General features: G+C 69.8%; 50 protein-coding genes (2 of these 50 only partly in view). 21 read left to right on the top strand and 29 right to left on the bottom strand.

Annotation, left to right across the window (positions count from 1 at the left end):
* Positions 1 to 509, bottom strand: the 5' portion of a protein-coding gene (locus J4H85_RS04340; RefSeq protein WP_208237138.1) for an SRPBCC family protein. It extends 328 nt beyond the left edge of the window; the window shows 509 of its 837 coding nt (coding positions 1-509); it begins with the start codon at positions 507 to 509; the stop codon falls past the left edge of the window.
* 87 nt (positions 510 to 596) lie between these two features.
* On the opposite strand from J4H85_RS04340, the gene J4H85_RS04335 reads away from it, so the two are divergent.
* From J4H85_RS04335 to purQ, 3 genes are all read left to right on the top strand, one after another.
* Complete coding sequence (locus J4H85_RS04335) at positions 597 to 1,499, top strand: phosphoribosylaminoimidazolesuccinocarboxamide synthase (RefSeq protein ID WP_208237136.1); 903 nt, start codon at positions 597 to 599, stop codon at positions 1,497 to 1,499.
* Positions 1,500 to 1,622: 123 nt separating this feature from the next.
* A complete protein-coding gene (gene purS, locus J4H85_RS04330; RefSeq protein WP_208237134.1) occupies positions 1,623 to 1,898 on the top strand; it encodes a phosphoribosylformylglycinamidine synthase subunit PurS in 276 nt (91 codons plus the stop codon).
* Positions 1,898 to 2,599 carry a phosphoribosylformylglycinamidine synthase subunit PurQ gene (purQ, locus tag J4H85_RS04325; RefSeq protein WP_208237132.1) on the top strand — a complete coding sequence of 234 codons (702 nt, stop codon included), beginning with the start codon at positions 1,898 to 1,900 and terminating at the stop codon, positions 2,597 to 2,599. The genes purS and purQ overlap by 1 nt, the downstream gene beginning before the upstream one ends.
* A gap of 48 nt (positions 2,600 to 2,647) precedes the next feature.
* On the opposite strand, the gene hemB is transcribed toward purQ, so the two are convergent.
* From hemB to J4H85_RS04275, 10 genes are all read right to left on the bottom strand, one after another.
* On the bottom strand, positions 2,648 to 3,637 hold the full coding sequence (hemB, locus tag J4H85_RS04320) for a porphobilinogen synthase (protein ID WP_208237130.1): 990 nt from the start codon (positions 3,635 to 3,637) through the stop codon (positions 2,648 to 2,650).
* A complete protein-coding gene (locus tag J4H85_RS04315; RefSeq protein WP_208237128.1) occupies positions 3,634 to 4,422 on the bottom strand; it encodes a uroporphyrinogen-III synthase in 789 nt (262 codons plus the stop codon). The genes hemB and J4H85_RS04315 overlap by 4 nt, the downstream gene beginning before the upstream one ends.
* On the bottom strand, positions 4,419 to 5,420 hold the full coding sequence (hemC, locus tag J4H85_RS04310; RefSeq protein ID WP_208237126.1) for a hydroxymethylbilane synthase: 1,002 nt from the start codon (positions 5,418 to 5,420) through the stop codon (positions 4,419 to 4,421). Before hemC ends, J4H85_RS04315 begins: the two co-directional genes overlap by 4 nt.
* The gene (locus J4H85_RS04305; RefSeq protein WP_208237124.1) at positions 5,417 to 6,892 is read right to left on the bottom strand and encodes a protoporphyrinogen/coproporphyrinogen oxidase; all 1,476 of its coding nucleotides are present in this window, start codon (positions 6,890 to 6,892) and stop codon (positions 5,417 to 5,419) included. The genes hemC and J4H85_RS04305 overlap by 4 nt, the downstream gene beginning before the upstream one ends.
* Positions 6,882 to 7,976 (bottom strand): uroporphyrinogen decarboxylase, encoded by a 1,095-nt coding sequence (gene hemE, locus J4H85_RS04300; RefSeq protein WP_208237122.1) that lies wholly within the window; start codon positions 7,974 to 7,976, stop codon positions 6,882 to 6,884. The genes J4H85_RS04305 and hemE overlap by 11 nt, the downstream gene beginning before the upstream one ends.
* Positions 7,977 to 8,060: 84 nt before the next feature.
* Positions 8,061 to 8,822, bottom strand: coding sequence for an iron ABC transporter ATP-binding protein (locus J4H85_RS04295; RefSeq protein ID WP_208237120.1), 762 nt, complete (start codon positions 8,820 to 8,822; stop codon positions 8,061 to 8,063).
* Positions 8,819 to 9,883, bottom strand: a complete 1,065-nt coding sequence (locus J4H85_RS04290; protein WP_307863398.1) for an iron chelate uptake ABC transporter family permease subunit — start codon at positions 9,881 to 9,883, stop codon at positions 8,819 to 8,821. The genes J4H85_RS04295 and J4H85_RS04290 overlap by 4 nt, the downstream gene beginning before the upstream one ends.
* A complete protein-coding gene (locus J4H85_RS04285) occupies positions 9,876 to 10,967 on the bottom strand; it encodes an ABC transporter permease (protein WP_208237118.1) in 1,092 nt (363 codons plus the stop codon). Before J4H85_RS04285 ends, J4H85_RS04290 begins: the two co-directional genes overlap by 8 nt.
* Positions 10,964 to 11,953 carry a siderophore ABC transporter substrate-binding protein gene (locus J4H85_RS04280; protein ID WP_208237116.1) on the bottom strand — a complete coding sequence of 330 codons (990 nt, stop codon included), beginning with the start codon at positions 11,951 to 11,953 and terminating at the stop codon, positions 10,964 to 10,966. Before J4H85_RS04280 ends, J4H85_RS04285 begins: the two co-directional genes overlap by 4 nt.
* Positions 11,954 to 12,127: 174 nt before the next feature.
* A complete protein-coding gene (locus tag J4H85_RS04275; protein ID WP_208237114.1) occupies positions 12,128 to 13,075 on the bottom strand; it encodes a hypothetical protein in 948 nt (315 codons plus the stop codon).
* A 64-nt stretch (positions 13,076 to 13,139) separates the two neighbouring features.
* Here J4H85_RS04275 and purL point away from each other — a divergent pair, with 64 nt between their 5' ends.
* A complete protein-coding gene (gene purL / locus J4H85_RS04270; protein WP_208237112.1) occupies positions 13,140 to 15,467 on the top strand; it encodes a phosphoribosylformylglycinamidine synthase subunit PurL in 2,328 nt (775 codons plus the stop codon).
* Positions 15,468 to 15,580: 113 nt separating this feature from the next.
* Here purL and tmk read toward each other — a convergent pair whose 3' ends face one another.
* The 7 genes from tmk to J4H85_RS04235 form a co-directional block, all read right to left on the bottom strand.
* Positions 15,581 to 16,201, bottom strand: a complete 621-nt coding sequence (gene tmk, locus J4H85_RS04265) for a dTMP kinase (protein WP_208237110.1) — start codon at positions 16,199 to 16,201, stop codon at positions 15,581 to 15,583.
* Positions 16,202 to 16,211: 10 nt separating this feature from the next.
* Complete coding sequence (gene topA / locus J4H85_RS04260; protein WP_208237107.1) at positions 16,212 to 19,031, bottom strand: type I DNA topoisomerase; 2,820 nt, start codon at positions 19,029 to 19,031, stop codon at positions 16,212 to 16,214.
* Between the two features lie 187 nt (positions 19,032 to 19,218).
* Positions 19,219 to 20,019: a M23 family metallopeptidase gene (locus J4H85_RS04255; protein WP_208237105.1), complete on the bottom strand. Its 801-nt coding sequence runs from the start codon at positions 20,017 to 20,019 to the stop codon at positions 19,219 to 19,221.
* Positions 20,016 to 20,396, bottom strand: a complete 381-nt coding sequence (locus J4H85_RS04250) for a TadE family protein (RefSeq protein ID WP_208237104.1) — start codon at positions 20,394 to 20,396, stop codon at positions 20,016 to 20,018. The genes J4H85_RS04255 and J4H85_RS04250 overlap by 4 nt, the downstream gene beginning before the upstream one ends.
* A gap of 3 nt (positions 20,397 to 20,399) precedes the next feature.
* Complete coding sequence (locus tag J4H85_RS04245) at positions 20,400 to 20,642, bottom strand: DUF4244 domain-containing protein (protein ID WP_208237102.1); 243 nt, start codon at positions 20,640 to 20,642, stop codon at positions 20,400 to 20,402.
* A gap of 147 nt (positions 20,643 to 20,789) precedes the next feature.
* Positions 20,790 to 21,731 (bottom strand): type II secretion system F family protein, encoded by a 942-nt coding sequence (locus J4H85_RS04240; RefSeq protein ID WP_208237100.1) that lies wholly within the window; start codon positions 21,729 to 21,731, stop codon positions 20,790 to 20,792.
* Positions 21,728 to 22,705: a TadA family conjugal transfer-associated ATPase gene (locus J4H85_RS04235; protein ID WP_208237098.1), complete on the bottom strand. Its 978-nt coding sequence runs from the start codon at positions 22,703 to 22,705 to the stop codon at positions 21,728 to 21,730. The genes J4H85_RS04240 and J4H85_RS04235 overlap by 4 nt, the downstream gene beginning before the upstream one ends.
* 194 nt (positions 22,706 to 22,899) lie before the next feature.
* Here J4H85_RS04235 and acs point away from each other — a divergent pair, with 194 nt between their 5' ends.
* Positions 22,900 to 24,876 carry an acetate--CoA ligase gene (gene acs / locus J4H85_RS04230; protein ID WP_208237096.1) on the top strand — a complete coding sequence of 659 codons (1,977 nt, stop codon included), beginning with the start codon at positions 22,900 to 22,902 and terminating at the stop codon, positions 24,874 to 24,876.
* An 89-nt stretch (positions 24,877 to 24,965) separates the two neighbouring features.
* A complete protein-coding gene (locus tag J4H85_RS04225; protein ID WP_208237094.1) occupies positions 24,966 to 25,688 on the top strand; it encodes a hypothetical protein in 723 nt (240 codons plus the stop codon).
* 137 nt (positions 25,689 to 25,825) lie between these two features.
* Here the strand turns inward: J4H85_RS04225 and J4H85_RS04220 are convergent, their stop codons facing one another.
* Both J4H85_RS04220 and sp36 read right to left on the bottom strand, forming a co-directional pair.
* On the bottom strand, positions 25,826 to 26,299 hold the full coding sequence (locus J4H85_RS04220; protein WP_208237092.1) for a RidA family protein: 474 nt from the start codon (positions 26,297 to 26,299) through the stop codon (positions 25,826 to 25,828).
* A gap of 4 nt (positions 26,300 to 26,303) precedes the next feature.
* Complete coding sequence (gene sp36 / locus J4H85_RS04215) at positions 26,304 to 26,480, bottom strand: Sp36 family protein (RefSeq protein WP_372440183.1); 177 nt, start codon at positions 26,478 to 26,480, stop codon at positions 26,304 to 26,306.
* A gap of 130 nt (positions 26,481 to 26,610) precedes the next feature.
* Here sp36 and J4H85_RS04210 point away from each other — a divergent pair, with 130 nt between their 5' ends.
* Together J4H85_RS04210 and J4H85_RS04205 are read left to right on the top strand one after the other, a co-directional pair.
* Positions 26,611 to 29,157 carry a transglycosylase domain-containing protein gene (locus tag J4H85_RS04210; RefSeq protein ID WP_208237088.1) on the top strand — a complete coding sequence of 849 codons (2,547 nt, stop codon included), beginning with the start codon at positions 26,611 to 26,613 and terminating at the stop codon, positions 29,155 to 29,157.
* On the top strand, positions 29,154 to 30,086 hold the full coding sequence (locus J4H85_RS04205; RefSeq protein ID WP_208237086.1) for a metallophosphoesterase: 933 nt from the start codon (positions 29,154 to 29,156) through the stop codon (positions 30,084 to 30,086). The genes J4H85_RS04210 and J4H85_RS04205 overlap by 4 nt, the downstream gene beginning before the upstream one ends.
* A gap of 40 nt (positions 30,087 to 30,126) precedes the next feature.
* Here J4H85_RS04205 and J4H85_RS04200 read toward each other — a convergent pair whose 3' ends face one another.
* The 6 genes from J4H85_RS04200 to pta form a co-directional block, all read right to left on the bottom strand.
* A complete protein-coding gene (locus J4H85_RS04200; RefSeq protein WP_208237084.1) occupies positions 30,127 to 31,176 on the bottom strand; it encodes an aspartate-semialdehyde dehydrogenase in 1,050 nt (349 codons plus the stop codon).
* A gap of 43 nt (positions 31,177 to 31,219) precedes the next feature.
* Positions 31,220 to 32,497, bottom strand: a complete 1,278-nt coding sequence (locus J4H85_RS04195; RefSeq protein ID WP_208237082.1) for an aspartate kinase — start codon at positions 32,495 to 32,497, stop codon at positions 31,220 to 31,222.
* A gap of 96 nt (positions 32,498 to 32,593) precedes the next feature.
* Positions 32,594 to 33,190, bottom strand: a complete 597-nt coding sequence (gene recR, locus J4H85_RS04190; protein WP_208237080.1) for a recombination mediator RecR — start codon at positions 33,188 to 33,190, stop codon at positions 32,594 to 32,596.
* A gap of 3 nt (positions 33,191 to 33,193) precedes the next feature.
* Complete coding sequence (locus J4H85_RS04185) at positions 33,194 to 35,959, bottom strand: DNA polymerase III subunit gamma and tau (RefSeq protein ID WP_208237078.1); 2,766 nt, start codon at positions 35,957 to 35,959, stop codon at positions 33,194 to 33,196.
* 32 nt (positions 35,960 to 35,991) lie between these two features.
* Positions 35,992 to 37,179, bottom strand: coding sequence for an acetate/propionate family kinase (locus J4H85_RS04180; RefSeq protein ID WP_208237386.1), 1,188 nt, complete (start codon positions 37,177 to 37,179; stop codon positions 35,992 to 35,994).
* Between the two features lie 8 nt (positions 37,180 to 37,187).
* Positions 37,188 to 39,314 carry a phosphate acetyltransferase gene (gene pta, locus J4H85_RS04175; protein ID WP_208237076.1) on the bottom strand — a complete coding sequence of 709 codons (2,127 nt, stop codon included), beginning with the start codon at positions 39,312 to 39,314 and terminating at the stop codon, positions 37,188 to 37,190.
* A gap of 102 nt (positions 39,315 to 39,416) precedes the next feature.
* Between pta and J4H85_RS04170 the strand changes: the two genes are divergently transcribed.
* From J4H85_RS04170 to J4H85_RS04120, 11 genes are all read left to right on the top strand, one after another.
* A complete protein-coding gene (locus J4H85_RS04170; RefSeq protein WP_208237074.1) occupies positions 39,417 to 40,940 on the top strand; it encodes an aldehyde dehydrogenase (NADP(+)) in 1,524 nt (507 codons plus the stop codon).
* A gap of 118 nt (positions 40,941 to 41,058) precedes the next feature.
* The gene (locus J4H85_RS04165) at positions 41,059 to 41,964 is read left to right on the top strand and encodes a dihydrodipicolinate synthase family protein (protein WP_208237072.1); all 906 of its coding nucleotides are present in this window, start codon (positions 41,059 to 41,061) and stop codon (positions 41,962 to 41,964) included.
* 70 nt (positions 41,965 to 42,034) lie between these two features.
* Complete coding sequence (locus tag J4H85_RS04160; RefSeq protein WP_208237070.1) at positions 42,035 to 43,042, top strand: proline racemase family protein; 1,008 nt, start codon at positions 42,035 to 42,037, stop codon at positions 43,040 to 43,042.
* Positions 43,039 to 44,001, top strand: a complete 963-nt coding sequence (locus J4H85_RS04155) for an ornithine cyclodeaminase family protein (protein ID WP_208237068.1) — start codon at positions 43,039 to 43,041, stop codon at positions 43,999 to 44,001. Before J4H85_RS04160 ends, J4H85_RS04155 begins: the two co-directional genes overlap by 4 nt.
* Positions 44,002 to 44,026: 25 nt before the next feature.
* Positions 44,027 to 44,737 (top strand): GntR family transcriptional regulator, encoded by a 711-nt coding sequence (locus J4H85_RS04150; protein ID WP_307863393.1) that lies wholly within the window; start codon positions 44,027 to 44,029, stop codon positions 44,735 to 44,737.
* On the top strand, positions 44,734 to 45,918 hold the full coding sequence (locus J4H85_RS04145) for an NAD(P)/FAD-dependent oxidoreductase (RefSeq protein WP_208237066.1): 1,185 nt from the start codon (positions 44,734 to 44,736) through the stop codon (positions 45,916 to 45,918). The genes J4H85_RS04150 and J4H85_RS04145 overlap by 4 nt, the downstream gene beginning before the upstream one ends.
* Positions 45,915 to 46,247, top strand: coding sequence for a (2Fe-2S)-binding protein (locus tag J4H85_RS04140; protein ID WP_307863392.1), 333 nt, complete (start codon positions 45,915 to 45,917; stop codon positions 46,245 to 46,247). Before J4H85_RS04145 ends, J4H85_RS04140 begins: the two co-directional genes overlap by 4 nt.
* Complete coding sequence (locus J4H85_RS04135) at positions 46,244 to 47,746, top strand: FAD/NAD(P)-dependent oxidoreductase (RefSeq protein ID WP_208237064.1); 1,503 nt, start codon at positions 46,244 to 46,246, stop codon at positions 47,744 to 47,746. Before J4H85_RS04140 ends, J4H85_RS04135 begins: the two co-directional genes overlap by 4 nt.
* A gap of 47 nt (positions 47,747 to 47,793) precedes the next feature.
* On the top strand, positions 47,794 to 48,192 hold the full coding sequence (locus J4H85_RS04130) for a YrdB family protein (protein WP_208237063.1): 399 nt from the start codon (positions 47,794 to 47,796) through the stop codon (positions 48,190 to 48,192).
* A 73-nt stretch (positions 48,193 to 48,265) separates the two neighbouring features.
* A complete protein-coding gene (locus tag J4H85_RS04125) occupies positions 48,266 to 50,023 on the top strand; it encodes an ATP-binding cassette domain-containing protein (protein WP_208237062.1) in 1,758 nt (585 codons plus the stop codon).
* Positions 50,020 to 51,762: an amino acid ABC transporter ATP-binding/permease protein gene (locus J4H85_RS04120; protein ID WP_208237061.1), complete on the top strand. Its 1,743-nt coding sequence runs from the start codon at positions 50,020 to 50,022 to the stop codon at positions 51,760 to 51,762. Before J4H85_RS04125 ends, J4H85_RS04120 begins: the two co-directional genes overlap by 4 nt.
* Before the next feature lie 30 nt (positions 51,763 to 51,792).
* On the opposite strand, the gene J4H85_RS04115 is transcribed toward J4H85_RS04120, so the two are convergent.
* Positions 51,793 to 53,091: a glycosyltransferase gene (locus J4H85_RS04115; RefSeq protein WP_208237060.1), complete on the bottom strand. Its 1,299-nt coding sequence runs from the start codon at positions 53,089 to 53,091 to the stop codon at positions 51,793 to 51,795.
* A gap of 100 nt (positions 53,092 to 53,191) precedes the next feature.
* On the opposite strand from J4H85_RS04115, the gene J4H85_RS04110 reads away from it, so the two are divergent.
* Positions 53,192 to 53,872: a TetR/AcrR family transcriptional regulator gene (locus J4H85_RS04110; protein WP_208237059.1), complete on the top strand. Its 681-nt coding sequence runs from the start codon at positions 53,192 to 53,194 to the stop codon at positions 53,870 to 53,872.
* Here the strand turns inward: J4H85_RS04110 and J4H85_RS04105 are convergent.
* Both J4H85_RS04105 and J4H85_RS04100 read right to left on the bottom strand, forming a co-directional pair.
* Positions 53,862 to 55,508 carry an amidohydrolase gene (locus tag J4H85_RS04105; RefSeq protein WP_307863391.1) on the bottom strand — a complete coding sequence of 549 codons (1,647 nt, stop codon included), beginning with the start codon at positions 55,506 to 55,508 and terminating at the stop codon, positions 53,862 to 53,864. The two genes, J4H85_RS04110 and J4H85_RS04105, sit on opposite strands and share 11 nt — an antisense overlap.
* 27 nt (positions 55,509 to 55,535) lie before the next feature.
* Positions 55,536 to 56,753, bottom strand: a complete 1,218-nt coding sequence (locus J4H85_RS04100) for an MFS transporter (protein WP_208237058.1) — start codon at positions 56,751 to 56,753, stop codon at positions 55,536 to 55,538.
* A gap of 113 nt (positions 56,754 to 56,866) precedes the next feature.
* Between J4H85_RS04100 and J4H85_RS04095 the strand changes: the two genes are divergently transcribed.
* On the top strand, positions 56,867 to 57,671 hold the 5' portion of the coding sequence (locus tag J4H85_RS04095) for a LacI family DNA-binding transcriptional regulator (protein WP_208237056.1). Its footprint extends 197 nt past the window's final position; the window shows 805 of its 1,002 coding nt (coding positions 1-805); the start codon lies at positions 56,867 to 56,869; the stop codon falls past the right edge of the window.

Genomic DNA, 57,671 nt, shown 5'->3' with positions numbered 1-57,671 from the left:
GCGCTCGACGACTCGGTCGAATCCGTGTCGATGGGTGCCGCATCGACCGCAGCAGCAGCCGCCGCCACGGCTTCGACGGCGTCGGTCTCATCGAGATCGTCGACGGCGGCGGACAGGTCGCGGAGCAGCACGTCCCAACCCTCTTGCGAGGCGGCCGCACGCGCGGACGGGTCGGGAAGCATGTCGAACCCGGTCTCGGTGACCGTGAGACTCGCGCCCGCGCCGATGGATCGCAACGTGACGAGCACCGCCGTGGCCCGGGGATCGCCCGCCTCCGTCCATCGGAAGCCGAGCGCGTGGCCGTCGACGATGACGTCGACTTCTCCGCTCGCATCGCGGCTGGCATCGCCCTCGGACCACTGCTCGCGCACGATTCCGCCGAGTCGCGCCTCGAGGTGCAACTCGGGCCACCAGTCCGCACGGAGTTCTGGGTCGCTCAGATACGCCCAGAGCACCCTTCTCGGCTGCGCTGTCTGGCAGCGCGCCACCACGGGTCCAACCGGAACCATACCCCTCCTCACGACCCCTCCAGCATAACGCGGACCGCCGACATCGACCCGCGAGAACGCTGGCCGGTGGTCTGCGAGAATACCCGTGTGACGAATCTCTCCGCCCCGCTCGCCATTCCCGGTTGGGAACACCGCTACTCCGGCAAGGTCCGAGACCTGTACGCGCCGGCTGACGGCTCCGACTCCCACCTGCTCGTAGTGGCGAGTGATCGCATCAGTGCGTTCGATTTCGCGCTCGAGCCGCCGATCACCGGCAAGGGCGAAGTGCTGACCGCACTGTCGGAGTGGTGGTTCGACCGGATCCGGATCCGGAACCATCTCGACCCCGCCGGCCCGACGGTGCCCGAGGCGGTCCGCGGTCGGGCCATGGTGTCGCGACGGTTGAACATGCTCCCGGTCGAGTGCGTCGTCCGCGGAGCCATCACCGGATCCGGGTTCGCCGAGTACGAACGGACGGGAGCGGTGTGCGGCATCGAGCTGCCCGAGCACCTTGCCGACGGCGATCTGCTCGAGACGCCGATCTACACCCCGGCGTCGAAGGCGCCGCTCGGCGAGCACGACGAGAACATTTCGTTCGAGCAGAGCGTCGAGGTGTTGGGCCGGGAAACGGCCGAGGCACTCAGAGATGCCTCGATCCGGATCTTCACCGAGGCTCGCGACCTCGCCGCGGAACGCGGTCTCGTGCTGGCGGATACGAAGTTCGAGTTCGGCGTGGACCCGATCTCCGGTGAGATCGTGCTCGCGGACGAGGTGCTGACGAGCGATTCGAGCCGCTACTGGGACGCCGCGGCGTATCTCGATCCGACGCTTCCGCGCGCCGAGCGCCTCGCATCGTTCGATAAGCAGATCGTGCGCGACTGGTTGTCGGCGCACTGGGACCGCACCGGAGAGCCGCCGGTCCTTCCCGCCGAGATCGTCGACCGTACCCTCGCCCGCTACCGGGAGCTCTACGTCCGCCTGACGGGGCTCGAGGCGCCGCAGGTCTCCTGAGCGCGGCTCCTGAGCGCGGCTGCGTCACCACCGGACCCGTCGCCGCGCCCGCGCGCTTCGACCGGACCGGCTAAACTGGCTCATGACGTCCGACCTGTCCACTCCCGATGTTGGAGGCCCTCCGTGCCCACGATTGTTGTTGAAGTCATGCCGAAGGCAGAGCTGCTCGACCCGCAGGGGAAGGCGACGTTCGGCGCTCTCCAGCGACTCGGTCACGCGCAGTTCCAGGATGTCCGCATCGGCAAGCGCTTCGAGCTGACCGTCGATGGCGAGGTCACCGATGCCACGCTGGCCGAGGTGCGCACGGTCGCCGACGACATGCTCTCGAACGCGGTGATCGAAGACGTCGTCGCGATCTCCGTGGACGGCACTCCCGTCGACGTTCCGGCGGCGCGGTAATGGTGCGCATCGGAGTCATCACCTTCCCGGGTTCGCTCGACGACCGGGATGCGCAGCGTGCGGTCCGGTTCGCCGGAGCCGAGCCGGTCGCCCTGTGGCACGGCGACCACGACCTGCAGCATGTGGACGCCATCGTGCTGCCCGGCGGATTCAGCTACGGCGACTATCTGCGCCCGGGCGCCATCGCCTCGCTCTCCCCCATCATGACCGACGTGGTCGACGCCGCGAACCGCGGCGTTCCCGTGCTCGGCATCTGCAACGGCTTCCAGATGCTGGTGGAATCGCACCTGCTGCCGGGCGGACTCATCCGCAACGCGCACCAGCAGTTCATCCGTCGCGACCAGCGACTCGTCGTCGAGAACGCCGACACGGCATGGACGCACCAGTTCAGCGCGGGTGAAGAGATCGTAATCCCGTTGAAGAACGGCGACGGCGGTTTCATCGCCGATGCCGAGACCCTCAATCGTCTCGAGGGCGAGGGACTCGTGGCGTTCCGCTACGCCGGGGTGAACCCCAACGGCTCGCTGAACGACATCGCCGGCCTGACGAACGAGCGCGGCAACGTAGTCGGGCTCATGCCCCACCCCGAGCACGCCGTCGAGGCCGGGTTCGGTCCCGACACACCGCAGGCCATGAGCTCGGGCATCGATGGTCTCCGCTGCTTCACCAGCGCCGTCGAGGCGCTCGCCGCTCGCGTCTGATCCGCCGCGGGCGATCGGGCGCCGCAGCGCCCCCGATCGCCCGCGGGGTCAGCGCTCCTCGCGCATCCAACCCGCCAGCTCCATGGCGAAGTAGGTGAGGATCGCGTCGGCTCCCGCGCGCTTGATGCTCGTCACGGCCTCTTCGATCACGCGACGCCGGTCGATCCAGCCGTTCGCGGCGGCGGCCTCGATCATCGCCGCCTCACCGGAGACCTGGTACGCCCAGACCGGGACGAGGCTCTCGGCGGCCACGTCGGAGAGCACGTCGAGGTACGACATGGCGGGCTTCACGATGACGGCGTCCGCCCCTTCGGCGAGGTCCATGCGCACTTCGCGCAGGCCCTCGCGCCGGTTCGCGGGATCCTGCTGGTACGTGCGCCGGTCGCCGCCGACGAGCTGCGAGTCGACCGCCTCCCTGAACGGGCCGTAGAACGCCGAGGCGTATTTGGCGGCGTAGGCGATGAGTCCGGTGTCCTGGTGCCCGGCCGCATCCAGCGCGTCGCGAACCGCGGCGACCTGTCCGTCCATCATGCCCGAGAGCCCGAGCAGGTGCGCGCCGGCCTCCGCCTGCGCGACCGCCGCTGAGCGGTATCGTTCGAGCGTCTGATCGTTGTCGACGACCCCAGCGGCGTCGAGTACTCCGCAGTGCCCGTGATCGGTGAACTCGTCGAGGCAGAGGTCGGTCTGCACGACGATGTCGGTGCCGACCTCGTCGATCGCGGCACGGAGGGCGACGTTCAGAATGCCATCGGGATCGTCGACGGCGCTTCCGCGCGCGTCGCGCACCTCGGGAACGCCGAACAGCATGACACCGCCGATGCCCGCCTCGGCGGCCTCGACGACGGCGCGGCGCAGGGTGTCCACGGTGTGCTGCACCACGCCGGGCATCGACGTGATCGGACGGGGGGCGTCGATCCCCTCGCGCACGAACACCGGCAGGATGAGTTCGGCCGGATGGAGGCGGGTCTCGGCGACGAGGCGTCGGAGCGCCGGAGTGCGGCGCATGCGGCGGGGACGGGCGGCGAGTTCGCTGGTCATGGGCTGGTCCTCGATTCAGGGGCTGGGGTGAGGTCTGCGGTGCCGGGGTCTGGCAGGAGCGCCAAGTGTTCGAGCGCGGCGAGCAATCCGTCGGTCGTGTGCGGGTCGGCGATGGCGTCGACGTGCAGCGCGGCATCGCGGAGCGCCCGGGCGGTCGGGTGGCCGATGGCGATGAGGCGCGTGTGCGTGGGAAGCGGCGCGAAGCGGCGCGCGACCTCGCGAGCGATCGACCCGCTGGTGACGAGGATCGCCGCGCACTCGCCCGCCGCGACCATCGCCGCGGCCTCCGGCGTTTCGGGCGCGGGCAGCGTGCGATACGCCGTGACCCGATCGACGCGATGCCCGGCTTCCCGGAGCGCTCGTTCGAACACGGTGCCGGCGATCTCCGAGACCGGCAAGAGGATGCGCACGGGCTCATCGCCCAGCGCGCTCAGCAGCGCGTCGGCGATGCCGTCGGCCGAGAAGTCGTGCGGAGGCGTGAGGGCGACCTCGAGTCCGCGCGCGGAGAGCGCGTCGGCGGTCGCGGGGCCCACCGCCGCGACGCGCGCACTCGCACCGGCGCCGGCGTCCGCCACCGCGCGCGCACCGTGCGCGCTCGTCACGACCATCCAGTCGTAGATCCCGGCGTTCCACAGCGTCATCGCGGTGGCCAGCTCCGCGGGATCCTCCGGTGGTGCCTGAACGATCAGAGGCGCGATCACGGGGTCGCCGCCCCGGGCTCGGACGGCCGCAGCCAGGCGGTCCCCGGCGTCTCCGCCGCGGGCGATGAGGATGCGCCCGGTCACCTGGCGCTTCCCAGCGGAGCGAGCGAGGCCGCGCCGCGTGCGAGGAGATCGAGTGCCGCTCGGCGTCCGAGGTCGGCGGCAGCACGGTCGGCGGCGTCCGACGCGGCGGCGGCACCGCTCGGCACCCGGCACTCGACCGATGCCGTCAGCGACTCGGCACCGTCGAGGCGGTACACCGTCGCGCTCAGCCGCAGACGGTCCTCCTCGATGCGCGCAGTGGCGCCGACGGGCGCTGCGCACCCCGCCTCGAGCGCGGCGAGCAGCTCGCGCTCGGCGAGCGCACTGGCACGCGCCTCGCCGTCGTTCAGCGCGGTGAACGCCGAGACGTACGGGTCGCGTGCGAGGTCGGACTCGCGCACCTCGAGTGCGAGCGCACCCTGGCCGGGAGCGCCGGGCGTCTGATCGAGGGCGAAGCGCTCGGTGATGGCGGCGGAGCGGCCGATCCGGTCGAGGCCCGCCGCGGCCAGCACGACGGCGTCGAGATCGTTCTCGACTCTCCGGAGTCGGGTGTCGACGTTGCCGCGCAAGTCGCGCACGTCGAGATCGGGACGAGCGCAGAGCAGCTGTGCGGCACGGCGGGGCGACCCCGTACCGATGCGCGCGCCGTGCGGGAGCTGCGCGAGCGTCATGCCGTCACGGGCGCACAGCGCATCGCGGGCGTCCGCGCGCACGGGAATCGCGCCGAGCGCGATTCCCGTGCAGGGCGCGGTCGGCAGATCCTTCAGCGAGTGCACGGCGATGTCGCACCGGTCGCCGATCAACGCGTCTCGCAAGGCGCTGACGAAGACCCCCGTGCCACCGAGCTGCGACAGGGACTGGCGCGACACGTCGCCCTCGGTCTTCACCGTGACGAGCACGACGTCGATGCCGGTCGCCGCGGCGATCGCCTCGGCGACCGTCGTGGTCTGCGAGATCGCCAGTGCGCTGCCGCGTGTGCCGATCCTGATGAGATCGGGGCGGGCGCCGATGGGTCCTTCGACCCGGGTGACGGTGCTCATGAGCTCCCTCCAGTGGTGACGGGACCGGTGCTCGCGGGATTCGAGCCGGAGACGGCCCGGAGCGCGAGTCTGGCGGCGTCGCGTGCCCCGGGGATCACGGAGGCGAGACCGGTGCCCGATACCCAGTCGCCCGCCAGCACGACGCCGGGAGGAGCCGATACGTGCGGACCCTCGCCGGCGACGATCGGACCGCTCACCCCCCAGACCTTCCGCGCCATGCCGCGCACCGATGCCGCATGCAGCGTGATGCCCATGATGCGCGAGGCATCGGCGAGCGCCTGGTGCATCGCGGCCGCATCGTCGAGCGCTTCGGTCTCCGGTGCACTGCCGGCACGGCCGTATGAGAGTCGGATGACCTGTCGGTCCTGACCGGCCCGTCTCGCGAGCACCGGCCACTTCGCGCTCGCGTGGGTCAGCGCTTTGGCGCGAATGGGGTCGTCCGCGGTCGTCGAGTGCGTCGACCCCCGATGCGCGTCGCGCTCCTGCGCGACCAGCGCGCCGGTGCCGCGCGGGGCGCGGGTCAGCCGTCCGTCGTCGAGAACGAGCGCGATCACCTCGACGCGATCGGATTCGCCGTCCGGCGCATCGGCGGGCGCGGTCGACGGCTCGACGAGACGCGACGCCGTGCGCTCGTCGACGGCGAGCACCACGGCTCCCCCGCGACTGATCTCCGACCCCGTTCGGTCGCGAACGCTCCAGGCGTCGCCGTCGCGCTCCAGAGCTCCGACCTCGACGCCCGTGCGGATCTGCGCGCCGAGCCGATCGAGCTCCGCGCGCAACCGCTGCACCAGCGACCCCATGCCGCCCTGCAGGCCGGCGACGGCGCCGCCGGCGGCGGTCCGGCTGTCTCGGAGGTCGCGCGCGGCTGACACGAGCGATCCGCGCCGTCGGAACGCGGCACCCAGGCCGGGAATGGCGTCGATCGGCATGCGCTCAGGAGCGGTCGAGTAGACGCCCAGCGACACCGGCCGCACCAGACGGTCGAGCACGCGCGCACCCAGGCGCGCGCGCACGAGGTCGGCGAGCGTCTCGCTCGTCGCGCCCACGCGCGCCGGAAGCAGCGGCTCCACGGCCGCGCGCAGCGCTCCGAGCACGCCGAGCGCCGTGGAGGAGGTGCGCGACAGCGGGTCGCTGGGAATGCCGCCCGCGCCCGCGGCGGGGAGCGGCATGGCGCGGTCATCGGCGATGACCCAGGAACCGAGCGCTGCGGGAGTCGTGATCTCCGAGGCGAGTCCGATCTCACGGAGCAGTTCCTCGACCGTTCCGCCGCGCGTCGCGAACGCTTCGGCGCCGACATCGATCGTGAGACCGGCGATCCGCGCCTGCGCGATGCGACCGCCGAGATCGGGCTCGCGCTCCAACACCTCGACGGGCACTCCGGCGCGAGCGAGATCACGGGCGGCGATCAGACCGGAGACGCCTCCGCCGATCACCACGACGCGCGAGCGCTCCTGACGTACGTCACCGTTCATGCGCCAACTCCACGATGCGCGTGAGCACGTCGGGGTCGGCCGACGGCGGCACGCCGTGACCGAGGTTCAGCACGTGGCCCGGCGCGCGCCGACCGCGACGCACCACGTCGTCGAGATGCGCCTCGAGCACCTCGGCCGGCGCATCCAGGTATGCCGGGTCCAGGTTGCCCTGCAGCGGGAAACGGTCGCCGAAGCGGGCGCTGGCCTCGTCGAGCGGGGTGCGCCAGTCGATCCCGTGCGCGCTGGTGCCGAGCGTCGCGACCTCCTCGAGCAGATGACCCGAGCCCACCGCGAAGTGGATCGTCGGCAACGGTGCGCCACCGCCGGGCAGGCGCATCGACTGCACGGTCTGCAGCGCGCGGCGCGAAGCGGGTGCGACATGGTCGCGGTAGTCGGCGACGCCGAGTGATCCGGCCCACGAATCGAAGAGCTGCACGGCGCTCGCGCCGGCCTCGACCTGCGCCGTGAGGAAGACGTCGCTGAGTTCAGCGGTCCAGTCGAGCAGTTCGCGCCAGGTCTCCGGATCCGAGTGCATGAGGCTGCGCGCACGCAGATGGTCCTTCGACGGCGCCCCCTCGACGAGGTACGCGGCGAGCGTGAACGGCGCCCCCGCGAAGCCGATCAGCGGCGTGCTGCCGAGCTCCTCGACCGTGCGACTGACCGCGGCGCGCACGGGCTCGATGGCCTCGCGGAGCCGGTCCGGACCGAACTCCCGACGGCACCGCGCGACGTCCTCGGCCGTGCGCACCGGATGGGCGAAGACCGGGCCGCGACCGGCGACGAGGTCCACATCGACGCCCGCGAGCAGGAGCGGCACGACGATGTCGCTGAAGAAGACGGCGGCATCGACGCCGTGCCTGCGAATCGGCTGCAGCGTGATCTCGGTCGCGACCTCGGGCTCGAGACAGGCTTCGAGCATGCCGATGCTCTTGCGAATCTCGCGGTATTCTGGAAGAGACCTGCCTGCCTGGCGCATGAACCAGACGGGCAACCGCTCCGGGCGGTCGCCGCGCAGGGCGCGGACGAGCGGTGCGTGCGTCGTGCGGCCGTCGCTCAGGGGATGGTTTTCAGGCAGCTCATTCATCGGCCACGAGCGTACCGGATACATCTGATCTGGCTCATCAGATCTATCGGGTACCATGACCTCACGCGGTCACTGATCCGCGCGTCAGGGCCGGTAGTAGATGGCGACGCGCTTGCCGCCCTGCTCCACCACCTCGACCGGTGTCTCGAACACGCGCTCGAGGACTTCGGGAGTCATGATCTCCTCGGGGGTCCCCGACGCCACGATCCTCCCGCTCTCCAGTGCGATGATCCGATCCGCGTAGGCTGCTGCGAAGTTCACGTCGTGGATCACGAGCACGATCGTCTTGCCCAGCGCGTCCGCAGCCGCGCGCACTTGCCGCATCATGCCGACGGCGTGCCGCATGTCGAGTCCCGTCAAAGGCTCATCGAGGAGCACGTAATCCGTGTCCTGGGCGAGCACCATTGCCACGAACGCCCGCTGCCGCTGTCCACCGGAGAGCTCGTCGATGAATCGGTCCTCCATCCCGGTGAGGTTGAGGAACGCGATCGCCGCATCGATCGCCTCCTGGTCGGCCGCGGTCAGCCGGCCCTTCGAGTGGGGGAATCGGCCGAAGCTCACCAGCTGCCTGACCGTCAACCGCGCCATGAAGTGATTCTCTTGACGCAGGATCGAGATCGTCTTCGCGAGCTCGGAGGACGAACCTGTGCGGACATCGAGACCGCCGACCGTGACGCTGCCGTGATCGGCTTCGAGCAGTCGTCCGATGATGGTGAGCATCGTCGACTTGCCCGCCCCGTTCGGCCCGATGAGCGCCGTGACCCCGCCCCGTTCGATCATCAGATCGATCGGACCGAGCACGCGCTTTCCGGCGTAGTGCTTGTCGATGCCGCGCAGCTCGATCACCGCAGCCCCTTTCTCAACAGGACGATCAAGAAGGTGAGACCGCCGACGAATTCGATGATGACCGTCACGAGACCCGCAGCGGCGAAGACGTTGCGCAGCACGAAGGTCGCCCCGAGCAGTGTGACGAGCGCGATCCCGATCGCCAGAGGCAGCGTCTCCGAGTGCCGGTCGCCCCGCACGAACTGGTATGCGAGCGTCGCGACGAGGAATCCGAAGAAGGTCATCGGCCCCACCATCGTCGCCGACACCGAGACGAGCACCGCCGCGATCACCAGAATGGTCACGACCTCGCGCCGGTAGTTCACGCCGAGGCTCACCGCCACATCGCGCCCCAGCGCGATCACATCGTACGTACGGCGCCTCCGCCAGACGAAGATCAGCACCGCCGCGACGATCCCGGCGGCGATCGGCAGGTAGTCGGTGTTGCCTTTGCCGATGCTTCCGAACAGACGCGCGCTCAGCACATCGAACTCGCTGGGGGTGAGGAGCCGCTGCATGAACGTCGAGACGGACCCGAACCCCATGCCGAGCACCACCCCGACGAGGAGGAGCAGGTGGAGGTTGGCGCGCTTGCCCGAGAACAACCACCCGTAGAGGAGGGTCGCGAACGCCACCATGAGCGCGCTCTGGGCGATGATCTTCGGGATCCCCTCCATGCTCGCGGCGGCGGTGCCGAAGACGAACACGAGCGCCGTCTGGGTCAGCACGTAGAGCGCGTCGAAGCCGAGAATCGAGGGGGTGAGGATGCGGTTCGAGGTCGCCGTGTGGAACAGGACGGTCGCCACCGCCTGGGAGACCGCGACGAGCGCGATCGTGCCGAGCGACGCGAAACGGGTCTGCACGATGACCCAGAACCCCAGGCTCCCGACCGGTGCCGGGTTCTGATAGACCAGGATCGCCACGGCCAGCGCCACGGCGATCGCGAAGACGACGACGAGGCCGCCGCGACGGTGCCACCACGATTCGCCTGAGTCCGAGGCGCGGGACGGAGCGTCGACGCGTGACGCGGGAGCCATACCCGCGCCCGAGGGCCGGGACTCCGCCGGCATCGACTCAGACACGACGCTGCCTCAGCAGGAGCGTCACGAACACGGTCGCGCCGATGAGGCCGAGCACCATGGAGACGGGGATCTCGAACGGCATGCGTATCGTCCTTCCGATGAGGTCGCAGACGGTCACCAAGGCGATGCCGCCGAGGCACACCCAGGGCAGATTGCTGCGCACGTGATCGCCGCGGACCATCGCGACGATGTTCGGCACGACCAGACCGAGGAACGGAAGAAACCCGACGACCACGGTGGTCACCCCTGCGGCGACGGCGACGAGCGCCGTTCCCGCGATGAGCACGGCCTCGTACTTCACGCCGACGCTCGTCGCGACGTCTTTGCCGAGGCCGGCGACCGTGATGCGATCGGCGCTGATGAAGACGAGCACCGTCACCACCGCGACGATCCAGAGCACCTCGTAGTTGCCCCGCACGACGGGAGTGAAACTGCCCATGAACCAGGTGGACACCATCTGCAGCAGGTTGAACTGCGCCGCGAGGAACGTCGTGACGGCGCTGACCACGGCGCCGAGCATGATCCCGATGAGCGGGACCACCAGGGTCGTCCGGATCACGATGCGCCGCAGGATCAGCAGGAACGCCATCGCCCCGACGAAGGCGAACACGCTCGACACGACCATGCGGCCGACCAGGCCGACCGTCGGGGCGAGCAGCGTGGTGAGGAGCAGGCCGAGCGCGGCCCACTCGGTGGTGCCCGAGGTCGTGGCATCGACGAACCGGTTCTGCGTCAGCATCTGCATCACCAGTCCGCTCGTCGCCATCGCGGCACCGGCGAGCACCAGTGCGAGCGTACGGGGTACCCGCGTGATCCAGAACATCTCGGCCCCGAACTCGCCGTCGGCGATGTCGTAGACCCCGACGGCCAGTGATGCGATCAGCAGCAGCAGCACGACGATGACCGCGACGCCGAGACGCCACGGTCGCGGCCGTGGTGGTCGATGCGCCGCGATATCGGGTTCGGGCACCGCACCCGGCGGCACCTCGTCGCTCACCGGGGTGCGCCCGACGGGGCGCCCACCACTGTCGGTGGGCGCCCCGTCTGCACGGCGCTCCGCCGCGGAGCCGTGATCTCGGCTCATGCGGCGCTGAACGCCTCCTGCAGCTGATCGAAGAGGTGCGTGTACGCCTGAATGTCCTCGGTCAGGTAGAAGCTCGGATCGAGGTAGACCACCTGATCGTTCTGCACCGCGGTCGTCTGCTGCAGCGCTTCGGAACCGGAGATGAGCTCCTCGGCCGGCACGAAGCCTGGTTCGGGCTCCGTGAACGACGCGTCGCGATCGAGCACGACGATCCAGTCGGGGTTCGCATCCGCGATCGCCTCGACGCTGATGTCGTCGCCGTGGGAACTGTCCTCGGCTTCGCGGTCGAGCGCCGGCACGAGGTCGAGCGCCGGGAAGACCGGACCGACCGCGCGGCCGGTGACCGGGGCCGCGAACTCGATCTTGCCGCCCGACGTGAGCAGACCCATGACGGTGCCCTCGCCGTCGTACGCGTCCTGGGCCGCCGCGATCGACTCGTCGAGATCCGTGTTGATCTGCGCAGCCTCGTCCTCGTGGGCGAAGATCTGCCCGAGAATCTCCGTCTCGCGCTTCAGCTCGGCGATCGCGTCCTCGCCCTCCCGCGGGGCAATCTCGATGACCACGGCATCGGGGTTCTGCGCCACGAGGTCGTCGTAGGAATCGCCGAAGCGGTACCCGCCGATGATCAGGTCGGGCTGGGCAGCGACCACGGCTTCCAGGTTCGGCTCGCGGTGGGTACCGACATCGCCGACGGCCTCGTCGTCCGTGTACTCGGGCCAGTTGTCCCCCATCAGGCCCTTCGGCGCTGCCGCCAGCGGGATATCCCACTCGTCCAGCGTCTCGAAGACGTGGTTGTCGAGCGCGACGACCTTCTCGGGGTTGACCGGCACCTCGACCTCGCCGTGATTGTCCGTGATCGTGACGGTCGAAGCGGCGGTCGACTCGCTCGCGCCCCCGGAGTCGCCTGCGGCGCAGCCGGTCAGCGCCAGAGCGGCGCCCAGGGTCGCCGCGGCGAACGCGGCCGGTCGGGCATGACGAATGGACATGGGGGTGACTCCCTCGCTCGAAAAGGAACAGCTGGCTACGAACGACCCGCAGTCTCGCGGCACAGCGAATCCCACGCTGTCGGTGGGATTGAGGTAAGCCTATCCTCTACATCATCAGATGTTCAAGGTGAACAAAAAATGCGGTGGCGACGGATATCGTCGCCACCGCATTTCTCACGGGCGCCCGGGGCCCCCGGGGTGCTGCAGTGCCGAAAAGTCGGGTTGGCCGTCCGGGCGCATGGGCAACGGACGGCCGTCGGGGTATGTGGGCCACGGGAGCAACTGCTGCTCGTCATGCACCTGCGGCCGCGGAGCAGCTGGCTGCTGAGGTGCGGGGGCGTGTCGATCCGACCGCGCCTGCGGCTGACCCGCACCGGGGCCGTACGGCTGACCCTGCTGCGGCGGGTGGCCGGGCAGCTGCGGCGCCCGACGCGCAACTGCCGCCTCGCGCTCGGCCCGCGCCGCGGCGCGGCGATCCGCCCCGTAGGTCCACCGGAGCAGCAGCGTGATGGCGAGCCCCAGCGCCGTGAGGATCAGCGTCGCCGTCGCGAGCTTCCAGTACAGATCCGGAACCGTGAGGTCGAAGGACTCGATCCCGACGGGAGCGGTGAACATGATGCCCGAGAGCACCGCGAGAATGCTCGTGATGAAGCCGAACCGGGGCACGACCGGCGGGAAATGCGCACCGAGGCTCAGGAGGATCTGGCAGCAGAGGATGACGAGTCGCGTCACCCCGATCACCACGACCGACTTCCAGAAGATCTCGAAACCGAGGGTGAAGGGGTCGTACGACGTCATCCAGATCACGATGAGCAGCAATCCGAGAATGTAGGTGTTCGCGATCAGAGCGACCGGCGCGTACCACTCGGACTTGCGCTCGCGACTCGTATCGAACGCCGTGAAGAGCACGAACACGGTGAACAGCGCGAAGGTCGAGAACACCCGCTCGAAGCGCCCTTCGAAGTCACCGAGGAAGAGCAGCGAGATCGAGGCGATCGTCAGCGCGGCGAGCAGGATGATGCTGACCTTGAGGAACGGGGAAAGCCGGTGCTGATCGCCCTCGTGAGGCTTCGCGGTCGGCACCTGCTGCGGTTCCTGCATCTGGGTGTTCGGATCATTCATACTCTTGAGTGTGCACTGCCGCACTGGAAAAGAGCAATGCGCAGGACCCCGGTAGACTGTCGGGGTGACCGATAGCACCGCCGTAGAGCCCCGCCCAGACACTGTCGCCGACGCCATCGCGAGCCCGGAGAAGGAGCAGCCGTACGGCGCGCTCGGGCTGAAGCCCGATGAGTACGACCGCATCCGTGAGATCCTCGGCCGCCGACCGACCTCGGGCGAGCTCGCCATGTATTCGGTGATGTGGTCGGAGCACTGCTCGTACAAGTCGTCGAAGATCTACCTGCGGCAATTCGGCAAGAAGGTCACCGACAAGATGCGCGAGCGCCTGCTCGTCGGCATGGGCGAGAACGCCGGTGTGATCGACATCGGCGAGGGCTGGGCCGTGACCTTCAAGGTCGAGAGCCACAACCACCCCTCGTACATCGAGCCCTTCCAAGGCGCGGCCACCGGTGTCGGCGGCATCATCCGCGACATCATCTCCATGGGCGCCCGGCCGGTCGCGGTGATGGATCAGTTGCGCTTCGGCGCCGTCGACGACCCCGATACCGCCCGCGTCGTGCACGGCGTCGTCTCCGGCATCAGCTTCTACGCGAACTGCCTCGGACTGCCGAACCTCGGTGGTGAGACGGTCTTCGACGGCGTGTACCAGGCGAACCCGCTCGTGAACGCGCTCGGCGTCGGCGTCTTGCGCCACGAAGACCTCCACCTCGCGAACGCGTCGGGCACCGGCAACAAGGTCGTGCTCTTCGGCGCCCGTACCGGCGGCGACGGCATCGGCGGCGCCTCGATCCTGGCTTCCGACAGCTTCAGCGAGGGCGGCCCGACGAAGCGGCCCGCCGTGCAGGTCGGCGACCCGTTCGCCGAGAAGGTGCTCATCGAGTGCTGCCTCGAACTCTTCCAGGGCGAGCTCGTCGAGGGGATCCAGGATCTCGGTGCGGCCGGCATCTCGTGCGCCACCTCCGAGCTCGCCTCCAACGGTGACGGCGGCATGTTCATCGAGCTCGACAGCGTGCTGCTCCGCGATCCGTCGCTCACGGCCGAGGAGATCCTCATGTCGGAGAGCCAGGAGCGCATGATGGCCGTCGTGCGCCCTGAGCAGCTCGACGCGTTCCTCGCGGTCACCGCGAAGTGGGATGTTGAGACCAGCGTGCTCGGCGAAGTCACCGACACGGGTCGCCTCGTCATCAACTGGCGCGGCGAAGAGATCGTGAACGTCGACCCGCGCACCGTCGCCGTGGACGGTCCCGTCTACGAGCGCCCGGTCGCATACCCGTCGTGGATCGACGCGCTGCAGGCCTCCGGCGTTCGCGCCGACGGCCTCGCACGCCCCGAAACCGGTGACGACCTGCGGGCGCAGCTCATCGCCGTCGCGGCGTCGCCGAACCAGGCCGATGTCTCGTGGGTCACCAATCAGTACGACACGTACGTGCTCGGCAACACGGCGCTCTCCTTCCCCGACGGCGCCGGCATGATCCGCGTCGATGAGGAGAGCGGACTCGGCGTCGCGATCTCGACGGACGCGAACGGTCGCTACAGCCAGCTCGACCCCTACACCGGCGCCCAGCTCGCGCTCGCCGAGGCGTACCGCAACGTCGCCGCGTCGGGCGCCGTGCCGACCGCCGTCACCGACTGCCTGAACTTCGGCAGCCCGGAGGATCCCGAGGTCATGTGGCAGTTCTCGCGCGCCGTCGAGGGGCTCTCGGACGCCTGCCTCGCACTCGAGACTCCCGTCACGGGCGGCAACGTCTCGCTGTACAACCAGACGGGCGACACCGCGATCCACCCGACGCCCGTCGTCGGCGTGCTCGGCATCATCGACGATGTGGCACGGCGCGTACCGAGCGGCTGGCAGGACGAGGGCGACCACCTCTACCTCCTCGGCACGACGCGCGATGAGCTCGACGGCTCCGCCTGGGCCGGAGCGGTGCACGACCACCTCGGTGGCGTTCCCCCGATGGCCGATCTCGCAGCCGAGCGGTCACTCGCCGATCTGCTGCACGCCGCGACCCAGGGCGGGCTGCTCTCCGGCTCGGTGGATCTCTCCGAGGGCGGCCTCGCGCAGGCGCTCACCGACGGGTCCCTCCGTTTCGGCACCGGTGCCCGCGTCTGGATCGAGGAGATCATGGAGCGTGACGGCGTCGACGCCGCTGCGGCGCTCTTCTCCGAGTCGCAGGCGCGTGTGCTCGTCGCGGTTCCGCACGAGGAGGACGTGAAGTTCCGCGGTCTCTGCGAGGGACGCGACTACCCGGTGCTGAAGATCGGCGTGACCGACGGCCGGGGTGCAGACGCGGCTATCGAACTGCAGGATCGCTTCACCCTGCCGCTCGCCGAACTCCGTTCGGCCTGGTCGGCGACGCTCCCCGATCGCTTCGGGCAGATCATCGCCGAGTAAACGCTGATCCGACCCGCTGCGCCCCGGCGCCCGATGCACTCGGGTGTCGGGGCGCAGCGCTGTCCGGGGTCGGAATCTGGACGCGCCAGTGCCGTCTGAACGGCGACGTTGAGCTACTGCGGCAAGTGCGGCGTGACGCGCGCGAGGATCTGCGCGTGGACCTCGTCCACGGGCAGTGTGGCGTCGATGACGACGCAGCGATCCGGGTCCGCCGCCGCAATCGCGAGGAAGCCGTCACGGACCGCCTCATGGAACGTCGCGGCTTCGGATTCGAGTCGGTCGGCGGCTCCACCGCGAGCATGCCTGCGCGCCGCGGCGTCCTGAGGTGCGATGTCGAGGATCGCGGTCACTCGCGGCTGCAGGCCCTCTGTCGCCCAGTCGCTGAGCCGTCTGACGTCTGCGATGTCGAGCACGCGGCCAGCGCCTTGATATGCGAGCGAGGAGTCGATGTAGCGATCCTGCACCACGATCGCTCCGCGCTCGAGTGCCGGGCGCACGATCGTCGCGATGTGCTGCGCGCGGTCTGCGGCGTACAGCAGTGCTTCGGCGCGCGGGTCGACGTGTTCACCGTGCAGCAGCAGCTTCCGCAGCTCGACGCCGAGCATGGTTCCACCGGGCTCGCGGGTGCGGACCACTTCGTGGCCGCGCGCTTCGAGCCAGGCCTGCAGGAGTTCGACCTGCGTCGATTTGCCCGCGCCGTCGCCACCCTCGAGGGTGATGAACAGTCCGCTCACGACGCGCCGGTCAGCTCTGCGCGGCCTCGGCGGCCGCCCGGTTCGCGGCACGGGTGGCGGCCGCCTTCTTCGCTGCCGCAGAGCGGGCGGGATCGACCGTACCGGATGACTTCTGAGCCGCGGACTTCGCCGGACTCTTCGTCGTCGTGGCCTTCTTCGCCGGAGCCTTCTTCTTCGCGGGAGCCTTCTTCTTGGCCGGACCCTTGGCGCGCTTGATGGCGAGCAGCTCGACGGCGCGGTCGAACGTGACGTCGTCGACGTTCTCACCCCGCGGGATGGTCGCGTTCGTCTCACCATCGGTCACGTACGGGCCGAACCGGCCGTCGCGCAGCTTGATCGGTTTGCCGCTCGCCGGATCGGCGTCGAACTCCTTCAGCGCACTGGAGGCCCGCTTCGCACCGTACTTGGGCTGCGCGAAAAGTTCTTGCGCACCGGCGAGATCGATCGAGAAGATCGCGTCCTCGCTCGGCAGGGTGCGGGTATCGGTGCCCTTCTTCAAGTAGGGGCCGTAGCGTCCGTTCTGCGCGGTGATCTCGGTCTCGGACTCAGGATCCACCCCGACGACGCGCGGCAGGTCGATGAGCGCCACCGCGGTGTCGAGGTCGACCGTCGCGGGGTCCATCGATTTGAACAGCGATGCGGTGCGCGGCTTCTGCCCCTTCGGCAGTTCCTCACCCTCATCCGGGAGCTCGGTGACGAACGGACCGAATCGTCCGTTCTTCGCCACGATGCGCTTGCCCGTCTGCGGGTGCAGGCCGACGACGCGATCCTCGGCCGGCTCGGCGGCGGCGAGCTCGCGGGCCTTCGCGGCCGTCAGCTCATCCGGCGCGAGACCGTCGGGAATGTTGACCGAGCGGGGCTTCAGCTCGCCGCCCTCCGTCACTTCGGACTTCTCGTCGAACACCTCGAGGAACGGACCGTACTTGCCGATGCGCAGCGAGATGCCGTCGTCGATCTTGATGGTGTTGATCGCTCGGGCGTCGATCTCACCCAGGTTGTCCACCACGCCGCGGAGCCCAGGGTGGGCGTCGGTACCGAAGTAGAATTCGCCGAGCCAGGTGCCTCGGTCGGCGTCGCCGGCCGCGATGCGGTCGAGATCGTTCTCCATCGAGGCGGTGAAGTCGTAGTCGACCAGTTCCGAGAAGTGATCTTCGAGCAGACGGACCACCGAGAAGGCGATCCAGCTAGGCACGAGGGCCTGCCCCTTCTTCGTCACGTAGCCGCGATCCATGATGGTGCTGATGATCGCCGCGTAGGTGGAGGGTCGGCCGACGCCGAGGTCTTCGAGCCGCTTCGTGAGGCTGGCCTCGGTGTAGCGCGGTGGCGGGCTCGTCTCGTGTCCCTTGGCCTCCGGCTCGATCACGCCGAGGCTCTGCCCCTCGGAGAGCTGCGGCAGTGCGACGTTCTGGTCGGTGTCGCCGCGCTTCTCGTCGCGTCCCTCCTCGTAGGCGAGGAGGAAGCCGGGGAACGTGATGACGGTGCCGCTGGCGGTGAATTCGGCGCGGGTCGGGGCGTCGGCTCCGGCCTCCTGCACGTCGACGGCGAGCGTGACGGTGTCGGTGGAGCCCTTGGCGTCTGCCATCTGGCTCGCGACGGTCCGCTTCCAGATGAGTTCGTACAGGGCGTGCTCGCCCTGCGTGAGCTTGCCCTTCAGCGCGTTCGGGCGCTGGAAGACGTCACCTGCGGGGCGAATGGCCTCGTGGGCCTCCTGAGCGCCCTTCGACTTGCCGGTGTACACGCGCGGCTTGTCGGGCACGGTCTGCGACCCGTAGAGTTCGCTGGCCTGCGAGCGTGCCGCCTGGACCGCCTGCTTCGACAGCGACGGCGAGTCCGTTCGCATATAGGTGATGTGACCGTTCTCGTACAGCGACTGCGCGAACGACATCGTCTGACGCGAGGTGTACCGCAGTTTGCGCGAGGCCTCCTGCTGCAGGGTCGACGTGGTGAACGGTGCTGCCGGGCGTCGGGTGTGCGGCTTCGTCTCGACCGAGCTGACGGCGGCGCGCAGTCCGTCGCGGAGCAGTTCGGCCAGCCGCTCGGCACGGTCGCGCTCGAGCGGGATCACGCCTGCGCTCGACGACTTCGCCTTCAGCGCGCCGTCGTCGCCGAAGTCGCCTCCGGTCGCGAGCCGCTGCGCGCCGAGTCGAACGAGTTTCGCCCGGAAATCGGTGGGATCGTCGGCGTCCGCACCCGGACTAAAGATTGCGGAGAGGTCCCAGTACTCGGCGGTGGTGAAGGCGAGTCGCTCCCGCTCGCGATCGACGACGAGGCGCGTGGCGGCGGACTGCACGCGACCGGCGGAGAGCTTCGGTGCGACCTTGCGCCACAGCACGGGCGAGATGTCGTACCCGTAGAGCCGGTCGAGAATGCGGCGGGTCTCCTGCGCGTCGACGAGCGAGAGGTCGATGTCGCGGGTATTGGCTTTCGCCTCTTCGATCGCGTCTTTGGTGATCTCGTGGAAGACCATGCGGCGGACCGGGACCTTCGGCTTCAGCACTTCGAGCAGGTGCCACGCGATGGCTTCGCCCTCGCGGTCCTCATCAGTGGCGAGCCAGAGTTCGTCGGCGCCCTTCAGTGCTCGTTTGAGCTCGGAGACGGTCTTCTTCTTGTTGTCGCCGACCACGTAGTAGGGGGTGAAGTCGTTCTCGACGTCGACGGCGAACTTGCCGAAGGGGCCCTTTTTGAGTTCGGCCGGAAGCTCGGACGGCTCTGCGAGGTCGCGGATGTGTCCGACCGAGGCGATCACTTCGTAGTCATCGCCCAGGTATCCGCTGATCGTGCGCGCCTTGGTCGGCGACTCCACGATTACGAGCTTCTTCTCGCCCTTCACGGGACTCCTCACTCATGTCGACGGTGCGGCAGCCCTGCTGCCCGGCTCCATCTGGGCGCCCTCGGAAACGGCACCCGGTACATATCTCTTGCATCGACACCCTACACAGGTGGTCCTGAGAATGGCCACGCCCCGACGCCGAGCGCGTTGTCGTCGCAGACCGAGGCACGGACGTGCGCTCCCGCCATCATGGCCGCCCGAGGTAGCTCAAGGGGTCGACATCCGACACCGAGTGCTGCGGCGTGCGCGACAGCGTGAAGTGGCTGTGCGGGCCCTCGGTGCACCCGGTCATTCCCGCCGTGCCGACCCGCTGACCCGCGGCGACGCGGCTGCCCGGTCGGAGTCCGAGGCGTCCCGTCGAGCCGGGTGCGATGTGGCTGTGCGCGCTGAACAGCACCTGTCCATCGACCTCGTGCCGCATCATGACGAGGTGGTTGGGTCCGCGCCACCACCCGGGGTTCGCCACGCAGACATCGGGAATCCCCGCACCGTCGGGGCCGGCGCGCACGATCACGCCAGCGTACGGAGCGAACAGTGCCCCGTCGTCGGACACCGCGAGATCGATGGCGTACCCCTGATGGGGGCCCTGCGTCAGCCCTCGGCGATCGGAGGGCCAGGCCCAGCCGTTCTCTCCAACCGGCCCGCTACTCCCCGGTCCGTCGACCGGTCCGTCGACGAGGCCGGCGTGCGCGCGCCCCCGCACCTCGCCGAGCCCCGATGACGCGGTGACGACGATGCGGGCGCTCGCCGAGCCCGTCTCGACCTCGCAGGAACCCAGCTCGGCTTCGGCGGCGGTGACCACCTCGGCGGCGAGCGCGCACGGCGAAGCGTCGATCCACCCTGCTGCGGCGTCCGCTGCCGCGAGCGCCGCAGCGTCTGCGGTCGCGCTCACGCGATGCCGCACCTCGAGCTGCGTGCCGGCCACGATGACCGGAACGCCGAGGAGGAGCGCTGCGGCGGCGACGGCGACGCTGACCGGAACGCTCATGCGGGGTCCCCGGCGACGCCGCTCCGTGCCGCGCAGGCGCTCGCACTGATGCCGAGTGATCGGAGCAGACCGAGCCCCGGGGCGGCCCGCAGGGTCACGCAGAGCAGGCCTCCCGTCTCGCTGCGCTCGACTTCGACGCGGCCGGCGAGCGCCTCGAGCCTGGATGCGGCGAGATCGTGGTCACCGCGCGCTTCGAGACGGGAGACGTCTGCGGCCGCCGAGGTCAGTGTGAGCCGATGAGTCACGAGCGAGACACCCCCGATGACCAGTCCCAGCACGATGAGCACCGCCGGAAGAGCGACCGCGAACTCGGCGGTCACGGCTCCCCGTTCGTCATCGCGCAGCGCCGCGTACCGCTCCGCCGGTGTCGCTCCCATCGTTCACCCCGCGGCGTTGAGGGCGTCTTCGACGAGCTTCACGAGCATCGCTCGGATCTCGGGACTCCGCATGATCGCGACGAGCACGCCGGCGAACGCGACGGCGGCCATGATGATGATGGCGTACTCCGCCGTCACCGCACCGCGTTCATCATCCGCGAGTCGGTCGCAGGCCGCCAGCACACGAGTTCTGAGCCGGCGCGCTGATGCGGCGATGCTCCGGACGGGTGAGAGATGGTGAGACATCGTGACTCCTTCGATTCGGTGGTGTGCGTAGCGGGAACTGCATCCTCCCGCGAGCGTCGAAGCCTTCGTGGACGACGATGGTCCCCTGTGAGCGACTCGCCGCATGGAAGACGAATGAGGACGCTGAGGACGACTCCGCGACATCGCTCATCCCACATCGAGCCCGCCGAGCATCGACACGAGCACGGGCATGACCCCCAGTGCGATGAAGGCTGGGAGCACGCAGACCCCCAGGGGAACGAGCACGCGGATGCCGAGCCGTTCAGCCTCGCGTTCGAGCGTCGCATGCGCGCGCACCTGCACCGCGCGCGACTCGGCGACGAGCAGCGGACCCGCCGGTGCGCCCGTCGCGGTGGCGCTCGCCAGCACGGCACGCACCGAACCGGAACGGCAGAGTTCGGCGAGATCGATCCAGTGCGCTCGCGCGGCGACGGCGCTGTCGGCGACCGTGCGTATCGCCCCGTCAGGGGTACCTCCGCCGGCGAGCGCCGTGCGGACGAGCAGGAGTTCGCACCCGTGGGCGCGATCCAACGCTCCGACCGAACGGGTGAGCCGCCGCGCCCAGTGTACGCCGGAGGCGAGCAGTGCCGTGCCGGCCACGACGAGGACCGCTCCCGTCGATGAGAAGAGCACCCCGACCGGGTCGAAGCCGAGCAGGACACCGCTGACGACCGCGAGCGCTGGGAGCGCCGACACGAGTCTGACCGTCATTCGCGGGCCGGTGAGCAGCACCTCGCGCCGTTCGTGGAGCGCCTCGAGACGCTCCAGCGCTTCTGACGTCTGCTCGAGGGCGTGCGCGAGCGGCGCCCCGGTGCGGTCGGCGACGGACCACGCCGCGGCGAGCAGGCGCCAGTCGGGGGAATCGGCGGCGGCGAGCGCCTCGGACACGGTCGCCCCGTCGACGACGCGGTCGTGCACGTGCCGCAGCGCGGGGTCCTCTGCCGCGAGTGCACCGAACACCCGCGGCGGAGGCACCCCGCCGCGGAGAAGGACCGCCGCGCGTGCGGCAGCGGTGGCCGCCGTGCAGGTGTCCCCGCTCGTACGTCTCCATGATCGGGGCACGAGTGCCAGCAGGCTGTCGAGATTCACGGTGCTCCGGTGACCAGGTCGCCCGTGCGTCCGAGGCCGAGGGTGCCGAGTTCGGCGATACGGTGACGGCCCCGGAAGCGTTCCACATGCACGACGAGGTGAATTGCGGAGGCCGCTTGACGCCCCAGCGCGCGCGGGTCCATGCCTGCGAGCGCGCCGAGCGCTTCCAGACGTGCGGGAACGTCGACGAGCCGGCTCGCGTGCAGTGTCCCGGCGCCCCCGTCGTGACCGGTGTTGAGTGCGGCGAGCAGGGTGGCGATCTCGGCGCCTCGGCACTCTCCGAGCACGATGCGATCGGGGCGCATGCGCAGCGCCTCTCTCAGCAGTCGGTCGAGACTGACCTCGCCGACGCCTTCGGTGTTCGCCTGCCGCGCTTCGAGCGCGACCCGATGGGGATGCGCGGGACGCAGCTCGGCCACGTCTTCGATCGTGACGATCCGCTCGGCACGCGGAACGAGGTCGAGCAGCGCGGACAGCACGGTCGTCTTCCCCGATCCCGTTCCACCGGTGATCAGGATGTTCCGCCGCTGCAGCACCGCACGCTCGAGCGCATCGGCGACGTCGTGCGCGCAGAGTCCCTGCGCGACCAGCTCGTCGAAGTCGAGTCGCGAGACGCGCGGCACCCGGATCGACACCGCGGCACCGGCCACCGCCACCGGCGGCAGTACCGCATGCACCCGGATGCCATCTCCGAGTCGCACATCAGCGTACGGCTGCCGCTCATCCAAGTGCCGGCCACCCGCGGCGATGAGCGCGACCGCGAACCCGCGGACGGCTTCCGGCGCGACGGACCACCCGGATACAGCCTCGATCCGCTCACCCCGATCGACCCACAACCGGCCCCGACGTTCCGCGACCTGAATCATGATGTCGCGTACGTCCGGTTCATCCAAGAGCGGCAGCAGCGCCCCGAACGCGCGTTTCGCGTCGAGCGGAAGGTGGCTGCTGCGTGCGGATGGTGCGGCGATCGGCATGGTGCCACTCCAGCAACTCCGAGCGCAGCGCTGCGCTCCGATCCCCCATCGGTGGATGACACGCTCCCGAGATCGTCACCCGCGGCCGTGTGGACGAAGAACGCACGAGCGGCGGTGGAAAGCCGGTACGCTAGCGGGCAGACGGTCGGCGCAACGGGGCCTTGACCGAGACAGAGATGGGATTACGGCAATCTATGACTGATCAGCACAGCACCATTGAAAGTCACCCGCTGCAGGGTCAGACGTACCCGCCGAGCGATGCGTTCCGCGCGCAGGCCAATGTGACGGACTCATCGGTCTACTGGCGCGCGGCGCAGGATCCCGAGGCGTACTGGGCCGAGCAGGCCCGATCGCTGACCTGGACGCAGCCGTTCACGGAGGTTCTGGACTGGTCGAACCCGCCGTTCGCGCGCTGGTTCGGCGACGGGAAGCTCAACGTTGCAGCGAACTGCCTCGACCGGCACGTCGCAGCGGGACTCGGCGATCGCGTCGCCTTCCACTTCGAGGGCGAACCGGGTGACACCCGCACGATCACCTATGCGGAGCTCACCTACGAGGTGAAGCGGGCCGCCAACATGCTCGCCAGTCTCGGCATCGGGCAGGGGGATCGCGTCGCGATCTACATGCCGCTCATCCCCGAGACGATCATCTCGATGCTCGCGGTCGCGCGCGTGGGAGCGATCCACTCGGTGGTCTTCGGCGGGTTCAGCGCCGACAGCCTGCGCTCGCGCATCGACGATGCGGAGGCGAAGCTCGTCATCACGGCGGACGGCGGGTTCCGGAAGGGCCGGGTCTCGCCGCTGAAGCCGACCGTGGATGACGCACTGAGCGCCGACACCGGCGCTGAACTGTCGGTCGAGCACGTGCTGGTCGTGCAGCGCGGTGAGAACGAGATCGATTTCGTGGAGGGCCGCGACCTCTGGTGGCACGAGGAGATCCAGGCGTACGACGGCGAGCACACCGCAGAAGGGTTCGACGCCGAGAACCCGCTCTTCATCCTGTACACGTCGGGGACCACCGGCAAGCCGAAGGGCATCGTCCACACGTCGGGCGGCTACCTCACGCAGACGAGCACGACCCACCGCAACGTCTTCGATCTGAAGCCGGAGACCGATGTGTTCTGGTGCACGGCCGACGTGGGCTGGATCACCGGCCACAGTTACGTCGTCTACGGCCCCCTCGCCAATGGCGCCACTCAGGTCATCTACGAGGGCACCCCCGAGACGCCGAACTGGGGCCGCTGGTGGGACATCGTGCAGAAGTACGGGGTCACCATCTTCTACACCGCCCCCACGGCGATCCGCGCCTGCATGAAGGTCGGACGACAGGTGCCCGCCGAATACGATCTCTCGAGCATTCGCCTGCTCGGCAGCGTCGGCGAACCGATCAACCCCGAAGCCTGGCGCTGGTTCCGCGAGGTCATCGGCGGAGGCGAGGCTCCCATCATGGACACGTGGTGGCAGACGGAGACGGGGGCGCACATGATCTCTCCCCTCCCCGGTCTCACCGCGCTGAAGCCCGGGAGCGCACAGATCGCGCAGCCGGGCATCGCGGTGAGCGTGGTGAACGAGGAAGGCGAGCGGGTGGAGCCGGGTCAGAGCGGCCTGCTCGTCGTCGAGCAGCCGTGGCCGAGCATGCTGCGCACCATCTGGGGCGACGACCAGCGCTACATCGACACCTACTGGGCCAAGTTCGGAGACAAGTACTTCGCGGGCGACGGCGCTCGGCTCGACGACGACGGAGACATCTGGTTCCTCGGTCGCGTCGACGACGTGATGAACGTGTCCGGCCACCGACTCTCCACGACGGAGATCGAGTCGGCACTGGTCGAGCACCACGCCGTCGCCGAGTCGGCGGTCGTCGGTGCGGATGACGAGACCACCGGTCAGGCTGTCGTCGCATTCGTGGTGTTGAAGTCCCAGCAGTCGATCGTGACGGCGGACGACGCCGAGGCCGAATTGAGGAAGCACGTGGCCGCCCACATCGGCGCGATTGCGCGCCCGCGGCAGGTCTTCATCGTCAACGAATTGCCGAAGACCCGCTCGGGCAAGATCATGCGGCGGCTCCTGAAGCAGGTCGCCGAGGGCAAGGAAGTCGGCGATACGCAGACGCTGGCGGACACGGCGGTCATGTCCACGATCCAGGATCAGATCCGCACCCGCGCGTCGTAACGCACGGGTGAGAGCGCGCCCAGACCCCTCCCGGACCTCCGGGGCGGGAGGGGTCTGGGCGCGAACGCTCGCTCCCATAGGATGAGCGGGTGAACTTCTCGCCGCGGGATGACTCGGGGAACGACCTCTTCCACGTGCGGCAGAGCGGGCCTCGAGTTCTGGCGCTCGAGCATCTGGTGCGCATCGCCGCCGCCGTGCAGCGGGGCGGGGCGTCAGGAGCGGATCGGCAGATCGATGTGCACCGCGTCTCCGGCGAGGAGGATGCCCGCGACGGAGCCTCGGCGCTCGCGAACCTGTCGCGACCTCATGAGATCCGCTCCGTCGTCGTGGGGAGCACCTACGCCGACGATTCGGATCTCACGCTCGTCATCTCCGGTCGAGGAGTTCGGGCGAGCGTCTTCCCGAACCTCCTCAGCGGCACGACGGCGCATCGTCGAGCCGAAGACGCCATGAGCGCACTCGAGGGGGTCACTCCGCGAGTCGGAGGCCCACGGAGGCCCCATCTCACGAGACTGCTCTGGATCGCGTGGCTGCTCTCCGTCTTCGCGGCGATCTGCATCGTCGCGTGGGCGCTGACGCGGGACGCGACTGCCATGATGACGATCGTGACGGGTCCGCTCGTCGGACTCCTGGCGGCCATGCTGTACCTCCGGTACGGGTACCGTGCGGAGCGATCCGACCGGCGCTGGCTCTACCCGCGCACGAACCTGCGCTGGCGGTTCGCGGAGCACCGACGCTTCGCGCTGCTACTCCTCGGTACCGCGCTGCTGGCCCTCGTCGGCGCATGCATCTGGTCAGCCGCGCTCGCGTAACCCGCGCGGAGCTTCCCCGTACCCGCGCAGGCCCGAACGAGAGAGGCCGGGCCGAACGCGGCAGTGCGGCACTCGCACTGACCACGGCCGACCCGGCCTATCGGTGTCCACTCCGCGGAGAGCGGAACGCCGGGTGACTAGTCTGCGACCTCGAAGACGAACTCGATCTCGACCGGGGCGTCGAGCGGCAGGACCGCGACCCCGACCGCCGAGCGCGCGTGGATGCCGAGGTCGCCGAACACGCGACCCAGGAAGACCGATGCGCCGTTCGCCACGGCGGGCTGGCCGGTGAACGAGGGGTCGGACGCGACGAACGCCGTCACCTTGACGACCTGGGTGATCTTGTCGAGCGAGCCGAGCACGCCCCGCGCTGCAGCGAGCGCGTTCAACGTGCAGACCCGGGCGAGCTCTTCCGCCTGCTCCGGCGAGACGAGGCCGGCGCCCTCGCCGACCTTGCCGCTCGCGGCGAGTGCGCCGTCGACGAACGGCAGCTGACCGCTCGTCGTCACGGTGTTGCCGCGCCGCAGCGCCGGCACGTACGCGGCGACGGGTGCCGCGACCTCGGGAATGGTGTATCCGAGTTCCTGCAGTCGATCCTCGATCACTGACATGCGCTTACGCCTTCCTCTTCATGTACGCGACGTTGCCGCCGGCGGGTCCTTCGATGATCTGCACGAGCTCCCAGCCCTGCGCACCCCAGTTGTTCAGGATCTGAGCCTCGTTGTGCAGCAGCAGCGGGGTCACGAAGTACTCCCAGCGCGGTGTTTCGGCGGTTTCGGTGGGTTCGGTCACGCGATATTCTCCGTCCATAATCGATATCGGGTCGTCACTCGACGACGCGAGCGGATTGTCAGCGATGTCGCTTATCCTTGATTGTATGGCCCCACAGTCACCTCAGTCTTCGCGCGCTCAAAACCGGGGAGTGCGCTCTCTGAAGCCTCGCACCGCGGGCGGCGCGCTCAGCGGCGTCTTCGGCGCGATCGCGATGAGCGTCGTCGCCGGCGTGCTGCTGACCGCGGCAGTCACGCCCATCGTGGCGGTGACGGGCGCTGCGGCGTCCTCCGCCATCAACGTGTTCGAGAACCTGCCGGATCACCTGAATCCGGGTCAGCTCGCGCAGCCGTCCACGATCTACGCCAAGAACTCCGAGGGCAAGGACGTCGAGGTCGCGACCTTCTACGAGCAGGATCGCGAGCCGGTGAAGTGGGACGAGATCTCGCAGTACATCAAGGACGCGGCGGTCGCCGAGGAGGATCCGCGCTTCTACACGCACGGTGGTGTCGATGTGCTCGCCACGAGTCGCGCGGTCGCCCAGAACGCGATGGGCAGCAACCTCTCGGGTGCGTCCACGATCACGATGCAGTACGTGCGCAACGTGCTGGTGCAAGAGGCTGAGGCCATCGTCGATCCCGACGAGCGCGACGAGGCCTACGAAGACGCCATGCGCCAGGACATGGACCGCAAACTGAAGGAGATGCGCTACGCGGTCTCGATCGAGAAGCAATTCTCGAAGGACGAGATCCTGCTGGGGTACCTGAACATCGCCCTCTTCGGTCGCCAGATCTACGGCATCCAGTCGGCTGCGCAGTACTACTACGGCAAGAACGCGAACGACGTCACCGTCGCTGAGGCAGCGAGCCTCGTGGCGATCGTGAACAACCCGTCCCAGCTGCAGATCGACCTCCCCGAGAACATCGAGAAGAACCAGGACCGACGCGACAAGATCCTGGGTTCGATGCTGAACCACGGTCGCATCACGCAAGCGCAGTACGACGAGGCGGTCGCGACGGCGGTCGAGCCCAACATCACGCCGCGCCCCGCCGGGTGCGACATCGCCGAGAGCCGCATGAATCTCGGCTACTTCTGCGACTACGTGCAGCGATACATCCTGAACGACCCGAGCTTCGGCAACTCCAGCCAGGAGCGGTTCTTCAACTTCCAGCGCGGCGGATACGACATCCACACCACGATCAACATCGACATGCAGAACGCCGGCGTGCAGGCGATGCGCGACAACGTGCCCGCGACGATGGACGGCATCGATATCGGCGGTGTCGGCGTGAGCACCGAGAACGGCACGGGTCGGGTGCTGGCGATGGTGCAGAACCGTACCTTCAGCGCCGACCCCGAAGTGACGCAAGACAACGCGGCTTATACCGGTATCAACTACAGCACCGACTTCGAGTACGGCGGCTCGGGCGGGTTCCAGGTCGGATCGACGTTCAAGGCGATCACGCTGACCGAGTGGATCCGATCCGGCCACTCCGTGCGTCAGAGCGTCAACGCGAACGGCCGCACCGAGCAGTACCAGAACTTCCCGGCGCACTGCCTCGACGGTGGCATCTACGGGTACGGCAACTGGACGTTCCAGAACGACCAGGGGCGCCAGTACGGCACCCGCACGGTGCAGAACGTCATCGAGCAGTCCATCAACGGCGGCGTCGTCTCGATGCAGCAGCAGATGGACCTCTGCGACACCTTCGATACCGCGAAGAAGCTCGGCGTGCACCGCGCCGCTGAGCAGAACTCCGATGAATCGATGTCGAACTACGGCACCCGCGATCTCGCGATCCTGCCGTCCACCGTCTACGGCGGTACCGATGAGATCGCGCCCATCACGATGGCGACGGCGTTCGGCGCGTTCGGCGCCGAGGGCGAGGTGTGCACGCCGGTCCCGATCGACAAGATCCTCGATCCCGACGGCGAGGAAGTGAACTTCACGGGTTCTCAATGCTCCTCCGCGATCGCCCCCGAAGTCGCCGCCGGTGTCGCCTATGTGCTGGAGAGCACCGTGCAGAACGGCCTCGCCGGGCATGCCAGGTCGGCGATCGGCACGCCGCACTTCGCGAAGACCGGCACCACCGACAACGTCAAGGACAACTGGACGGTGGGCGGCAGCTCGAAGGTCTCCACCGCCGTGTGGGTCGGCAACGTGACCGGTGATGTCAGCACGCAGCAGTTCGGCGGCTGGGAAGGCCTCATGGCGGCCGATCAGCGCATCTGGCCCGCCATCATGAACGTCGCCGACGAGAAGTACGGTGGGGATCCGTTCCCCTCGCCGGGCGACTCCGCACTGCGCGTGACCACGCAGGAGGTGCCCGACACGTCGGGGCAGAGCTACGACGACGCGAAGAAGCTGCTCGAGGACGCCGGATTCACGGTGAGCGACGGCGGAGACACCGACTCGTCCGAGGACGAGGGGCGCGTCGCCCGCACCGACCCCGAAGCGGGCAGCAGCGCACCGCAGGGCTCGAGCATCCGACTCTTCCGCAGCAACGGCTCGATGTCCGAACTGCCGGATGTCACGGGGCAGGACGGCAGTGATGCGCTCCGCGAGCTTCGCAGCGCCGGGTTCGGTTCGGTCTCGCTGCCGGGCAGTTGTCGGAATGAGGAGATCACGTCGATGTCGCCGTCCGGTGGCTCCGACGCCAAGCGCAGCAGCCAGGTCACGCTGAGCTGCGACTCGTGACGGACGGATCGTTCCGCCGCGCGGCGACCACCGTCGGAGTGGTCGCCGCCGGCGCCGCCGCCTGGGCGACGCTCGTCGAACCGCGTCTGTTCACCGTGCGTCGCCACACCCTCCCCGTCCTTCCCGATGGCGCCGCTCCCGTGCGTGTACTGCAGCTCTCCGACCTGCACCTCGCTCCCTGGCAGCATCGCAAGATCGAGTGGGTGCGCTCCCTCGTCGAACTCTCCCCCGACCTCGTCATCTTGACCGGCGACCTGATGGGCCATGCCGAGGCGCGACCCGGTCTGCTGCGTGCCCTCGAGCCGTTCGACGCCGCGGGCATCCCCGTCGCGTTCGTGTACGGGTCGAACGACTACTACGGTCCGCGCGCGAAGAACCCCCTGAAGTACCTGCAGGCGCCGAGCCGGCTGCATACGCGCGAACCCGATATCGATACCGACCGGATCACGCAGGCCTTCACCGAGCGAGGGTTCATCGATCTCAACAACTCGGCGGCCCGCCTCACGGTGCGCGGCACGGAGTTCGATCTGTTCGGCCTCAACGATCCACACGTGAGCTTCCACGACGTGCCCGCGATGCGCGCGGCGATCGCCCAGCTCCCGAACGCATCCGCCGACGCGACGCCCGTGCGGCTCGGTGTCGTGCATGCACCGTACCAGGAGGCGCTCGGCGCTCTGCTGCAGGACGGGGCGGCGGTCATCTTCGCCGGCCACACGCACGGCGGGCAGGTGCGCGCGCCCTTCGCGGGTGCACTGACCGCGAACTGCGATCTGCCCACCGACCAGGCGCGCGGGCTCAGCGTCTGGTTCGACGCCGAGCATGCCGCCTACCTGAACGTGAGCGCCGGACTCGGCGCCTCCATCTACGCGCCGGTGCGTTTCTGCTGCCGGCCCGAAGCGAGCCTGCTCACACTCGAATCACCGCGCTGACGGGTGTCGGCGAGCCAGGGCCCGCCGACACCTCACACGCCTATGCGCGCGCGGCGACGAGTTCCGCGATCTGCACCGCGTTCAGCGCGGCGCCCTTGCGCAGGTTGTCGTTGGAGACGAACAGTGAAAGCCCGCGCCCTTCCGGAGCCGACTGGTCGGCGCGAATGCGTCCGACGAAGGACGGGTCGGCACCGGCGGCCTCCAGCGGCGTCGGAACGTCGCTGAGCTCCACACCCGGAGCGTCCGCGAGTACCTCGCGCGCGCGATCCGCGGAGATGGGACGTGCGAACTCCGCGTTGATCGACAGCGAATGCCCGGTGAACACCGGCACGCGCACGCAGGTGCCGGAGACGAGCAGTTCGGGCAGACCGAGAATCTTGCGGCTCTCGTTGCGCAGCTTCTTCTCCTCGTCGGTCTCGCCCTCGCCGTCGTCGACGATGGACCCGGCGAGCGGAAGCGCGTTGAATGCGATCGTCTTGGCGTAGACCTCGGGCGCGACGAAGTCGACCGCTCCCCCGTCGTGCACGAGTCCCTCGATGTTGCCGCTCTCGACCGCGCCGGTGACCTGACCCGCGAGCTCACGCGCCCCGACGAGGCCCGATCCGGAGACCGCCTGGAATGTCGTCACGATGAGACGTTCGAGTCCGGCTTCGGCGTCGAGCGCTTTCATCACGGGCATCGCGGCCATGGTCGTGCAATTGGGGTTCGCGATGATCCCCTTGCGCGCGTCGGCGATGGCATCGGGGTTGACCTCGCTGACGACGAGCGGCACATCGGGGTCGAGGCGCCAGGCACTCGAGTTGTCGATGACCGTCGCGCCGGCCGCGGCGAACTTCTCGGCGTACGCCTTCGAGGCGCTGCCACCGGCAGAGAACAGGGCGATGTCGATGCCCGAGGGGTCGGCGGTCTCGACGTCTTCGACCGTGATCTCTGCGCCGCGGAACGGCAGCGTGGTGCCCGCCGAGCGCGCGCTCGAGAAGAACCGGATCCCGGCGACGGGGAAGTCGCGTTCCTCGAGCAGGCGTCGCATCACGGCGCCCACCTGTCCGGTGGCGCCGACGACGGCGACGTGCACACCCTGATCTGCCATATTCATGCTCCTTCGAAAGTCTGGTCTGTCGGGCGCGGGCGGGTCAGCGACCAGTACCCGCGTAGACGGTGGCCTCGGTCTCCGCGTCGAGGCCGAACGCGGTGTGCAGAACCTGCACGACCTTCTCCATGAGGTCGGCACGGGTGACGACGGAGATGCGGATCTCAGAGGTCGAGATCATCTCGATGTTGATGCCCGCGTCGTACAGCGCGCGGAACAGCTGCGCGGACACCCCGCTCGACGTCCGCATCCCGGCACCGACCACGGCGACCTTCGCGATCTGATCGTCGTACTGGAGCGTTTCGAACTCGAGGTTGTCGCGCTCTCGCTCGAGTGCCTCGATGACGCGTCGCCCCTCGGCCGCGGGGACCGTGAAGGAGATGTCGGTGCGGTTGGTATCGGCTGCGGACACGTTCTGCACGATGATGTCGATGTTCGCGTTGGTCTTCGCGACGACCTCGAAGATGTGGGCGGCCACGCCGGGAACGTCGGGCACACCGCCCACGGTGATCTTGGCCTCGTTCTTCTCAGCGGCGATACCGGTGATGATCGGCTCTTCCACCTGTTCTCCCTTCGGATGCCCCTTGGCGGGGTCGTAGACGATGGTGCCCTCCTCACTCGAGAAGGAGGAGCGCACGTGCAGCACGACACCGTGCCTGCGCGCGTATTCGACGGCGCGGAGGTGCAGCACCTTCGCGCCGGCGGCGGCGAGTTCGAGCATCTCCTCGGCGGAGACGGCGTCGATCTTCTGGGCGAGGGGGACGATGCGCGGATCGGTGGTGAAGATGCCGTCGACGTCGGTGTAGATCTCGCAGACCTCGGCGTTGAGGGCGGCGGCGAGGGCGACGGCGGTCGTGTCGGATCCGCCGCGACCGAGCGTGGTGATGTCGCGCGAGTCGCGGCTGAAACCCTGGAAGCCGGCGACGATGGCGATGGATCCCTGATCGAGCGCTTCGCGGATGCGCCCGGGGGTGACGTCGACGATCTTCGCGGAACCGTGCTCGGCGGTCGTGATCATGCCCGCCTGGCTTCCGGTGAAGGAGAGAGCGTCGGCCCCCATACCCTTGATGGTCATGGCGAGGAGTGCCATCGAGATCCGCTCGCCCGCGGTGAGGAGCATGTCGAGCTCGCGGGGTGCGGGGATCGGAGTGACCTCGCTGGCGAGGTCGAGCAGTTCATCGGTGGTGTCGCCCATGGCGCTGACGGCGACGACGACTTCGTTGCCGGCGCGACGGGTCTCGACGATGCGCTTGGCGACGCGCTTGATGCTCTCGGCATCGGCGACGGAGGAGCCGCCGTACTTCTGAACGATCAATGCCACTGGGAAACCTCCATCGCTGTCAAGACACGCACCGTTGCCCAGTGTAGCGAAGCGAACATGTCGGTGTCGTTTCGATGACGCGCGGGGTGACGCGGATCAGCTGAGCTTCTGCCGCCCCTCGAAGGCGCGGCCGAGCGTGACTTCGTCGGCGAACTCGAGGTCGCCACCTACGGGTAGGCCTGATGCGAGCCGGGAGACGGGCACCTCGATCGAGTTCAGCAGTCGCGAGAGGTAGGCGGCGGTCGCTTCGCCCTCGAGGTTCGGGTCGGTCGCGATGATGACCTCGTGCACCTCGGTGCTGGAGAGACGCGACATGAGCTGCGGGATGCTGAGGTCGTCGGGTCCGATGCCGTCGATCGGACTGATGGCGCCGCCGAGCACGTGGTACAGGCCTCGGAACTGGCGGGTCCGCTCGATCGCGACCACGTCTTTCGGCTCTTCGACGACGCAGATCAGCGACTGGTCGCGCCGCGGGTCTCGACAGATGGCGCAGCGTTCTTCTTGCGTGATGTTGCCGCATACCTCGCAGAACCGCACCTTTTCGCGCACTTCGATGAGCAGCTCGGAGAGACGAGACACATCGAAGTTCTGGGTTTGCAGAATATGGAATGCGATGCGCTGCGCGGACTTGGGGCCGATGCCGGGGAGCCTGCCGAATTCGTCGATCAGCTCCTGCACGATGCCGTCGTACATGGGCTACCCCTCTCCTCGCGCGGGGAGCGGACGCTCCTCGATGAATTTCGCGCCGAGCACCTCGCGAACCACTGCTTCACCGTACCGCGTGAATGCGGGGGCGGTGGATCGGCGCTCGGGTGCGGCCGGGTCGCCGTCGGCGCCCTGCACCGCGGGTGGCGGTGATGGCGCAGCGTCGGCGGCGGGGCGGGGTTGCGTCTCAGAAGCCGTGGGCGCAGCCTCGACCGTGGGCGACGAGGCTGCAGACTGCGCATCCGGCTCGGCGTACGGGTCGCCCGCGACGTTCGCGTAGGGGTCGTCGTCGGGCTCACCGTACCCGTCGGGATCGGGATACGCGGGGTCGGGAATCGAGGGGTCAGCGTTCGAGCGGTCGGCTGGGGCCGCCGATGCTGCCGAGGTGGCCGGCTCGGACTCGGGCTCCGGAGCACTCATGGGCTCCGGTGCTTGCGGTGGCTCGGACGCGGGAGCGTTCTCGGGCTCGGGTGCTTGCGGTGGCTCGGTCTCGGCCTCGGGCTCAGGTGCAAGCGACGGCTCGGACGCGGGACTTGGCGCCGGGTCGAGTTCGGGCTTCGCCGGCGTGTACGTGGGAGCGCTCGGCTGCGTGAAGCCGCCCTGCAGGGTACTGATGCGGGCAGCGGCTCGCGCGAGGACATCGTCGACGGAGGGGGCCTGCGGCTCAGGGTTCGGCGATGACCCCGCTCGGTGAGGCTCCTCGGTGTCGCCGGACGGTTCGGCGGCGGGACTCGGGCCCTCCCCCGATTCGCGGGGAGCCTGTTGCGTGGGCGCGCTCTCGTTCGTCTGCGACGAGGGGATCGAACCGGGCGGCACCTGCTTCGGCACGTATCGCACCCGTACGCCGACCGCCGCCAGGATGGTCTCGCGGAGGGGGCCCGCGCCCGAGGCTTTGAAGGCGCCGAGGTCGGACCCGCTCGCGAAGCCGATCGTCAGCATGTCGCGCTCGAGTCCGAGCGGAACCGCGACTCGCACGGCGTTCCACGCTTCTCGATCGGTCTCGAGAATCTCTTCGAGAAGTTCGGGCCACATGTCCGCGAGCTCGGAGAAGCTCACGTCGCCGTCGGCCGCGGGGGTGGGTGACGGTGCGGCTGCCGCGTCCGCCGTCGATGCGGGTTCGGATGCCGGTTCTGGCGTCGGCTGGGGTGCCGGTTCGGGAGCGAGTGCCGGGTTCGGTGCGCCCCCACTGGCTGGTGTCCCGGCGGCATCGACCGGGGCCGTCGGCGCCCCGGTCGGGGCGGGCGACGCAGGACCGGCGGAAGCATCCGTCGGCTGAGTCGGCGGCGGGGTGGCAGCGGCGCGCTCATCCATCATGCCGAGCACGTCGGTCACAGGACGCCCGAACGATGCGGTGCCCGCGGAGTCAGTGCGGAGGAACTCTCGCGCCGCTCGAGCCGCCTCAGCGGCGTTCATCTCCGAGGAGTCGGCCTGCGGGGGTGCGGGCGTCTCAACCTGCGGGGGTGCGGAAGCCGGAGGGTGCGCCGCCGACGCCGGAGCTCCCGGCGATGCCGATGCGGCCGACCCCGATGCGGCCGGTGCCGCCGGAGAGGTGTGCGGCTGGGCTGCGGTCGGTGCCGCCGCGTGCGTCTCCGCCGGCGCTCCTCCAGCGGCGAGCGCCTGCGAGAGACTGCCGCCGCCGCTGTCGGTCTGCGTCGAACGTTCGACGAGGGCGCGCGCGATCATGAGCTCGAGCTGAAGACGCGGTGCCGTCGCCCCGCTCATCCGGTCGAGCGCCTCGCTCACGATGTCGGCGATGCGTGACAGCTCACCGCGCTTGAACACCTGCGCCTGCTCGAACATGCGCTGCAACTGGTCTTCGGGAACCCCGCGGAAGACGGCGGCGGCGCCCTGAACGGTCGTCGCGCTGACTACGATGAGGTCGCGCAGGCGCTCGAGGAGGTCTTCGACGAAGCGACGCGGATCTTGACCGGTCTGCACGACGCGGTCGGTGGCGGTGAAGGCGGCCGCCGAATCGCCGGCGCCGAGTGCGACGACGACGTCGTCGAGCAGTTCGGTGTGGGTGAAGCCGAGCAGGCCGGCGGCGCGAGTCGCGGTCACCGTGCGGTTCTCGGAACCCGCGATGAGCTGATCGAGGATCGAGAGCGTGTCGCGCACCGACCCTCCGCCCGATCGCACGACGAGCGGCAGCACGCCCGGTTCGACGGTGATGCTCTCGCTGTCGCAGAGCGACTGCACGTACTCGATGAGCGTCGCCGGGGCGATGAGACGGAAGGGGTAGTGGTGGGTGCGCGAGCGGATGGTGCCGATCACCTTGTCCGGCTCCGTCGTCGCGAAGACGAACTTCACGTGCGGCGGCGGTTCCTCAACGATCTTCAGGAGCGCGTTGAACCCGCCGGGAGTCACCATGTGCGCCTCGTCGATGATGAAGATCTTGAAGCGGTCACGAGCCGGGGCGAAGACGGCGCGCTCGCGGAGGTCTCGCGCGTCATCGACACCGCCGTGGCTGGCCGCATCGATCTCGACGACATCGAGCGAACCGCCGCCGTCGCGGCTCAGCTCGACGCAACTGGGGCAGGTGCCGCACGGGGTGTCGGTGGGCCCTTCCGCACAGTTCAGACACCGGGCGAGAATGCGCGCCGAAGTGGTCTTGCCGCAGCCGCGGGGGCCGCTGAACAGGTAGGCGTGACCGATGCGCTCGGAGCGCAGGGCCGTCATGAGCGGCTCCGTGACCTGAGACTGCCCGATCATCTCGGAGAAGGCTTCCGGCCGGTAGCGGCGATAGAGTGCGGTGACCACTCGACCATGGTACCGGTGGGCTCCGACATCCGTCAGCGCGCGACGACCTCCCCGGCCTGGCGCGCGATCTCGGCCTCCTCGTCGGTCGGGACGACGAGGACGGCTACCCGGGAGTCATCCGCACTGATCAGACGCGCCTCCGACGCGCGCGATGCGTTGCGTTCCGGATCGAGGCGGATGCCGAACCATTCGAGGTCGCGGCACACGTCGGCCCGGACGGCCGCAACGTTCTCCCCGACTCCCGCCGTGAAGACGATGGTGTCGGCACCGCCGAGTTCGACGAGGTAGGCGCCGAGGTAGTGGCGGATCCGACGCCCGTAGATGCGCAGCGCGAGTGCTGCGCGCTCGTCTCCATCTGCCGCGGACTGCTGCACGTCGCGCATGTCGACGCTGCCGCTCAATCCGCGCAGACCGGAGCGCTGATTCAGGAGCGCATCGACGTCGTCGGCGTCCATGCCCGAGCGGAGCAGGTGCAGGATCGCTCCCGGGTCGATGTCACCCGAGCGCGAGCCCATGACGAGTCCCTCGAGCGGCGTGAGTCCCATCGAGGTGTCGACCGACAGGCCACCGTCGATGGCGCAGGCGGAGGCGCCGTTCCCGAGGTGGAGGACGATCTGCCTGAGCTCAGCAACCGGTCGCTTCAGCAGGTCGGCGGCCCGCTGCGAGACCACCTGGTGAGAGGTCCCGTGAAAGCCGTACCGGCGCACGCCGTACTGAGCCGCCACGTCCGGATCCACGGCGTAGGTGTAGGCGTCGGCCGGCAGTGTCTGATGGAACGCGGTGTCGAAGACGGCGATATGGGGCACATCGGGCAGGAGCTGTCGCGCCGCGTCGATCGCCTGGGCGTGCGCGGGGTTGTGGAGCGGTGCGAGTTCCGACAGGTCGACGATCCGCTGCGCGACCGCGTCGTCGATGACCGTCGGTCCGACGAAGTCTGCTCCGCCCTGGACCACCCGGTGTCCCACTGCGGCGACGCCGAGCTCGAGAAGGGGGGATCCAGCTGCCTCGAACGACCGCACGATCTCACCGAACGCCTCCGTGTGATCGGCCGCCGATACGTTGCGCTCCGACGTCGACCCGTCGTGCCGGTGCGAGGATCGCGCCGTGCCCTGCCCGATGCGCTCGATGAGACCCGAGGCGAGACGCTCACCCGATCCCGGATCGATGAGCTGGTATTTGATCGATGAGGATCCGCTGTTGACCACGAGCACGGTCGGCATCGTCGACCTCACTTTCGTTCCTCCGAGTCCGTGCGCTCGCGCTGCGCGGCGGTGATGGCGATCGTGTTGACGATGTCCTCGACGGTCGCGCCGCGGGACAGGTCATTGACCGGACGATTCAATCCCTGCAGCACCGGGCCGATGGCGACCGCCCCGGCCGAGCGCTGCACCGCCTTGTACGTGTTGTTGCCGGTGTTGAGGTCGGGGAAGACGAACACGGTGGCGCGGCCGGCGACATCGGAGTCGGGGAGCTTGGCCGCCCCCGCGACGGGATCGCTCGCTGCGTCGTACTGGATCGGGCCCTCGACGCGGAGATCGGGCTTCGATGCGCGGACGATCCGGGTAGCCTCGCGCACCTTGTCGACGTCGGCGCCCGATCCGGACTCTCCGGTCGAGTAGGAGAGCATGGCGACCCTCGGATCGACGCCGAAGCGCTCCGCCGTCTCGGCCGAGGAGATCGCGATCGCCGCGAGCTGCTCCGCGTCGGGATCCGGATTGACCGCGCAGTCGCCGTAGACGAGCACGCGGTCGGCGAGCGCCATGAAGAACACGCTCGAGACGACCGCGACGCCCGGCCGGGTCTTGATGATCTCGAGGCTCGGCCGGATCGTGTGGGCCGTGGTGTGCGCCGCCCCGGAGACCATGCCGTCCGCCAGACCGGCGTGGACCATCATCGTGCCGAAGTAGCTCACATCGGCGACGATGTCCCAGGCCGCTTCGGGGGTGACGCCGCGGTGCGCGCGCAGGCGGGCGTACTCCTCGGCGAACTGCTCGCGCAGCGGCGAGGTGGCGGGGTTCACGACGGCGGCCTCATCGAGCGCGAGACCGAGTTCGGCGCCGCGCTGGCGCACCTCGCCCGCGTCGCCGAGCAGGGTGATGCGGACGATGCCGCGGGCGAGCACGCTGCTCGCCGCGCGGAGCACCCGATCGTCGCTGCCTTCGGGGAGCACGATGTGCGCATCGGCCGCCGCGGCTCGTTCGAACAGTTCGTAAGCGAACATCGTCGGGGTCCGGGTGCTGCTGCGGTGCACCGCGAGCCGCTCGCGCAGTGCGTCCACGTCGACGTGCGCGCGGAACTGGGCGAGAGCGGTGTCGAACTTCCGCGGCGATTCGCGGGTCAGCAGCCCGCGCGAGCGGGTGATGCGCTGCACCGTGTCGAACGTGCCGTGCGCGGTGCGGATCACCGGCAGGGACGCGGCGATGCCGTCGAGCAGGCGGTCCACGTCGGGCGAGAGCGGGAAGTCACCGTTCAGCACGACGGCTGCGAGCGTCGGGAACGTCGGCGCCTCGTGGGCGACGGTCACGGCGAGGAGCGTCTCGGCTCGGTCGGCAGCGATCACGACGACGGCGCCTTCGATGAGCCGGGGCAGCACGTTCGGCATGGACATGCCGGCCACCACGACGTCGGTGACCTCACGGGCGAGGAGTTCGTCGTCGCTCGCCCGCACGATGCGCCCGTCGACGGCCTCGATGATCGCGCTCACGGGAGGCGCCACGAGCACGGCGTCTTCGGGGATCGCCCACACCGGGGCACCATCCGGCACGGTCGCGCCGAGGGTCCCGATGATCTCGGCGAGTCCGTCTGGATCGGCGCGGTTCACGACCACGGCGGCGAGCGTCACGTGCGCCGCGCGGAGTTCGCTCATACCGAGCTCCGCGACCTGCGCGATCTCGGCGGCCGAGCGGGCCGTCGACTTGCCGAGCGCCTCCGGCTCGTCGTGCAGGCGTCCGCCGATGACCAGCAGCACCGGGGCATCGAGGTTCGCCGCGATGCGCGCGTTGAAGGCGAGCTCGGTGGGTGCCGCGACGTCGGAGAAATCGGACCCGACGATGACGACCGCGTCGCACCGGGCGATCAACGCGCGATACGCGGCGACGATCGTGGACAGCGCGGCTTCGGGATCCCGATGCGCCTCCTCGTAGGTGGCACCGATGCAGGCGTCGTACGCGATGTCTGAGCCCGCGTGGGCCAGGAGCAGTTCGAGCACCCGGTCGCGCTGGTCGCGGGAGCGGATGAGCGGGCGGAACACCCCGACACGCGGCGCGTGGGGCAGCAGCGCATCGAGCACCCCGAGCGCCACCGCGCTCTTGCCGGATCGGCCTTCGGCTGACGTGAGGTAGATGCTGGCGGTCACACGCCCAGCCTATGCACTCACCCTGTGGTGCGCTTGACCGGCGCTCCGCGCCGCACTACGCTGTAGCATGTCACATATTGAGACGACACGATCGGAGTGCCCGTGGCCCAGGAATCGCTCACCCCCGAACTCGAACGTACCGTCGCTGCAGCGGCCGACGCAGCACCGGCAGTCGCCGCGCTCGATCCCCGTGACCGGGCAGCCGCCCTGGTGGCAGTCGCCGATGCGCTCGAGGAGCACCGTACGGAACTGGTCGAAATCGGCACCACGGAAACGGGTCTGACGACGGCTCGCCTCAACGGGGAACTCACGCGCACCGCGGTGCAGCTCCGCATGTTCGCGGACACCGCCATCGCCGGTGACGAGGTCGACGCGCGCATCGACGAGGCCGACACGGAGTACGCCCTCGGAGCGCGCCCCGACGTGCGGCGCATGCACCTCCCCCTCGGCCCGATCCTGAACTTCGCGGCCTCGAACTTCCCGTTCGCATTCTCCGTCGCCGGTGGCGACACCGCATCGGCGCTCGCCGCTGGATGCCCGGTGATCGTCAAGGCGCACTCCGGCCACCCGGAGCTCTCCGACGCGACGGCGCAGGTCGTCGGCGACGCGCTCCGCGGCGCCGGCATGCCCGCGGGGACGTTCGGGCTCATCCACGGCCAGGAGAACGGCGTCGCCGTGCTGCAGGATCCGCGGATCATGGCCGGAGCGTTCACGGGATCCATCGCAGCGGGCCGTCGCCTCGCAGACATCGCGGCAGCGCGACCGACCCCGATCCCGTTCTTCGGCGAGCTCGGCAGCGTGAACCCGGTCTTCGTCACCACGGCCGCCGTCGCGGAGCGCGCTGACGATCTCGCCTCAGGCCTCGTTACGAGCGTGTCGGGTTCCGCCGGACAGCTCTGCACCAAGCCCGGATTCGTCTTCCTCCCCGAGGGGCACGGACTCGACGCTGCGATCGCCTCGGCGGCCGAGAATGTCGCCGAGCACCGCATGCTCGGTCCGCGGATCGCGTCGGGCTTCGCCCGACGACGCGACGAGATCCTCGCGGCCGATGGCGTGCGGGTGATCGCCGACGGCGGCGTCCGACTCGACGATGACGAGCAGGGATGGGTCACCGCGACCGTCGTGGCCGTCTCGCTCGACGATTTCCGCCGGAACCACGACGCGCTCATCGAGGAGGCGTTCGGACCGCTCACAATCATCGTGGAGACGCCGGCAGGAACCGACCTCGCATCGCTCCTTCCTGAGTTCTTCGCGGGGAACCTCACGGGAACGGTGCACCTGAGCGCCGAGGAAGCCGCAGGATCGACCGGCAACCGGGCGGAGCTCGCCGCACTCGTCGGCGCACTGAGTCGACAGGTGGGCCGAGTCCTCTTCAACGGCTGGCCGACAGGTGTCGCGGTCACCCCGGCGATGCAGCACGGCGGCCCCTGGCCCGCGACGACGAACGACTCGAGCACGTCGGTCGGGAGTGCCGCGATTCAGCGGTTCGTCCGTCCCGTCGCCTACCAGAACGCCCCCGAGGCGTTCCTCCCCGCGGCCCTGCACGACGACAATCCGCTCGGCGTGCCCCAACGGCGATCTCCTGCCGGCGACTCCACGACGTGGGGCGACGCCGCGCGACGGTAGGCCACGGGTCGGCGCGTCAACGCTGACACGCCGACCCGGCACCCTGATACACTGTGCAATGTCACACCTTATATAGATTTTCTCTCTTCCCAGCTCATCGCCCCGTGAAAGGAACCCCATGACCGAGCAGAAGCCCTGGCACGGCGTCATCGTCGCCTCAGCCCTCCCCTTCAACGAGGATCTGTCCGTGAACTACGACAAGTTCGCCAAGCACGTCCAATTCCTTGCCGACAACGGCTGCGACGGGATCGCCCCGAACGGGTCGCTCGGCGAGTACCAGAACCTCAGCGAGGAGGAGCGCGCCCGCGTCATCACGACCGCGGTCGATGCCGCCCCCGAGGGCTTCTCGGTCATGGCCGGCGTCGGCGCCTACGGTGCTCTGCAGTCGCTCCAGTGGGCCGAGCAGGCCGCCGAGGCCGGCGCCGACTGCGTCATGCTGCTCCCCCCGAACGCCTACCGCGCCAGCCGCGAGCAGGTGAAGCACCACTACGCCACCGTGGCGCAGGCCGGGCTCCCGATCGTGGGCTACAACAACCCGATCGACACGAAGGTCGACCTCGTCCCCGATCTCATCGCCGAGATCCACGACGCCGGCCACATGGTCGGGGTCAAGGAGTTCACCGGCGACCCCCGTCGCATCTACGAGATCCAGGAGCTCGCGCCGAGCATCGACATCCTGATCGGCACCGACGACAGCGTGCTCGAGGTCGGCATCGCCGGTGCCGTGGGCTGGGTCGCCGGCTACCCGAACGCGATCCCGCAGGCCACGGTCGAGCTCTTCAAGCTCTCCACTTCGGGCGACGTCCGCGACCTCGAGCGCGCACGGACCATCTACCGCGACCTGCACTCGCTGCTGCGCTGGGACACGAAGACCGAGTTCGTCGAGTCCATCAAGCTCTCGATGGATGTGCTCGGCCTGTACGGCGGCCCGTGCCGCCCGCCGCGCCTCCCCCTGCCGCAGGACGTCGCCGACCGGATCGTCGCCGACACGAAAGCCGCCGCCGCCAAGGGGTACGACCAGTAACCGCGTAGCGTGGGGCGGGGATCCGTCAGCGCCCCACGCGTCGCCTCGGCACCGAGCACACAGGAGCATCATGCGCACCACTCGCGTCTTCCACGCGGTCGACTCACACACGGAGGGCATGCCCACCCGCGTCATCACCGGCGGCATCGGCGTGCTGCCGGGCGACTCCATGGCGGAGCGCCGCACCTGGTTCATGGAGCACTCCGATCACATCCGCACGCTCCTCATGACGGAGCCGCGCGGGCACGCGTCGATGAGCGGCGCGATCCTGCAGCCTCCGACCCGTCCGGACGCGGACTGGGGCGTCCTCTACATCGAGGTCTCCGGGTGCCTGCCGATGTGCGGGCACGGGACCATCGGCGTCGCGACGGTGCTCGTCGAGACCGGCATGGTCACGGTGACGGAGCCCGTCACCACGATCCGCCTCGATACGCCCGCCGGCCTCGTCGTCGTCGACGTCGCCGTGAACGACGGCAAGGCCGAGCACGTCACCATCACGAACGTCCCCTCGTTCGTCGACCGGCTCGACGCCTCCGTCGAGGTGCCGGGTCTCGGGACCGTCGCCTACGACCTCGCGTTCGGGGGCAACTTCTACGCCGTCGTCGACCTCGAGGGGATCGGCGTCGAGTGGCGCGAGGACCGCTCCAACCAGGGCGAACTCCTCGAGGCCGGCCTCGCGATCATGGACGCGATCAACGCCGCCGACGCTCCGATGCACCCCGAGCGACCCGATATTCGCGACTGCCACCACGTGTATCTGCAGGCCCCCGGGTCGACGGCCGAACGATCACGGCACGCCATGGCGATCCACCCGGGCTGGTTCGACCGCTCCCCCTGCGGCACCGGCACCAGTGCGCGCATGGCGCAGCTGCACGCCCGCGGCGAGCTCGCGCTCGACACCGACTTCGTCAACGAGTCGTACATCGGGTCCCGCTTCATCGGCCGCCTCATCGCCGAGACGACGGTCGCCGGACGTCCGGCGGTGATCCCGACCGTGACGGGCCGTGCCTGGATCACGGGCACCGCGCAGTACTTTCTCGACCCCACCGACCCGTTCCCCGAAGGATTCCTGCTGTGACCCTGCCGTACTTCGATGCCGATGCCGTCCGTGAGACGCTGACATTCGCTCGTGCGATGGACGCCGTCGAAGCGGCGCTCCGCGCAGACGTCGACCCCGAGCTCGACGGACCGCGTCTCTTCAGTCCGGCGCCGGACGGCGAGTTCCTCCTCATGCCTGCGCAGGGCCATCGCTTCAGCGGCCTGAAAGCGCTCACGGTCGCGCCGCAGAACCCCGCCCGCGGTCTCGAGAAGATCCAGGGCCTCTACATCCTGCTCGACTCCCGCACGCTGACACCGGTAGCCGTCATGGAGGGCGCGAGCCTCACGGGGATCCGAACCCCGGCGGTCGCCGTGAGCGCCATCCGGCAGCTCGCCGCGCTCGCACCCGAGGGTTCCGCGATGCCGCCGGACCCGCGGATCCTGGTCTTCGGTGCGGGGACCCAGGGGCGGGGCGCGATTATCGCCGCTCGCAGCGTCTTCCCCCGCGCAACGTTCGGCGTCGTGGGACGCGGTGCCGAGCGCGTCGCTCGCCTGCACAGCGACCTCGCAGCGGAGGGCATCGACATCGTCGACCGCCGACACGATGCCGAAGCCGCGGTGCGGAACGCCGACATCATCGTCTGCGCCACCACGGCGAGCGGCCCGCTCTTCGACGGCTCGCTCGTGCGGGACTCGGCAATCGTCGCCGCCATCGGCACGCACGGGCGCGACCTTCGCGAACTCGATGACGCCCTCATCAGCCGCGCCGACATCGTGGTCGAGGGCCGCGCATCCGCCGAACGCGAGAACGGCAATCTCGCCACCGCGTACACCGCCGACGACTGGGTCGCGAGCCCGCCCCCGAACCTGCGCGACCTCGCGACCGGCGCCGTCGCGCGTCGGCCGGGGCGTCCCGCCGTCTACACCGGCGTCGGCATGTCGTGGGAGGATCTGGTATGCGCGACGGTCGTGTTCACCGAGGGCACGCCCACCCGGTAGCGCCGCAGAACCCAGGAGGAATTCCGTGTCCACGCTCAGTCAGCTCAAGCGTCCGATGAACCTGCGCGAGACCGTGCTCGACCAGTTGCGCACCGCCATCATCACCGGCGAGCTCGCCGAGGGCGTGCTCGTGTCGGCCCCCACGCTGGGGCAGCAGCTCGGCGTCTCGGCCACGCCCGTGCGCGAGGCCATGATGGATCTCGCCCGCGAGGGACTCGTGGAGACGGTGAAGAACAAGGGCTTCCGGGTCACGCAGATGAGCGAGAAGGATCTCGACGACCTCGCCGAGATCCGGCAGCTGCTCGAGCCGCCGACGATGCGCGACATCGTCGGCCGGATCCCCGATGAGGCCTTCGACGAGCTCATCGAGCTCGCCGACCGATGCGCCGCGGGCGCCGCGGGCGAGGACCTCGTCGAGTACCTGCGCAACGATCGGGCCTTCCACGAGCGGGTCCTCTCGTTCGCCGGAAACCGGCAGCTGACCGACCTCGCCACCTCGCTTCGCTCGCGCACCCGCCTCTACGGCATCACCGCGCTCGCCCATGAGGGACGGCTCACCGCGTCGGCTCACGAGCACCACGAGCTCGTCCGCCTGCTCCGCGACGGCGACGGCGCCGGTGCCGAAGCGTTGATGCGCAGCCACATCGGCCACGCACGCTCACTGTGGGCGACGGGTGAGCAGCGAACGGCAGAGGCATCGGCACCCGCAGACACCCCGCAAGGAGAGGCGACGTGACCCGAATCTCCGACGTCATCGTCATCGGCGCCGGGATCACCGGGTGCGCCACCGCGTTCTTCGCGGCGAGGGCCGGGCTCTCGGTGACGGTGCTCGAGCGCGACCTGCCGGTGAGCGGCACGACATCGCGGTGCGAGGGGAACATCCTCGTCTCGGATAAAGAGCTGGGTCCCGAGCTCGAGCTCATGCAGTACTCGCTCAGCGTGTGGACGGGGGAGCTCGCCGAGTTCGGTCATCTGTGGGAGTTCGAGCGCAAAGGCGGCATCATCGTCGCCTCCCGCGAGAGCAGTCTCGCCTCTCTGGAACGAGTGACGACGGCGCAACGGAGCTTCGGCATCACTGCCAGCGCACTCTCCTCGGACGACCTGCGCAAACTCGAGCCCCACGTCACCGATGCGGCCCTCGGTGCCGCCCACTACCCCGAGGACAGTCAGGTGCAGCCGATCCTCGCGGCGGCCGAGATGCTGCGACTCGCCCGCGCCGCGGGTGCGACCCTCGTCACGCGCGCTCCCGTGACCGCGCTGCTGCGCGACGGCGACCGGGTGATCGGTGCCAGAACCCCGAGCGGCGACTTCACTGCTGCACAGGTCGTCAACGCTGCGGGCAGTTGGGCCGGCGAGGTCGCGGCGCTCGCCGACGTCGCGGTCCCCATACTGCCCCGCCGAGGCTTCGTGATGGTGACGGAACCACTGCCGCCACGCGTCTTCCACAAGGTCTACGCCGCCGAGTACATCGACAACGTCGGCAGCGCCGATGCCGGCCTGCAGGCGAGCCCCGTCGTCGAGGGCACCCCGGCGGGAACGATCCTCATCGGCTCGAGCCGGGAGCGCGTGGGATTCGACGGCACCGTCAGCACCGAAGCGCTGCGCACCATCGCGGCCCACGCGATCGACCTCTTCCCGTTCCTCGAGCGGACCCGCATCATGCGGCACTACCACGGCTTCCGCCCCTACTGCCCCGACCACCTGCCGGTGATCGGACCGGATCCCCGCGCTCCGGGGCTCTGGCACGCCTGCGGCCACGAGGGCGCGGGCATCGGCCTCGCGGCGGGGACGGGGAAGCTGCTCGCGCAGGCACTCGTCGGGGACGATCCCGAACTGCCCCTCGACCCGTTCCGACCGGAGCGATTCGGTGACGGTGCAGCGTGGACCACGAACGAGCACGAGGAGGCGAGCGCATGAGCGAGCGACGACGCAGCGACCGCATGGCGGACCGCGTGCACGCCACATTCGACGGCGCACCGCTCGAGGCGGAGGCCGGCACGAGCGTCGCTGCGGCGCTGATCGCGACCGGAACCCGATCCTGGCGCACGACGCGCGACGGACGCCCCCGCGGACTCTTCTGCGGCATCGGCGTGTGCTTCGACTGCCTCGTCGAGATCGACGGGGAGTCGGGTCAGCGCGCGTGCATGATCCCGCTCGCCGAGGGCATGGACGTGCGCTCCGCCTCGGGCCCGCGGACGGAGTGGGCCGGCACGGGCAACGATGCCGACCCGACGGACGCCGCATGAGCGCCCCGATCGAGCGCGTCGCATCACCCCAGCCTCGCCCCACGGGTCGGGCACCGCGTGTGGACGTTGCGATCGTCGGCGCCGGACCCGCCGGTCTCGCGGCGGCGGCGAGCGCAGCCGAGCGCGGAGTGCGGGTCGCCGTAATCGACGCGGCCGAGCAGCCCGGCGGCCAGTTCTGGCGGCACCGATCCGAAGCCGCGGGCGTCGCGGACGACGGGTCGCTGCACCACGGCTGGCAGACGTATCTCGACCTGCGGCGCCGATTCGACTCGGCTGTGGCCGCGGGGCGGATCGAGTACCTGCCGCGCACCAGCGTCTGGATGGTGCAGCGCGGGCCGGAGGGGTTCACCCTGCGGCTCTCCGCGAGCTTCGGCACGACGTCCGAGCCTCGTGTGATCCACGCTTCGACGCTCGTGCTCGCGACCGGAGGATACGACCGGCAGCTCCCCGTTCCGGGCTGGGAACTGCCCGGAGTGATGGCGGCCGGGGGCGTTCAGGCGTTCATCAAGCAGAACGGCAGCCTTCCCGGTTCGCGCTTCGTCATTGCCGGCACGGGCCCGTTCCTCCTGCCGGTCGCCGCCAACATCGTCGCCGCCGGCGGCCACGTCGCCGCGGTGTGCGAGTCCGCCGATCTCACGGGATGGGTGCCGCGCGCCCACCGCGCGCTCGCGGTCCCCGAAAAAGGGATCGAAGGCGCCGAGTACGCGTGGACCTTCCTGCGGCACCGGATCCCGTACCGCACCCGCACCGTCGTCACGGAGATCCTCGGCGACACCGCCGTCGAATCCGTCCGTACCGCGCGCCTGCGCCGTGACGGATCGATCGTGCCTGGCAGCGCGCGACTCGTCCCGAACGTCGACGCGATCGGACTCGGCTGGGGGTTCACCCCGCAGCTGGAACTGCCCGTCGCACTCGGTGCGGAGACCCGCGTGGACGTCGACGGATCTCTCGTCGCCGAGGTCGACGCCGGTCAGCGATCGACCGTTCCCGGCCTGTATCTGGCGGGCGAGCTGACGGGCGTCGGCGGCGCGGCACTCGCCGTCGTCGAGGGTGCGGTCGCGGGTCGCGCCGCGGCGCTGGCCGCGACCTCCGGAACGGATCCGGATCCAGGTGGTGTACCCGCACCTCGCGAGGCGCGCATCATCCGGAGGCAGCGCGCCTTCGCCGCGGCCATGCACCGCGCGCACCCGATCCCGCGCGGCTGGGAATCGCGCGTGCACGAGGACACCGTCGTGTGCCGATGCGAAGAGGTGACGGCCGGTGCGATCGCCTCGGCCCGCGACGATATGCAGGCGGCCGACACCCGTACGCAGAAGGGCGTCACCCGAGCGGGCATGGGGTGGTGCCAGGGTCGCGTCTGCGGCGCCGCCGTCGCCTGCCTTTCCGCTGCGGGGTCGGACCCCGACCCCGCGGGCCCGTCCACTTCGCTGCGGCAGAACGCGCGTCGCCCCATCGCGCATCCGATTCCACTCGGCGACCTGCGCGACCTCGTCGACTGAGTGCGGGCGGCCGGTCGGTGCGCGCGACGGCGGTAGACTGGAGGGCGATGAGTACCCCCGCTGACACGCACGCCCCCGCCACCGCACCGCACAGTCGTGCGACCGCTGCTCTGCAGCTGCTGCGCGCCGTCGGCCACGTCATCGCGGTCGGCTGCATCGGGTTGTGGGGGTTCGTGGCCTGGCCGCTCCCCTTCCCAGGAGTGCTGACCGGGATCGGTCTGCTCGCCCTCTCGATCGTGGTCTGGGCTTTGTTCCTGTCGCCGCGCCCCGTGCTGCGCACCGATCGCTTCGGCCAGGCGTTCATCGAACTGCTCTTCGTCGCGGCGGCGGTGGCCGCCATGCTCGACGCCGGGGTTCCCTGGGTGCTCGCCGGCGCGTTCGGCGTCGTCGCCGCGGTGCTCGGGTACTTGGTTCCCGCGCGATTGCGCGCCGACGCGCGCCGCTGACCCGCCCCGTCACCGCTGCGACGCGGGCGGCGCCGAGATGCGCACCCGCGTGCCGGACGCATACACTTTCAGCGTGTCCCAGCGCCCCGCACGCTCCCATCCGACTGCGCACTCCGGCCACCCCGGCGCGGGTGGCCCGTCCGCCCCGACGCATCCTGAGGTGCGCGGCGCCGTTTCGCGGCCCGCGCAGGTGCTCGCGATCGCGCTCGCGTGGATGCGCGCCGCGGCCCTCGGCGGCGTGCTCGTCACCATCGGACGCGCTGTCGATGCGCTGAGGTCGGGAGACGAGCCCGCGCCCGCGGTGCTCGCGATGGCGGCACTCGCCGCGGTCGCCGCCGCGATCTCCGCGACCGAGAAGATCATCACCGCTCGCGCGCAGGCACAGGCCGAGGGATACCTGCGGGCGCGCGTCATCGACTCCGTCTTCCGGGGCGGGCTCGTCTCGGCCCAGTCGCGGTCGGGGGCGCTGCTGGCGCTCGCGACCGGTTCGACCGAGCGGGCGGCACGCTACCGCGGCGCCTTTCTCGGGCCGACGATCGGAGCCCTGTCCACGCCGCTGCCCGTGCTCATCATCGCGGCGATCGCGATCGACCCCCTCATCGCCCTGCTGCTGGCCCTCGGCGCCGCGCTCGTGCCCGGCATCGTGGTGGTCGCCCGCCGCACCGTGCGGGCATCGGGCGCCGAGCAGCGCCGCACGCAGGCGAGGCTCACCGCCGAGTTCCTGCGCTCGATCCAGGGACTCTCGACGCTCGTGACCGCGCGAGCGGCGGATCGTGCCGGCATCGAGCTCGCCACCCGGGGCGAGCGTCTGCGACGCGCGCTCATGCGCGTGCTCGCCGTCAATCAGGTGCTGATTCTCGTCATCGACGCGGCGATCACCCTCACGGTGCTGCTCGTCGCGACGCTCGCCGCGGTCGCCCGCGTCGACGCCGGCACCCTGTCGCTCGGCGCCGGCCTCTCGGCGATCCTCATCGCGCTCCTCGTCATCGCACCGGCCGACCTCGTCGGCCAGTTCTTCTACATCGGCATCGGCGGGCGCGCCGCCGAGCAGGCCATCAGCCGGCAGCTCTCGGGCGGAAGCCGGCGCCCGGCCGCGGCGAGCGCGGTGCAGCCGGGCATCGAGGCGACGAACACCGGCGTGACGGGCACCGGGATGGCGGACGCTTCGGGGCCCGATGCCGCGATCTCCCTCGACGGGGTCACCGCGGGCTGGGTCGCCGACCAGAAGGTGCTCCGCGACTTCTCCCTCCGCATCGCCGAGGGCGAGCACGTCGCGCTGGCCGGCCCGAGCGGCGCGGGCAAGTCCACGGTCTCGGCGCTCGTGCAGGCGCACCTCATTCCTGCCTCCGGACGCGTCACGCTCCAAGGTGCGGACACCCGCACCACACCGGCGCACGCGATCCGCGCGCGCCTCTCGGTCGTGGAGCAGCGCACGTTCCTCTTCCACGGCACGATCGCCGAGAACCTGCGCGTCGCCCACCCGGAGGCGACGGACGCGGAGCTCTGGGATGCGCTCGCGGCAGCGGGCCTCGACGCCGAGATCCGCGGATCGGACCGGGGGCTCGACACCCCCGTCGGCGAGGAGGGCCGCAGCCTGTCGGGCGGACAGAGCCAGCGCCTCGCCATCGCCCGCGCGATCCTGCGAGACGCTTCGGTGCTGATCCTCGACGAACCGACATCGCAGGTGGATCTCGCCGGAGAAGCGGCGTTCCTCGAGGCGCTCGGCCGTCTCGCCCGCGGACGCACCGTCCTCATGATCGCGCACCGGCCCGGAGCGATCCTGGCCGCAGACCGCGTCGAGCGCCTCGACGCACCGGGAGCCGCACGATGAGCACCACCGCACCCGTCACCAGCCGTCGCACCCTGACCGCGTGGCTCTTCAGCCATACTCGCAGCCTGCTGCCCATGCTCGGAGCGTCGGCGATCGCTCGCATCGTCGGCAACCTGCTGAACGTGGCGATCCTCGTCGTCGCAGCCCAGGCACTGCTCGACGTCGCATCGGGCGTGCCGGTGTCGCTCATGACGCTGGCGCTCATCGTCGTCGCGCTCGCAGCGGTCAAAGCCGCCCTGCGCTATCTCGAGCAGTTCACCGGCCACTGGGTCGCGTTCACGGCTCTGCAGCGGTTGCGTGTCCTGTTCTTCGAGCGCCTCGTGCCGCAGGCGCCTGCGGCGACCTCGGGCCGCGCCTCGGCCGAGCTGACGGAGCGCGCCACCCGCGACATCGACCGCATCGAGGTGTTCTTCGCACACACCTTCCCGCCGGTGATCGCCTCGGTCGCGGTACCGGCGATCACCCTCGTCTGGCTCGGCGTCTCCGGTGACCCGCTCCTCGCCGGCATCATCGCCGTCTTCCTGGCTCTGGCTCTGCTCCTCCCCTTCGTGAGCGCGGGGGCGACCTGGCGCGCATCACGAGGGATCGCGGCGGACCGCGGCCGGGTCGCCACCCACGTCGCGGACGACGTGCAGGGCGTGCGCGAGGTCCTCGCGTTCGAGGCCGAGCGCTCGCGCCTCGCCTCGCTGGGCGATGCAGATGCGTCGCTCGCCGCCGCGCAGCGCGGACTCGCACGCGTCGTCGGAGCCCGGATCGCGATCGAGCAGGCGCTCCGCGCAGCGTGCCTCGTGCTGCTGCTGCTCAGCGGCCGCCCCGTCGCAGACATCGTCCTGGCCGTCGCGGTGCTCTTCGGCCTGTGGTTCAAGAACGCGGGAACCGACGACTTCGCGACCGGACTCGACGCCGCCTTCGCCGCCTGCGACCGGGTGCGCAGCGTCATCGAGGCACCACCGGCCGTCGCCGATACCGGCGCCCTCGAGGTGCCGGGGAGCGGAGGGCCCGAGATCGAGTTCGCCGGTGTCTCGTTCGCCTACCCCGGCACCGGTTCATCGGCGCTCGCCGATATCTCGACCAGGTTCGCGGCCGGTGAGTGGCACGCGATCGTCGGTGTCTCGGGAAGCGGCAAGTCCACCGTGGCCGCACTGCTGACCCGGTCGTGGGATCCGGACGCCGGTGAGATCAGCGTCGCCGGCGTACCGGTTCCCGAGCTCTCGCTCGATGCCCTGCGCCGGACCGTCGCCCTCGTCGATCAGCGCCCGACCCTCTTCCCCGGTTCGCTCGCCTCGAATCTGCGCCTCGCCCGGCCCGACGCGACCGACGCCGCGCTCGAAGCCGCACTGCACGACGTGTGCCTCGGCGCCGACTCGCTCCCCGAAGGGCTCGACACCGAGGTCGGCGAACGCGGCACCACGCTCTCGGGCGGGCAGCTGCAGCGCGTGGCACTCGCCCGCGCGCTCGTCTCCGAGCCGCGCATCCTGATCCTGGACGAGGCGCTCAGTCAGCTCGACGCCGACACCGCGCGGTCGGTCCGTTCGCGGATCGCCGAGCGCTTCCGGCTCGACGACGGCGGGACCGCCGCCGGACCGACCGTGATCGAGATCACGCACCGCGCGGACGAGGTGGCCGCGGACGGACGCGTGTCCGTCATCGACCGCGGCGCGCTCGTCGAATCAGGGGTGGCGGGCGACCTGCTCGACCGGCACGGACCGTTCAGTCGGCTCGCACTCCGCGACGCGTGAGCCCCGCCGGCGGGCCGGGGGTGCGCGACCCTACGCGCGCGCGGCGACCCGCACCTGCAGTTCGTGCTCGATCTGCTCCAGTGCGTCCCGGCTCGCGCACTCCTCGGCGAGTCGGCGCGCGGCGTCCCGGTACGACGGGTCGTCGAGCACGCGCGTCACGGCGTCCCGCACGGTGACGGCGTCGGGCGACCCGTCCCGCAGATCGATGCCCGCACCCGACCAGGCGACGCGCGCCGCGACCTCCGGCTTGTCCTCGGTCACCCCGGCGACGACCAGCGGTACGCCGTGCGAGACGGCAGCGAGCACCCCGCCGAATCCGCCGTTCGTCACCATAACATCGGTTCGGGGCAGCAGCAGGTCGTAGGGCAGGTACGTCGCGGCGCGGGCGTTCGCGGGCAACGGGCCGATCTGCGAGAGCGCGTTCCCTCCCGCCGAGACCACCACGAGGAGGTCGGTATCGGCGAGCGCATCGATCGTCGGTCGGACGAGCCGACCGAAGTCGTCGTTGTCGATGGTGCCCTGGGTGACGTGCACCACCCGCCTGCCATCCAGATCGTCCCACCAGTCGGGGAGATCGGCTGCCGCCGGCGCCTGCGGGAGCACGCCGGCGTACCGCACGTTACGCGACAGCTCGGGCCGAGGGTAGTCGAGACCCCGCGGCCCCGACTGGAAGAAGACGTCGAAGAGGCGAGCGAGGTCCATCGCCGACTGATCGAGTCGCATGCCCGTCTGCGCCAGTACGCGCGCCGCCGCGCGCTGCACGCTGCGGAAGACGGCGTGTTTGGCCGCGACCGCGAAGAGGCGGTAGCGCAGACGATCGAGCGCGGTGCGCGCCGGAGGCAGACCCATGCCGTGCGGCGCGAGGCCGTCGTCGCTTTGACTCAGCGGCATCACCCCGAGCCCGGCGATCACCGGGTGGGTGGCATCTGCCGACTGGTCGAACCGCGCCGCCCGGGTGAAGGGAAGTGCTCCGGCGAAGGTGTTGTCGACGAGCACCGCGTCGGGCCGCACTGCGGCGATCTGCTCGGAGAGCGCGGCGTACTGATCGGGGACCGTCTCGAAGAAGATCGTGCGAATCTCGTACTGCGCTCGACGGATGCCCCGGTAGCGGAGACGGTCGGGGATGTAGCTGTCGGCGTCGCGATCGTCGAAGTCTGCGACGCCGCGCAGCGGAACGAAGCGCACCCCGCGCCCTTCGACGGTATCGCGATAGCGCCTGCCCGAGAGCAGCGTCACGTCGTGGCCCCGCCCATGCAGATACACTGCAATCTCGAGGATCGGGCCGAAGTGCCCGCGGATCGGTGTCGCGGCCAGCAGGAATGTCGACATCACACCCTCCCCGGGCGGTCAATTGGGTAGATACTTGATCCAACCATATTTGAGGGCCCCGGAGAAGCGCCGGTGCACATCCGGCAGAAAGGCGAGCGTCATGCCGCGCACCTACTCGTCACCGCTGCGCGAGGCGGAGGCGGCACGCACCCGCAGACGGATCGTCGAGGCCGCCGGAACCCTCTTCGCGCGCGCCGGCTACAACGGCACGACCATGCGCGACATCGCCCGCGAAGCGGAGGTCTCCGTCCAGTCCGTGCGGCTCGCGGGCGCGAAGGCCTCGCTGCTCATCGCCGCATTCGAGACGGCGTTCACGGGGAACGAGTGGGCGCAGAGCCTCGGTGAGCGCGACGAGGTCAGAGACTTCATGAGCCTGCCTTCGACGGATGAGGCCCTGAGCCGATACCTCGACTACATCGCCGAGGCGAATCGCCGCAGCGCGGCACTCTCACGCGCCATGCATTCAGCCGCCGAAATCGATCGTGCCGCCGCTGCGGCGGTCGAGGATCTCTGGAGACGACGCTGGAGCGACATGCGCATCGCCGCCGAGTGGACGGTCGCCCGAGGACTCCTCGTCGCGGAGACACCCGAGGCGCTCGAGACCGCGGCGGCGGAGCTCAGCCTGATCGTCGGCCCCGAGGCCCACCTGTTCTTCACCGATCAGGTCGGTTGGGATCATGCGCGCTACCGCTGGTGGCTCGGGAGCTCCCTGACCGCCCTCCTGGGGTCCTGGAGCGAGCGCAGGTCGTCGCAGGCGTCGACGACGGTGCTCAGCGATTGACGTGAGCCGGGACCCCGTCGACGAACGTGGCGAGGACGCCGACCTCGGGGAAGCGCTCGGGAGGCGTGTCGAGCAGGTCGGCGTCGAGCACCGTGAGATTCGCGCGCTTGCCCGGCGCGAGCGTGCCTTCGTCGTCGAGCAGACCCGAGGCGGCGGCTGCGTGGACGGTGTATCCCTCGAGCGCCTCGCGCCGCGTCAGCGCCTGCTCGGGTTGGACGGGGGGCGTCCCCGGGCGCTCCACCGGATACCGGAGGATGGTGTCGGCGAGCATCGCGCGCGGATCGTAGGGGGTCACCGGCCAATCGCTGCCGAGGGCCAGCACCGCGCCTGAACGGCGGATGTCCGCGCAGCGCCACCCGCGTGCGGCACGGGTGTCTCCGAGTCGCACCGACCAGTTGTCGGAGCGGTCGGCGCGGGTGTGGTGCGTGCCGTGGATCGGCTGCATGCTCGCGGCGACCCCGAGCGCGGCGAAACGCTGGACCGTCTCATCGGGGATCGTCTCGATGTGCTCGATGCGGTGCGCGGCGTTCGCCCGGAGATCGCCGAGGGATTCCAGGGCATCGAGCACGAAGTCGACGCCGCGGTCTCCGATCGCGTGGGTCGCCGTCGGCACCCCGCGCTCGGCGAAATACCGCAACGCGGCGCGGTACGCCTCCGGATCGGTCCAGAGCGACCGGAGGCCCTGTCCGAAGCAGTCGGGCTCGGCGAGCCAGGCCGAACCGTTGTCCACCGTGCCGTCGATCATGAACTTCACGCCCTCGACGCGCCAGCGGCGACCCCGTAGACCTTGGAGCTCTGCGAACTCCCTGAGCTGCGCTTCCGAGGCGCCGGCCGGCACGATCGGCGAGAAGCGCAGCCGCACCGGCAGGTCCCCGCGCTCTTCGGCCAGCTCCAGAATCTCGCGCGACCCGCGGTGGAAGTCGAGCACGTGCGTGCTCGCGATGCCGCTCGCGGCCATTCCGGTGAGCACCGCCCAGACACGATCCGCCTGCTGCGCGATCGTCTCGGGAGGCGCCTGACTGAGCACGAGGTCGATCGCGGCGAGCTCGAGCACATAGCCCGTCGGCACCCCCTGGTCGTCGACGCCGATGCGCGACTCATCGGGGAACGTCTCGCGCCCGGTCAGACCGAGCAGATCGATCGTCGTCGAGTTGACCACCGCCGAGTGCGCGTCGCGCATGCGGATGAAGAGCGGGTGGTCGCCCGCGACATCGTCGAAGATGCGACCGGTGAAGCCCGAACCGGTGAAGATGTTCGGGTCGGCGCCCCAGCCGTGGATCCACGCTCCGTCCGGGAGCTCGGCAGCGGCCGCCGCGACCCGAGCGCGCACGGTGTCGAGATCGAGGTCGGTCAGGTGGAGTCCGCGTGTGAGTTCGAGCCCGAGGATCACGTGCGTGTGACTGTCGGTGAAGCCGGGGTACACGGTGCCGGCGAAGTCATCGATGACGGTGCCCGGCCCGCGGAGGCCCAGCATCTCGTCGTGCGTTCCCGTCGCGAGCACGCGGTCGCCGGAGAGGGCGATCGCGGTGACGGGGTTCGCCGGGCCGTCGGACGCCGGGGCGGGCTCCATCGTGTGCACGCGCGACGCGAGCACGATGCGATCGGGTGTAGCGGTGTGTTCCGGGGTGGTGTGCACGGTCTCTCCTTATCGTCGGCGTCGGGGTCAGCGAGTCGCGGCCGGTTCGGCCCCGAGGTCGATCGCCGTGGTGTTGCCCGACTCGAACTTGCGCCGGCTCCGGGCGATGATGAAGATCGATGCGCCGAAGATCACGCTCGGCACGGTGACGACCAGTGCGTACTGGAGCGGGGTGAGGAGGCCGACGAGCTGACCGCCGACGAGCGGACCGAGAGCCACCCCGCCGAGGTAGACGCCGAACACGAGCACTCCGGTGCGGCCGGTGACGTCCATGACCGCGGCGAGGCCGGTGATGAGTACGAGCACCGCCCCGTACATGACTCCCCAGATGAGGATCGATGTCGCGTACACCGCCACCGAGGCGGACATGATCATCGCGAACTTCGTCGCCGTGCTGATGACGACGATGATCAGCAGCGACCAGCTGCGACCGATGAACTTCAGCGCGACCGGAGCCAGGACCGCACCGATCAGCCCGCCGAAGACCTTGCCTGCCAGGAGGGTTCCGGCGAGCTCGGGCGAGGTGCCGCTGCGCTCGGCGAGCACGCTCGTCATCGAGTACACCATGTCCTCCGTCAGCGACCAGAATCCGGTCGACAGCGCGAGCAGGATCGCGACCCCGGTGAGCGCGGCGACCGGCACGGACCGGTCGTGCGCGGCGAGCCGCTGCTCCTCGGGAAGGTTGGGCAGTCCGCCCGCGAGCAGCAGTCCGACGACACCGAGGCCGGCCACTACGAAGAGCACGGTGCGGAGGTCGTTGTGGAAGAGTGGCGCGATGGCGAGGAGCGCGGTCGCGGCGAGCCTGTTGATGATCGTGATGGTGGCGACGGTTCCGTCGGGATTGCGCGTGGAGGATGCCGCGGCGGTACCGGTGGCGATCATGATGCCGGTCCCCACCCCGCCGAGGATCAGCCCGCCGAGCACGACGGGCGTCGTCAGCACGACCGCCGCGAGACCGTAGCCGATGATCATGGCGACGAGGCCGATGCGCCCGAGACGCGGACGGTCGACGCCGGCGACGAATCGTGTGGTGACGAGCATCGTCGCGGCCGAGGCGATCGTCATGCCGCTCGCCACGGCACCGGCCTGGGCGATGTCGAGGCCGAGATCCTGGACCAGGGCGGCGATGATCACCGGGACGAGATTCGCGGCCATGAGCGCCAGTACCCAGGTGCCGAAGAAGCCCAGCACGACCTTTCCGGTGAGCGAGGCGAGCCCCGAGGCAGGGGCAGAGGTTGCGGACATGGCGACTCCTTCGTCTCGTGGGAACACCCGGTGCGGGAACGTTCCTGCAACACTGTAGGTCGCGCAGACGACCCCGTCAAGGGCTCAAGCCCGAATGCCCATACACTGGCTGCATGCCCCGGCCGCCGATCACGATCCTCGACATCGCTGCCTCGCTCGGCATCTCGAAGACCGCAGTGTCCGCCGCCCTGAGCGGCACCGGAAGAGTCTCGGCCACCACACGCGAACGCGTGCTCGCCGAAGCCGACCGGCTCGGATACGTCACCAACCGTGCGGCACAGCGACTGCGGGGCGGCGAGCACGGCGCGATCGGACTCCGCGTGCCGACCGACCTGCAGAGCCTCGCGTTCTACATGGAGTTCGCGTTCGGCGTCGCCGATTTCGCTGCGGAGGCCGGCCGCGATCTCGTGCTCTTCACCGGCGACCCGCATCGCTCGTCGCGCGAGCTTCCGGTCGACGGGCTCTTAGTGCTCGACCCGGTGAGAGACGATCCCTTCGCGGTGCTCGCCACGTCGGCGAAACTACCGTGGGTCAGCGTCGGACCCTACACGGGCGCGGGTGCAGAGGGTCTCGCCGGATCCATCGCCGTCGACCATCACGCGCTCACGCAGCGGGTGCTCGACCGCTTGCAGCGGTCCGGATCCGGACGCCCCGCACTCGTCGCCATCGATCCCGCGCGTGCACCGCTCTGGGGTGCACAGGTGCTGAGCGGCTACGCCGACTGGTGCGCGACGCATGCGGTCGCGCCGCTCGTGCTGGACTGCGCGGTCGAGCCGTCCGACGCCCGACTGCAGGAGCTCGTGGGCGCGGTGGCCTCCGACGGTGACCACGATGCGGTGGTGTGGGTGGCGCAGGGACTCGCGGCACGGGCACTCGCCCTCGCGGATCGCGACACCCCTGCTGACGACTCGCGCACGT

Origin of the sequence: Leucobacter tardus, from assembly GCF_017583045.1 — a bacterium.
Classification (GTDB): Bacteria; Actinomycetota; Actinomycetes; order Actinomycetales; family Microbacteriaceae; genus Leucobacter; species Leucobacter tardus.
This window is presented reverse-complemented; position numbering and strand designations above follow the sequence as displayed.

What these genes read in the sequence shown, in the direction of transcription:
- hemE (WP_208237122.1), bottom strand. Translation starts at nt 7,976, where the DNA reads ATGAATGAGCTGCCTGAAAACCATCCCCTGAGCGACGGCCGCACGACG.
- J4H85_RS04165 (WP_208237072.1), top strand. Translation starts at nt 41,059, where the DNA reads ATGACCGAGCAGAAGCCCTGGCACGGCGTCATCGTCGCCTCAGCCCTC.
- J4H85_RS04160 (WP_208237070.1), top strand. Translation starts at nt 42,035, where the DNA reads ATGCGCACCACTCGCGTCTTCCACGCGGTCGACTCACACACGGAGGGC.
- J4H85_RS04275 (WP_208237114.1), bottom strand. Translation starts at nt 13,075, where the DNA reads ATGAATGATCCGAACACCCAGATGCAGGAACCGCAGCAGGTGCCGACC.
- J4H85_RS04115 (WP_208237060.1), bottom strand. Translation starts at nt 53,091, where the DNA reads ATGTCGACATTCCTGCTGGCCGCGACACCGATCCGCGGGCACTTCGGC.
- J4H85_RS04280 (WP_208237116.1), bottom strand. Translation starts at nt 11,953, where the DNA reads ATGTCCATTCGTCATGCCCGACCGGCCGCGTTCGCCGCGGCGACCCTG.
- hemB (WP_208237130.1), bottom strand. Translation starts at nt 3,637, where the DNA reads ATGACCAGCGAACTCGCCGCCCGTCCCCGCCGCATGCGCCGCACTCCG.
- J4H85_RS04250 (WP_208237104.1), bottom strand. Translation starts at nt 20,396, where the DNA reads ATGGGAGCGACACCGGCGGAGCGGTACGCGGCGCTGCGCGATGACGAA.
- J4H85_RS04140 (WP_307863392.1), top strand. Translation starts at nt 45,915, where the DNA reads ATGAGCGAGCGACGACGCAGCGACCGCATGGCGGACCGCGTGCACGCC.
- J4H85_RS04110 (WP_208237059.1), top strand. Translation starts at nt 53,192, where the DNA reads ATGCCGCGCACCTACTCGTCACCGCTGCGCGAGGCGGAGGCGGCACGC.
- J4H85_RS04100 (WP_208237058.1), bottom strand. Translation starts at nt 56,753, where the DNA reads ATGTCCGCAACCTCTGCCCCTGCCTCGGGGCTCGCCTCGCTCACCGGA.
- J4H85_RS04305 (WP_208237124.1), bottom strand. Translation starts at nt 6,892, where the DNA reads ATGAACGGTGACGTACGTCAGGAGCGCTCGCGCGTCGTGGTGATCGGC.
- J4H85_RS04255 (WP_208237105.1), bottom strand. Translation starts at nt 20,019, where the DNA reads ATGAGCGTTCCGGTCAGCGTCGCCGTCGCCGCCGCAGCGCTCCTCCTC.
- recR (WP_208237080.1), bottom strand. Translation starts at nt 33,190, where the DNA reads ATGTACGACGGCATCGTGCAGGAGCTGATCGACGAATTCGGCAGGCTC.
- J4H85_RS04200 (WP_208237084.1), bottom strand. Translation starts at nt 31,176, where the DNA reads ATGGCAGATCAGGGTGTGCACGTCGCCGTCGTCGGCGCCACCGGACAG.
- J4H85_RS04235 (WP_208237098.1), bottom strand. Translation starts at nt 22,705, where the DNA reads ATGCCGATCGCCGCACCATCCGCACGCAGCAGCCACCTTCCGCTCGAC.
- J4H85_RS04120 (WP_208237061.1), top strand. Translation starts at nt 50,020, where the DNA reads ATGAGCACCACCGCACCCGTCACCAGCCGTCGCACCCTGACCGCGTGG.
- J4H85_RS04180 (WP_208237386.1), bottom strand. Translation starts at nt 37,179, where the DNA reads ATGCCGACCGTGCTCGTGGTCAACAGCGGATCCTCATCGATCAAATAC.
- J4H85_RS04130 (WP_208237063.1), top strand. Translation starts at nt 47,794, where the DNA reads ATGAGTACCCCCGCTGACACGCACGCCCCCGCCACCGCACCGCACAGT.
- hemC (WP_208237126.1), bottom strand. Translation starts at nt 5,420, where the DNA reads ATGAGCACCGTCACCCGGGTCGAAGGACCCATCGGCGCCCGCCCCGAT.
- J4H85_RS04245 (WP_208237102.1), bottom strand. Translation starts at nt 20,642, where the DNA reads ATGTCTCACCATCTCTCACCCGTCCGGAGCATCGCCGCATCAGCGCGC.
- J4H85_RS04135 (WP_208237064.1), top strand. Translation starts at nt 46,244, where the DNA reads ATGAGCGCCCCGATCGAGCGCGTCGCATCACCCCAGCCTCGCCCCACG.
- acs (WP_208237096.1), top strand. Translation starts at nt 22,900, where the DNA reads ATGACTGATCAGCACAGCACCATTGAAAGTCACCCGCTGCAGGGTCAG.
- J4H85_RS04285 (WP_208237118.1), bottom strand. Translation starts at nt 10,967, where the DNA reads ATGAGCCGAGATCACGGCTCCGCGGCGGAGCGCCGTGCAGACGGGGCG.
- purQ (WP_208237132.1), top strand. Translation starts at nt 1,898, where the DNA reads ATGGTGCGCATCGGAGTCATCACCTTCCCGGGTTCGCTCGACGACCGG.
- J4H85_RS04220 (WP_208237092.1), bottom strand. Translation starts at nt 26,299, where the DNA reads ATGTCAGTGATCGAGGATCGACTGCAGGAACTCGGATACACCATTCCC.